Origin of the sequence: Stutzerimonas marianensis (assembly GCF_022810315.1) — a bacterium.
Classification (GTDB): Bacteria; Pseudomonadota; Gammaproteobacteria; order Pseudomonadales; family Pseudomonadaceae; genus Stutzerimonas; species Stutzerimonas marianensis.
Genome location: NZ_JALGRD010000012.1, coordinates 113,217 through 163,984 on the forward strand (window position 1 = coordinate 113,217; position 50,768 = coordinate 163,984).

The 50,768-nt window shown below is 63.1% G+C and carries 49 protein-coding genes and 1 pseudogene (1 of these 50 only partly in view); 33 read left to right on the forward strand and 17 right to left on the reverse strand.

All coding sequences use genetic code 11. The features are described 5' to 3' along the window. Positions 1-889 carry the 3' portion of a calcium/sodium antiporter gene (locus MST27_RS19765; protein ID WP_243607635.1) on the forward strand. 209 nt of this gene lie to the left of the window's left edge, so only the last 889 of its 1,098 coding nucleotides appear in the window; its start codon lies off the left edge, out of view; the stop codon is at positions 887-889. Positions 890-896: 7 nt separating this feature from the next. Here MST27_RS19765 and MST27_RS19770 read toward each other — a convergent pair whose 3' ends face one another. The 3 genes from MST27_RS19770 to MST27_RS19780 form a co-directional block, all read right to left on the reverse strand. Beyond that, positions 897-1,838: an AEC family transporter gene (locus tag MST27_RS19770; protein ID WP_243607636.1), complete on the reverse strand. Its 942-nt coding sequence runs from the start codon at positions 1,836-1,838 to the stop codon at positions 897-899. Positions 1,839-1,974: 136 nt separating this feature from the next. Then, entirely contained in the window at positions 1,975-2,535 is a 561-nt protein-coding gene (locus tag MST27_RS19775; protein ID WP_243607637.1) for a response regulator transcription factor, read from the reverse strand. Positions 2,536-2,569: 34 nt separating this feature from the next. After that, a complete protein-coding gene (locus tag MST27_RS19780; protein WP_243607638.1) occupies positions 2,570-3,826 on the reverse strand; it encodes an ATP-binding protein in 1,257 nt (418 codons plus the stop codon). Positions 3,827-3,977: 151 nt separating this feature from the next. Here MST27_RS19780 and MST27_RS19785 point away from each other — a divergent pair, with 151 nt between their 5' ends. Further along, the gene (locus MST27_RS19785) at positions 3,978-4,670 is read left to right on the forward strand and encodes an SIMPL domain-containing protein (protein WP_243607639.1); all 693 of its coding nucleotides are present in this window, start codon (positions 3,978-3,980) and stop codon (positions 4,668-4,670) included. A 210-nt stretch (positions 4,671-4,880) separates the two neighbouring features. Here the strand turns inward: MST27_RS19785 and MST27_RS19790 are convergent, their stop codons facing one another. From MST27_RS19790 to MST27_RS19810, 5 genes are all read right to left on the reverse strand, one after another. Then, positions 4,881-6,044 (reverse strand): type III PLP-dependent enzyme, encoded by a 1,164-nt coding sequence (locus tag MST27_RS19790; RefSeq protein ID WP_243607640.1) that lies wholly within the window; start codon positions 6,042-6,044, stop codon positions 4,881-4,883. Between the two features lie 365 nt (positions 6,045-6,409). Beyond that, entirely contained in the window at positions 6,410-7,564 is a 1,155-nt protein-coding gene (locus MST27_RS19795; RefSeq protein ID WP_243607641.1) for an ABC transporter ATP-binding protein, read from the reverse strand. A gap of 16 nt (positions 7,565-7,580) precedes the next feature. Then, positions 7,581-8,234, reverse strand: coding sequence for an ABC transporter permease (locus tag MST27_RS19800; RefSeq protein WP_243607642.1), 654 nt, complete (start codon positions 8,232-8,234; stop codon positions 7,581-7,583). A gap of 7 nt (positions 8,235-8,241) precedes the next feature. Then, positions 8,242-9,135, reverse strand: coding sequence for a glycine betaine ABC transporter substrate-binding protein (locus MST27_RS19805; RefSeq protein WP_243607643.1), 894 nt, complete (start codon positions 9,133-9,135; stop codon positions 8,242-8,244). Positions 9,136-9,144: 9 nt separating this feature from the next. Continuing rightward, entirely contained in the window at positions 9,145-9,858 is a 714-nt protein-coding gene (locus MST27_RS19810; RefSeq protein WP_243607644.1) for an ABC transporter permease, read from the reverse strand. Positions 9,859-10,087: 229 nt separating this feature from the next. Between MST27_RS19810 and MST27_RS19815 the strand changes: the two genes are divergently transcribed. Beyond that, positions 10,088-11,671, forward strand: coding sequence for a peptide chain release factor 3 (locus tag MST27_RS19815; protein WP_243607645.1), 1,584 nt, complete (start codon positions 10,088-10,090; stop codon positions 11,669-11,671). Positions 11,672-11,944: 273 nt separating this feature from the next. Beyond that, positions 11,945-12,403: an REP-associated tyrosine transposase gene (locus MST27_RS19820; RefSeq protein ID WP_243607646.1), complete on the forward strand. Its 459-nt coding sequence runs from the start codon at positions 11,945-11,947 to the stop codon at positions 12,401-12,403. A 257-nt stretch (positions 12,404-12,660) separates the two neighbouring features. Here MST27_RS19820 and MST27_RS19825 read toward each other — a convergent pair whose 3' ends face one another. From MST27_RS19825 to ptsP, 6 genes are all read right to left on the reverse strand, one after another. Beyond that, the gene (locus MST27_RS19825; protein WP_243607647.1) at positions 12,661-14,997 is read right to left on the reverse strand and encodes an ExeM/NucH family extracellular endonuclease; all 2,337 of its coding nucleotides are present in this window, start codon (positions 14,995-14,997) and stop codon (positions 12,661-12,663) included. 18 nt (positions 14,998-15,015) lie between these two features. Continuing rightward, positions 15,016-16,581, reverse strand: a complete 1,566-nt coding sequence (locus tag MST27_RS19830) for an alkaline phosphatase D family protein (protein WP_243607648.1) — start codon at positions 16,579-16,581, stop codon at positions 15,016-15,018. Between the two features lie 108 nt (positions 16,582-16,689). Continuing rightward, positions 16,690-19,086 (reverse strand): membrane-bound PQQ-dependent dehydrogenase, glucose/quinate/shikimate family, encoded by a 2,397-nt coding sequence (locus tag MST27_RS19835; protein WP_243607649.1) that lies wholly within the window; start codon positions 19,084-19,086, stop codon positions 16,690-16,692. A gap of 122 nt (positions 19,087-19,208) precedes the next feature. Further along, positions 19,209-20,948, reverse strand: a complete 1,740-nt coding sequence (locus MST27_RS19840) for a PTS fructose-like transporter subunit IIB (RefSeq protein WP_243607650.1) — start codon at positions 20,946-20,948, stop codon at positions 19,209-19,211. 17 nt (positions 20,949-20,965) lie between these two features. Next, on the reverse strand, positions 20,966-21,901 hold the full coding sequence (gene pfkB, locus MST27_RS19845) for a 1-phosphofructokinase (RefSeq protein WP_243607651.1): 936 nt from the start codon (positions 21,899-21,901) through the stop codon (positions 20,966-20,968). After that, complete coding sequence (ptsP, locus tag MST27_RS19850; RefSeq protein ID WP_243607652.1) at positions 21,901-24,783, reverse strand: phosphoenolpyruvate--protein phosphotransferase; 2,883 nt, start codon at positions 24,781-24,783, stop codon at positions 21,901-21,903. Before ptsP ends, pfkB begins: the two co-directional genes overlap by 1 nt. A gap of 180 nt (positions 24,784-24,963) precedes the next feature. Between ptsP and cra the strand changes: the two genes are divergently transcribed. The 6 genes from cra (at position 24,964) to MST27_RS19880 (ending at position 28,877) form a co-directional block, all read left to right on the forward strand. Further along, the gene (cra, locus tag MST27_RS19855; protein ID WP_243607653.1) at positions 24,964-25,953 is read left to right on the forward strand and encodes a catabolite repressor/activator; all 990 of its coding nucleotides are present in this window, start codon (positions 24,964-24,966) and stop codon (positions 25,951-25,953) included. Between the two features lie 66 nt (positions 25,954-26,019). Beyond that, positions 26,020-26,325, forward strand: a complete 306-nt coding sequence (locus MST27_RS19860) for a nucleotide pyrophosphohydrolase (protein ID WP_013981886.1) — start codon at positions 26,020-26,022, stop codon at positions 26,323-26,325. Then, on the forward strand, positions 26,322-27,071 hold the full coding sequence (locus MST27_RS19865; protein ID WP_243607654.1) for a methyltransferase domain-containing protein: 750 nt from the start codon (positions 26,322-26,324) through the stop codon (positions 27,069-27,071). The genes MST27_RS19860 and MST27_RS19865 overlap by 4 nt, the downstream gene beginning before the upstream one ends. Before the next feature lie 18 nt (positions 27,072-27,089). Next, positions 27,090-27,701, forward strand: coding sequence for a DUF4136 domain-containing protein (locus MST27_RS19870; RefSeq protein WP_243607655.1), 612 nt, complete (start codon positions 27,090-27,092; stop codon positions 27,699-27,701). A gap of 28 nt (positions 27,702-27,729) precedes the next feature. Next, positions 27,730-28,290, forward strand: a complete 561-nt coding sequence (locus MST27_RS19875; RefSeq protein WP_243607656.1) for a DUF4136 domain-containing protein — start codon at positions 27,730-27,732, stop codon at positions 28,288-28,290. Positions 28,291-28,427: 137 nt separating this feature from the next. Further along, positions 28,428-28,877 carry a DMT family transporter gene (locus MST27_RS19880; RefSeq protein WP_243607657.1) on the forward strand — a complete coding sequence of 150 codons (450 nt, stop codon included), beginning with the start codon at positions 28,428-28,430 and terminating at the stop codon, positions 28,875-28,877. A 47-nt stretch (positions 28,878-28,924) separates the two neighbouring features. Here MST27_RS19880 and MST27_RS19885 read toward each other — a convergent pair whose 3' ends face one another. Continuing rightward, positions 28,925-29,860: an SdiA-regulated domain-containing protein gene (locus MST27_RS19885; protein ID WP_243607658.1), complete on the reverse strand. Its 936-nt coding sequence runs from the start codon at positions 29,858-29,860 to the stop codon at positions 28,925-28,927. Between the two features lie 218 nt (positions 29,861-30,078). Between MST27_RS19885 and MST27_RS19890 the strand changes: the two genes are divergently transcribed. The 3 genes from MST27_RS19890 to MST27_RS19900 all read left to right on the forward strand — a co-directional run bounded on the left by MST27_RS19890 (position 30,079) and on the right by MST27_RS19900 (position 32,298). Next, positions 30,079-30,372, forward strand: a complete 294-nt coding sequence (locus MST27_RS19890; protein WP_243607659.1) for a hypothetical protein — start codon at positions 30,079-30,081, stop codon at positions 30,370-30,372. Between the two features lie 75 nt (positions 30,373-30,447). Continuing rightward, positions 30,448-31,836, forward strand: coding sequence for an MATE family efflux transporter (locus tag MST27_RS19895; RefSeq protein WP_243607660.1), 1,389 nt, complete (start codon positions 30,448-30,450; stop codon positions 31,834-31,836). Positions 31,837-31,839: 3 nt separating this feature from the next. Further along, positions 31,840-32,298, forward strand: a complete 459-nt coding sequence (locus MST27_RS19900; RefSeq protein ID WP_243607661.1) for a DUF2214 family protein — start codon at positions 31,840-31,842, stop codon at positions 32,296-32,298. Between the two features lie 72 nt (positions 32,299-32,370). Here MST27_RS19900 and MST27_RS19905 read toward each other — a convergent pair whose 3' ends face one another. Then, entirely contained in the window at positions 32,371-33,783 is a 1,413-nt protein-coding gene (locus MST27_RS19905) for an alanine/glycine:cation symporter family protein (protein ID WP_243607662.1), read from the reverse strand. Positions 33,784-33,991: 208 nt separating this feature from the next. On the opposite strand from MST27_RS19905, the gene MST27_RS19910 reads away from it, so the two are divergent. The 4 genes and pseudogenes from MST27_RS19910 (at position 33,992) to MST27_RS19925 (ending at position 37,460) form a co-directional block, all read left to right on the forward strand. After that, entirely contained in the window at positions 33,992-34,828 is an 837-nt protein-coding gene (locus MST27_RS19910) for an NYN domain-containing protein (protein WP_243607663.1), read from the forward strand. A 155-nt stretch (positions 34,829-34,983) separates the two neighbouring features. Further along, positions 34,984-35,352 (forward strand): annotated as a pseudogene (locus MST27_RS19915) (hypothetical protein); the annotation flags it as partial. 372 nt (positions 35,353-35,724) lie between these two features. Then, positions 35,725-36,174 carry a DUF2231 domain-containing protein gene (locus MST27_RS19920; RefSeq protein WP_243607664.1) on the forward strand — a complete coding sequence of 150 codons (450 nt, stop codon included), beginning with the start codon at positions 35,725-35,727 and terminating at the stop codon, positions 36,172-36,174. Next, complete coding sequence (locus tag MST27_RS19925; protein WP_243607665.1) at positions 36,171-37,460, forward strand: PQQ-dependent sugar dehydrogenase; 1,290 nt, start codon at positions 36,171-36,173, stop codon at positions 37,458-37,460. Before MST27_RS19920 ends, MST27_RS19925 begins: the two co-directional genes overlap by 4 nt. A gap of 278 nt (positions 37,461-37,738) precedes the next feature. Here MST27_RS19925 and MST27_RS19930 read toward each other — a convergent pair whose 3' ends face one another. Continuing rightward, entirely contained in the window at positions 37,739-38,290 is a 552-nt protein-coding gene (locus MST27_RS19930; RefSeq protein ID WP_243607666.1) for a phage integrase N-terminal SAM-like domain-containing protein, read from the reverse strand. A 141-nt stretch (positions 38,291-38,431) separates the two neighbouring features. Between MST27_RS19930 and MST27_RS19935 the strand changes: the two genes are divergently transcribed. The 16 genes from MST27_RS19935 (at position 38,432) to MST27_RS20010 (ending at position 50,644) form a co-directional block, all read left to right on the forward strand. Beyond that, positions 38,432-38,734: a hypothetical protein gene (locus MST27_RS19935; protein ID WP_243607667.1), complete on the forward strand. Its 303-nt coding sequence runs from the start codon at positions 38,432-38,434 to the stop codon at positions 38,732-38,734. A gap of 132 nt (positions 38,735-38,866) precedes the next feature. Further along, positions 38,867-39,217 carry a hypothetical protein gene (locus MST27_RS19940; protein WP_243607668.1) on the forward strand — a complete coding sequence of 117 codons (351 nt, stop codon included), beginning with the start codon at positions 38,867-38,869 and terminating at the stop codon, positions 39,215-39,217. A gap of 25 nt (positions 39,218-39,242) precedes the next feature. Next, positions 39,243-39,668 carry a hypothetical protein gene (locus MST27_RS19945; RefSeq protein WP_243607669.1) on the forward strand — a complete coding sequence of 142 codons (426 nt, stop codon included), beginning with the start codon at positions 39,243-39,245 and terminating at the stop codon, positions 39,666-39,668. Positions 39,669-39,747: 79 nt separating this feature from the next. Then, positions 39,748-40,104: a hypothetical protein gene (locus MST27_RS19950; protein ID WP_243607670.1), complete on the forward strand. Its 357-nt coding sequence runs from the start codon at positions 39,748-39,750 to the stop codon at positions 40,102-40,104. Between the two features lie 71 nt (positions 40,105-40,175). Next, on the forward strand, positions 40,176-40,514 hold the full coding sequence (locus tag MST27_RS19955; protein ID WP_243607671.1) for a hypothetical protein: 339 nt from the start codon (positions 40,176-40,178) through the stop codon (positions 40,512-40,514). Between the two features lie 446 nt (positions 40,515-40,960). Beyond that, the gene (locus MST27_RS19960; protein WP_243607672.1) at positions 40,961-41,314 is read left to right on the forward strand and encodes a hypothetical protein; all 354 of its coding nucleotides are present in this window, start codon (positions 40,961-40,963) and stop codon (positions 41,312-41,314) included. 117 nt (positions 41,315-41,431) lie between these two features. Further along, positions 41,432-41,734, forward strand: coding sequence for a hypothetical protein (locus MST27_RS19965; RefSeq protein WP_243607673.1), 303 nt, complete (start codon positions 41,432-41,434; stop codon positions 41,732-41,734). Positions 41,735-41,830: 96 nt separating this feature from the next. Continuing rightward, positions 41,831-42,358: a hypothetical protein gene (locus tag MST27_RS19970; RefSeq protein WP_243607674.1), complete on the forward strand. Its 528-nt coding sequence runs from the start codon at positions 41,831-41,833 to the stop codon at positions 42,356-42,358. 93 nt (positions 42,359-42,451) lie between these two features. Next, a complete protein-coding gene (locus MST27_RS19975) occupies positions 42,452-43,318 on the forward strand; it encodes a DUF2806 domain-containing protein (RefSeq protein WP_243607675.1) in 867 nt (288 codons plus the stop codon). A gap of 456 nt (positions 43,319-43,774) precedes the next feature. Continuing rightward, positions 43,775-44,224 carry a hypothetical protein gene (locus MST27_RS19980; RefSeq protein ID WP_243607676.1) on the forward strand — a complete coding sequence of 150 codons (450 nt, stop codon included), beginning with the start codon at positions 43,775-43,777 and terminating at the stop codon, positions 44,222-44,224. Positions 44,225-44,299: 75 nt separating this feature from the next. Beyond that, positions 44,300-45,013: a protein phosphatase 1 regulatory subunit 42 gene (locus MST27_RS19985; protein ID WP_243607677.1), complete on the forward strand. Its 714-nt coding sequence runs from the start codon at positions 44,300-44,302 to the stop codon at positions 45,011-45,013. 98 nt (positions 45,014-45,111) lie between these two features. Continuing rightward, positions 45,112-45,663: a dihydrofolate reductase family protein gene (locus MST27_RS19990; protein ID WP_243607678.1), complete on the forward strand. Its 552-nt coding sequence runs from the start codon at positions 45,112-45,114 to the stop codon at positions 45,661-45,663. A gap of 221 nt (positions 45,664-45,884) precedes the next feature. Continuing rightward, on the forward strand, positions 45,885-46,592 hold the full coding sequence (locus MST27_RS19995) for a class I SAM-dependent methyltransferase (RefSeq protein WP_243607679.1): 708 nt from the start codon (positions 45,885-45,887) through the stop codon (positions 46,590-46,592). 96 nt (positions 46,593-46,688) lie between these two features. After that, complete coding sequence (gene gloA2, locus MST27_RS20000) at positions 46,689-47,090, forward strand: SMU1112c/YaeR family gloxylase I-like metalloprotein (protein ID WP_243607680.1); 402 nt, start codon at positions 46,689-46,691, stop codon at positions 47,088-47,090. Between the two features lie 84 nt (positions 47,091-47,174). Further along, positions 47,175-48,296: a PQQ-dependent sugar dehydrogenase gene (locus MST27_RS20005; RefSeq protein ID WP_243607681.1), complete on the forward strand. Its 1,122-nt coding sequence runs from the start codon at positions 47,175-47,177 to the stop codon at positions 48,294-48,296. 122 nt (positions 48,297-48,418) lie between these two features. After that, positions 48,419-50,644, forward strand: coding sequence for an esterase-like activity of phytase family protein (locus tag MST27_RS20010; protein WP_243607682.1), 2,226 nt, complete (start codon positions 48,419-48,421; stop codon positions 50,642-50,644). Positions 50,645-50,768 lie beyond the last annotated feature (124 nt).

Sequence of the window (50,768 nt, forward strand, 5' to 3'; positions counted from 1 at the left end):
CATCGGCAACGTGCTGGGCAGCAACATCGCCAACGTCTTGCTGATCCTGGGTTTGACCGCGCTGATCGCTCCGCTGGTGGTTTCGCGCCAGCTGATCCGTCTGGACGTGCCGTTGATGATCGGTGCCAGCCTGGTCACCTACGCCCTCGCCTGGGACGGCTCGCTGAGCCGCCTCGACGGGGCGCTCCTGTTTGCCGGTGTGCTCGGCTACACCGCGTTTCTGATCGTCAGCAGCCGACGCGCCGCCGCAGCCGGCGGCGGTGACACCGAGGACGAGTTCGCCAAGGAGTACGGCCTGGAAGGCCAGCCCAAGCCCTATGCCACCTTGATCAATGCCGCGCTGGTCATCGTCGGGCTGGCGCTGCTGGTGGGCGGTTCGCATTTTCTCGTCGAAGGCGCGGTATCCCTCGCCCGTGCGCTGGGCCTGTCCGAACTGGTCATCGGCCTGACGGTCATCGCGGTCGGCACCTCCCTGCCGGAGCTGGCCACCTCGATCCTGGCGGCCATTCGGGGTGAGCGGGACATTGCCGTGGGCAACATCGTCGGCAGCAACATCTTCAACCTGTTCTGCGTGCTGGGCCTCGCCTCGCTGGTCTCGCCGCAGGCCATCGCCGTAGCCGCCAATGCGCTGGCCTTCGACTTCCCGGTGATGATTGCGGTTGCGCTCGCCTGCCTGCCGATCTTCTTTACCGGTTACGCCATCAACCGCTGGGAAGGCCTGCTGTTCCTGGCGTACTACGTCGCCTATACCGTCTACCTGGTGATGGTGAGCACCGGCCGCCCCTCAGCCGATGCCTTCGGTGATGCGATGATCGGCTACGCGCTGCCGCTGACCGCCGTGACACTGGCGATCATCGCCGGTCGTGCCTGGAAGGCACAGCGCCACTGAGCGGCGGTCAGATCCAGCCCAGCCAGTGCAGCAGGAAGAGCCCGACGTTGATGGTCAGCGCCGCGCCCAGCGTGGTGATGACGATGATGGTCGCCGCCAGCTGGTGATTGGAATTGACCGCACGCGCCATGACGAAGCTGGATGCAGCAGTGGGGCAGCCGAAGTACAGGAACAGGATGCCCAGTTCGGCGCCCCGGAACCCGCACAACCAGGCCCCTAGCGTCGCCAGCAGCGGAAACCAGACCATCTTCATCAGGCTCGAGCTCATTGCCAGGCTGCTGCTCTCGCGCAGGACCGAAACCGTCAGCGTGCCGCCGATGCAGATCAGCGCCAACGGCAAGGTCAACTGGGCGAAATACTCCCCGGAAGTCATCAACCATTCCGGCAACGGAACCTGCCAATAGGCGAAGGGGATGGCCGACGTCACCCCGATGACCAGCGGGTTGCGCAGGATGCTGCGAATGATGTCACCCGCATCGGCACGGCCGTCCGGGCTGTAGATGGCCAGCACCACGGCCGACAGGCTGTTGTAGAGCAGAATCACCAGACCGGCGAGGACACCGCCCAGCGAGAGCCCGTAATCGCCATAGAGGCTGGTCGCCAGCGCCAACCCAACCACCCCGTTGTTGCCGCGAAACGCACCCTGCACATAAACGCCCCGATCTGCCCATGGGCACCGCCAGATCGCCCAGGCCCACGCCAACAGAAACCCCGCCACGGTCGCCAGGATGTAATAGATCAGGAGCCTCGGCTGCAAGGCCGCATCGAGGTCGGCCTTGATGACCGACAGGAACAGCAGCGTTGGCATCGTCGCCTTGAACACCAGGGTCGATGCCGTATGGATGAAGGCGCCGTCGATCCAGCGCAAGCGCACCAACAGCACGCCGATGAACAGCATGACGAAGACCGGAGCGGTGACGCTCAGCGTCTGCAAAACCAAGGGGAGCATGAAAAACGACCGATGTTGGAGCTGGAAGCTGGAAGTCTTCTAGCCCGCGGTCTTCGCGTCAACCGGCAGGCACGGTCGCGCACGCTGATCCGTGGCCAAGAGCCGAACCTTCTCGCTTCCCGCCTCGGCTGCGCGACTACCGCCTGACCGGACGCTTCTGCAGTTTGCGTTGCAGGGTACGCCGGTGCATGCCGAGCGCGCGGGCGGTCGCGGAGATGTTGCCGTCGTGCTCGGCCAGCACGCGCTGGATGTGCTCCCATTGCAACCGGTCCACCGACATCGGGTTCTCCGGCACCAGGGTATCGAGGTCGGCGTGCTTGGACAGCAACGCCGCGAGCACGTCATCCGCATCGGCCGGTTTGCACAGGTAGTTGCAGGCACCTCGCTTGATGGCCTCGACGGCGGTCGCGATGCTGGAATAGCCGGTAAGGATCAACACCTTCATCTCCGGGTCCAGCTCAAGCAACTTGGGCAGCAGTACCAGCCCGGAGTCACCTTCCATCTTCAGGTCCAGTACGGCGTAGTCCGGCAGGTCCTGCTTCGCCATCTCCAGGCCTTCCTCGGCCGAGCCGGCGATGCTGACATGCAGGCCACGACGACTCATCGCCCGCGCCATGACACGGGTAAACGTCGGGTCGTCATCGACCAGCAGCAGATGGGGCTGATCTTCGCCTTCGTGCTGCAACTCTTCGGTCATGTCCGCTTTCCTCGCATAGTTGTCACCTCAGGGTTCAGGCCCGCACCGAGCCGTGCGGCAGGCGCAGCTCGGTCAAGGTACCGCCATCCTCGTGATTGTAGAGCTTCACCGTACCGCCGGCACGGGTCACGCTGGCCTGGCTGAGAAACAGCCCGAGCCCGAATCCCTTGCCCTTGGTGGTGATGAACGGCCGGCCGATCTGCTCGGCGATGGCCAGGGGTACGCCGGCGCCGTGGTCGCGGATCGTCAGCTTGATCCACTGCGCATCCCAGTCCAGGCGGATGTCCAGGTTGTCGGGGCTGGCGTCGGTGGCGTTGTTCAAGAGATTCAACAGCGACTGGCCAAGGTCGGCCGATGGCATCAGGCGTGGTGGCGTGCCCTTGCCCAGGCACTGGAAGCGATAGGTCGCTTCGGGGTGCATCAGGTGCCAGCGTTGCAGGACCGACTCGACCCATTCGCGGGCCGTCTGCTCGACGATCGCCTGGCGGCGGTCGGCCTCGGCCGCGCGGACCAGCTGGCGCAGGCTGTCCTTGCACAACTGGACCTGCGACTGAAGCAGAGCCAGATCCTCGCTCAGTTGCGCAGGCTCCTTGTAGTCCTGTCGCAGCTCCTTGAGCAGCACGCTCATGGTCGCCAAGGGCGTGCCCAACTCGTGCGCGGCGCCAGCCGCCTGGGTGGCGACGGCCAGCAATTGCTGATCGCGCATGCTCTCTTCGCGGCGCTGGGACTGGAACTCCTCCTGGCGCCGCAGCTGCTCGGCCATCCGCGATACGAAGAAGGTGATCAGGGCGGCCGCCAGCGCGAAGCTCAGCCACATGCCGTAGACCAGCATGGTGGTGCGCTCCACGGGCGGCGCGATCACCGGGTCATACCAGACCAGCATCAGCGTGTAGCCCGCCAGCGCGAGCCCGGACAAGACGACCGAATACAGCCACGGCAAGGTGGCCGCCGCGATGGTCAACGGCACCAGGTAGTAGGACACGAAGGGGTTGGTCGAACCGCCGGAGTAATACAGCAGCGCACTGTGGATCAGCAGGTCCGCGCCCAGCTGCACGGCATATTCGAGGTGCGTCACCGGCCAGGGGCCGCGCAGGCGCAACGCGGTCGTCAGGCAGATGGTGGCCGAGATCACTAGCGTGATGCCGAGGTTCAGCCAGGGCAACGCGACCATCTGACTGGCGTAGGCGATACCCACCGCACCGGCCTGAGCGGCAAGCACGAGCACACGGATCAGGGTGAGCAGGCGTAGGTTCTGGCGACTCGCCGACAGTAGCTGGACGGTAGGGTACATGGGCTCTCCAAAGGTGCCGCGAGTATAACCAAGCACCCGCCGGGGCTGCCTCTGTGCGGCAACGCGACGCACGGAAAAATGCGCACCGGCCGTCAAAAGGCTAAAGTCTTTCGCGCCGCACCTCCGGTGCCCCATGAATACAGGAGCTTTCATGTTCGTCTCCGTTCCACGCAGCCTCGCGCTGCTGGCCTGCATCGCCTGCCTGCCGGCAGTCGCCGATGAGCCACGCTACAACCAGATTTCGCTGCGCGCCGAAGCCAGCAGCGAGGTCGCCCAGGACCTGATGCATGTCACCCTCTACACCGAGTCCCAGCACGAGGATCCGGCGCAGTTGGCGGCCCGCACCACCGAAGCGATGAATAAGGCGCTGCAGCAGGCGCGCCAGGCCAAGAACGTCCGCGTCAACCAGGGTAGCCGCAGCAGCTATCCGGTGTACGAGGAGAAGGGCCAGCAGATCACCGCCTGGCGTGAGCGCGCCGAGCTGCGCCTGGAAAGCAGCGATTTCACCAGCCTGTCGAAGCTCACCGCCGCGCTGATGCAGGATCTGAAAATGGGCGGCATGTCCTTCAGCGTCTCCGACCCGATCCGCCAGCAGAACGAGGATGCCCTGCTCAAGGACGCCGTGACCGCCTTTCGCGCCCGCGCGCAACTGGCCACCGAAGCCCTGGGCGGGCGTGACTACAAGATCGTCAGCCTCAACCTGAACAGTGGCGGCGGCTACCAGCCGGAAATGCGCAGCGTCGCCATGAAGCACATGGACGCCATGCCGACGCCGGATATCGAAGCCGGCACCCGGCAGATCAGCATCAGCGCCGACGGTGTCATCGAAGTCCAGATGCCCTGACCGATGCGCCCACCGTGTCGCCAGCCAGGCGACACGGTCCTCTCCCCTGGCGCCAGGCACGCCGAGGCGGCGGACGCATGTCGTCTGTAAACACTCGCGGCTCAGGCGGACCGCCCGCAAGGGGCTTGCCCCGGACCGCAGGCAGTACCCGCAGTCAACAAACGAAAACGCCGCGAAGGTCGCGGCGTTCTGCGTGCGGGTGGTCCGCGCTTACAGGTAGTAAGCCTTCAGCGGCGGGAAGCCATTGAATTCCACCGCGCTGTAGCTGGTGGTGTAGGCACCCGTGGAGAACCAGTACAGGCGGTCGCCGCTCGAGAGGTTCAGCGGCAGGCCGTACTTGTAGTGCTCGTACATGATGTCGGCGCTGTCGCAGGTCGGGCCGGCGATCACCACCTCTTCCATCTCGCCCTTCTTCTCGGTCCAGATCGGGAACTTGATGGACTCGTCCATGGTTTCGATCAGACCGCTGAACTTGCCCACGTCGGTGAACACCCAGCGCTCGACAGCGGTGCGCGACTTGCGCGACACCAGCACCACTTCCGAGACCAGCACACCAGCATTGGCGATCAACGACCGGCCCGGCTCGAGGATGATTTCCGGCAGCTCGTCGCCGAAGTCGTCCTTGAGGAAGCGGATGATCTCGTCGGCGTAGGTGGTCAGGTCGTTGGTCTTGGCGATGTAGTTGGCCGGGAAGCCACCACCCATATTGATCATCTTCAGGACGATGCCGTCCTCTTCCTTCAGGCGTTCGAAGATCACTTTGACCTTGGCGATAGCGGCGTCCCAGACGTCGATGTCGCGCTGCTGCGAGCCCACGTGGAAGGAGATCCCGTAAGGGTCCAGGCCCAGCTGCTTGGCGAGGATCAGCAGGTCCAGCGCCATGTCGGTCTGGCAGCCGAACTTGCGCGACAGCGGCCAGTCGGCGGTGTTGGAGCCTTCGGTGAGTATCCGCACGTAGACCTTCGAGCCCGGCGCGGCCTTGGCGATGTTGCGCAGGTCGGCTTCGGAGTCGGTGGCGAACATGCGCACGCCCTTCTCGTAGAAGTAGCGAATGTCCTTGGATTTCTTGATGGTGTTGCCGTAGCTGATGCGCTCAGGGCCGACACCGGTGGCCATGACCTTGTCCAGTTCGTAGATCGAGGCGATGTCGAAGTTCGAGCCCTTGTCGCGCAGCAGCTCGGTGATCTCGGTGGCCGGGTTGGCCTTCACGGCGTAGTAGATCTTGGCGAACGGAAAGTTGCTGACCAGTTGGTCGTACGAATCGCTGATGATCTGGGTGTCGATGACGACGAACGGGGTTTCGCGCTCATCGGCGAAGGCCTTCATCTTCTGGAAGGTTTCGCGCGGATAGTAGTCTTCGATCTTGATCGACATGCAAGGCTCCAGTTGGCGGAACGGAAGAGTGAGCAGTGGGGTGGCGCATGGCCGTGAACGTCTGACAGTTTCCCCATTTTGGTTCGCCTACTTCCCAAGGCATGTCGCCGAGCATCACCGGTCCCGGTAAACCCGGCGAGCCATGCTCGTCAGGTTCGAAAACCGGCAACCTCTCGTCGTCAGTACTTGAGCCGGATGGATCGTTTCCAGCATGGACGTTCGGGCGCGAACTTTAGAACCACAGCTGGTCGAGATCAACGAAAAATCCGCGTTCGCTCCCTTTTTCGAACTGTGCGGGCAAACCTTCCGTATTCAAACGGACCGATATGACGCGGGGATGTTCCTCCCGGCGACGACGACCGCCGTCAGCCGAGCGACTCGGCTGGCGATACGATGCGGGTCTTGCCGCGAGAGCGCCCGGAGCTCAGGTAATCGGCGATCGATTCCTGGGTCACCTCGCCGAGAAAGTCATTGTCCGCGCTGAGCACCGGCAGCCAGGCGCGGTTGAACTGGTACATGCGCGACAGCAGGATGCGCAGGTGCTCGTCGAAGGCCGCGGTGGCGGCAAAGGGATGGACGAAGACCTGCACCGCACCGGCCTGCCCGCGCAGCTCGCGCCGGCGTACATAACCGAGCGCCTTGTTGGCTGCATCCGTCACGACGAGATGGCGGCGGTCGTGCTCCTCCATCAGTTCGAGCGCGTCACCGATCGACGTCTCCGGGCGGATCGAGGGCGCATTGTCCGCCGCCTCCTCGGCGCGGATCAGCAGCAGGCGCTTGAGGGTCGCGTCCTGCCCGACGAAGCTGGCGATGAACTCGTCCTTCGGCTGCGCCAGCAAGGTATCGGGATGGTCGAACTGCACGAGTTTCCCGGCGCGGAAGACCGCAATCCGGTCGCCGAGTTTGATTGCTTCGTCGATGTCGTGGCTGACCATGATCACGGTCTTGTTCAGCGCTCGCTGCATCTGGAAAAACTCGTTCTGGATGGCGTCGCGGTTGATCGGGTCGACCGCGCCGAAGGGCTCGTCCATCAACAACAGCGGCGCATCGGCGGCCAGCGCGCGGATCACACCGATGCGCTGCTGCTGGCCACCGGAGAGTTCGCGCGGGTAGCGCCTGAGGTATTGCTTCGGATCGAGCTGCACCATGCTCATCAATTCCATGGCGCGCGCCTGGCAACGCTTGCGGTCCCAGCCCAGCAGCCGAGGCACCACGGTGATGTTTTCCTCAATGGTCATGTTGGGGAACAGGCCGATCTGCTGGATCACGTAGCCGATGTTGCGCCGCAGCGCGACCTCGTCGAGGCCGGCAGTGTCCTCGCCGTTGATCAGCACCCGCCCCGAGGTGGGCTGGATCAGCCGGTTGATCATCTTCAGCGTCGTGGTCTTGCCGCAGCCCGAGGGGCCGAGGAAGACGCAGATTTCACCTTCATTCACCGTCAGGCTCACGGCGTCCACGGCCGTGACGTCCTTGCCGTTCTTCTGCTTGAAGGTCTTGGTCAGCTGGTCGAGTTCGATCATGGATGCTCTCCGGCACTCAAGTGCGCAGCCCCTTGGGCGTCAATGTACGTTGCAGCCACTGCAGCAACAGGTCGGCGATGATCGCGAGGATGCTGACGATGATGGCGCCGACGATCAGTTGGGCCATGTCGCTGCGGCTGATGGCCGTGAGGATGAGTTCGCCCAGCCCACCGGCACCGATCACTGCCGCGATGGTCATGACGCCGATGTTCATCACCACGGCGGTGCGCACGCCGGCGAGGATCACCGGCACGGCGAGCGGGATGTCGACCATGCGCAGGCGCTGCCAGAAGGTCATGCCGATGCCCTTGCCCGCCTCGCGTATGCCCGGCTCGACGTTGGTCAGCGCGAGGTAGGTGTTACGCATGATCGGCAGCAGTGAATAGAGAAAGGCCGCGGTCACCGCCGGCAACGGCCCCAGGCCCTGCCCGATCTTCGAGTACAGCGGCATCATCAGGCCGAACAAGGCAATGGACGGGATGGTCAGCACCACGGTGGCCGCGCCTTGCAACGGCCCCGAGAGCCAGGGAAAGCGTGTCATTGCCACGCCCAGAGGAACGCCGACGAGCACGGCCAGTCCCACCGCGACGCCGACCAGCGCCATGTGCTGCAGGGTCAGTTCGCCGACCCGCGTCCAGTCCATGTAGGCAAATGTCGATAACCAGTCCATTCGGGCCTCAGATCAGGTCGTGCTGACGCAGGAAGTCGGCGGCCACCGCCGAAGGCGTCTCGTGGCCGATGTCCACGCGAGCGTTGAGCGAACGCATGGTGTCGTCGTCCAGCAATCGCGCCAACGGCGCGAGCAGGTCGGCGAGCTCGGGATTAGCCTGCAGTACATCGCGACGGATCACCGGTGCGGCGGTGTAATCGGGAAAGTACTGGCGGTCGTCCTCCAGCAGCACCAGGTCGAACTCGTCCAGGCGGCCGTCCGTGGTGTAGACGAGGCCGGCGTAGACCTGCGCATTGCGCAGCGCGGTGTAGACCAGCCCCGGGTCCATCTGGCGGACCTCATTGCGCGTCAGCTGCAGGTTGTAGCGTTTCACCAGCGGAGCCAGCCCGTCCGGGCGGTTGGCGAACTCGATGTCGAACGCGATCAGGTGTGGCTCGTCGGTGTCGTTGACCACCCGCGCCAGGTCACTGATGGTCGTGATGCCGTCACGCTCGGCAACCTCCCGTGGCACCGCCAGCGCGTAGGTGTTGCTGAACCGCGACGGCTCCAGCCAGATCAGTCCCTTGGCGGCATCCAGTTCGCGCACCCGCGCCAGCGACTCGTCCGGCGGCAGCACCTCGGTCTGGTTGTTGTAGGCGAACAGCGAGGTGCCGGTGTATTCCCAGTTGAGATCCAGCTCGCCGTTTTCCTGCGCGCTGCGGGCGACGGTGCTGCCGAGCCCGGCCACCACGCGGGTCCGGTAGCCCTTGCTCTGCAGGTACTGGGCAGTCATCTGCGCGAGGATGCGCTGCTCGGAGAACACCTTGGCGCCGATCCTGATGAGGGGCTTCTCCTGAGCGTGGGAAAGCCCGGAGATACAGACATACAGCAGGGCAATTACGATCGAGTGCCATCGGGTCATGGGTGATCCTCAGTGGGCCAGGCCACGTTCGAGCCAGGTCCGGCTGGCCAGCGTCACCACCCCGTCGAGCAGTAGCGCCAACAAGGCGGTAGTGCCGGCCCCGAGCAGCAACAGTTCCTGGTTGTTCAGGGCAATGGCGGGGAAAATCAGACTGCCCAGGCTGTTGGCGCCGATCAGGAAGGCCAGTGGCGCCGTGCCGACATTGATCGCCAACGCCACCCGCACGCCGCCGACGATGATCGGCACCGCGTTGGGCAACTCGACCCGCCAGAGCACCTGAGCCGGTGTCATGCCGATCCCGGTGGCCGCTTCCTTCAGCGCGCCCGGCACGTTCTTCAGGCCCTCGAAGGTGTTGCGCACGATGGGCAGCAGCGAGGCCACGAACAACGCGAAGATCGCCGGCCCGTCGCCAATCCCGGCAACGCCCAGAGCAATCGCCAGCACCGCCAGGGGCGGGATGGTATTGCCGATGTTGAAGATCTGCATGAAACGCTCGGCACTGCGCGCCATGCTCGGCCGACTGAGCAGCACGCCCGCCGGAATGCCGATCGCCAGCGCGAGCAGCATCGATGCGCCAACCAGCCACAGGTGCGATTGCAGATAGAAGATCAGGTCGCCGCGCGACGATTTCAGCGTGTCGATGCCGATCCCGCGTACAAGCAGCGCCAGCACCACCGTGAGCGCAATCAACGCCGCGAGCGGCTTTCCCCAGGTTTTTTCCATGCGCGATTCCGGTCGAGCCAAGCCATCACGAGACGGAGCCTGGCCAGCCAGCGCACCGTCCCGTTGCCGTTCCCCACGGTTCTCCGACGCCATCAGTTCGCCAGAGGTTCAACCGCATGTGATCGTCACCGGATCGGATTCGGCCAGGCGGTGGATACGCCAAGCCAGCCACCTGGCTTTGCTTTATAATCGCCGGCTTTTTCCGACACGTTTTCAGACCGGGACCGCCATGACCTCTCAGGCCGCCGAAGTCGCGAAGCGCCGCACCTTCGCCATCATCTCGCACCCCGATGCGGGCAAGACCACCATCACCGAAAAGCTGCTGCTGATGGGCAAGGCGATCGCCGTCGCCGGTACGGTGAAGTCGCGCAAGTCCGACCGCCACGCCACCTCGGACTGGATGGAAATGGAAAAGCAGCGCGGCATCTCCATCACCACCTCGGTGATGCAGTTCCCCTACCGCGAGCACATGATCAACCTGCTCGACACCCCCGGCCACGAAGACTTTTCGGAAGACACCTACCGCACCCTGACCGCGGTGGACTCGGCGCTGATGGTGCTCGACGGCGGTAAGGGCGTCGAGCCGCGCACCATCGCCCTGATGGACGTCTGCCGCCTGCGCGATACGCCCATCGTCAGCTTCATCAACAAGCTCGACCGCGACATCCGCGACCCCATCGAACTGCTCGACGAGATCGAAGCGGTCCTGAAGATCAAGGCTGCGCCCATCACCTGGCCGATCGGCTGCTATCGCGACTTCAAGGGCGTCTACCACCTGGCCGAGGACCGCATCATCGTCTTCGTGCCCGGCCATGGCCACGAACGCATCGAGACGCGGGTCATCGAGAAGCTCGATTCCGACGAAGCCCGCGCGCACCTGGGCGACATGTACGACGATTTCGTCGAGCAGCTGGAGCTGGTCCAGGGCGCCTGCCACGAATTCGACAAGAACGCCTTCCTGCGCGGCGAGATGACCCCGGTCTTCTTCGGCACCGCACTCGGCAACTTTGGCGTCGACCATGTGCTGGACGCCGTCGTCGACTGGGCACCGAAGCCGCTGGCGCGTGTCGCCAACGAGCGCAGCGTGGAGCCGGTCGAGGAGAAATTCACAGGCTTCGTGTTCAAGATCCAGGCGAACATGGACCCCAAGCACCGCGACCGCATCGCCTTCATGCGCATCTGCTCGGGCAAGTACGAGAAAGGCATGAAGATGCGCCACGTGCGCATCAAGAAGGACCTGAAGATCGCCGACGCACTGACCTTCTTCTCCAGTGAGCGTGAAATGCTGGAGGAAGCCTGGGCCGGCGACATCATCGGCCTGCACAACCACGGCACCATCCAGATCGGCGATACCTTCACCGAAGGCGAAGTGCTGGGCTTCACCGGCATCCCGCACTTCGCCCCGGAACTGTTCCGCCGCGTGCGCCTGAAGGATCCGCTCAAATCCAAGCAGCTGCGCCAGGGCCTGCAGGAGCTGGCCGAGGAAGGCGCCACCCAGGTGTTCTTCCCCGAGCGCAACAACGACATCATCCTCGGCGCGGTGGGCGTGCTGCAGTTCGACGTGGTCGCCAGCCGCCTGAAGGAGGAATACAAGGTCGAGTGCGCTTACGAGGCGATCAATGTCTGGTCGGCACGCTGGATCGAGTGCGACAACGAGAAGAAGCTCAAAGAATTCACCGACAAGGCCTACGAGAACCTGGCGGTCGACGGCGGCGGCCACCTCACCTACCTGGCGCCGACGCGGGTGAACCTGAGCCTGATGGAAGAGCGTTGGCCTGATGTGAAGTTCAGGGCGACGCGGGAGCATCACTGAGGAAGAAGGACCTTTCGGGGCGGGCTCGTCTAGTAGCCGGTATGTTCGGCAGGCTCATGATCGCCAGCAAGCTGGCTCCTACGAAAAGTCCTAACTGGCTCGTACGAAAAGACAAGGCAACTGTGTTTACCCTGTAGGAGCCAGCTTGCTGGCGATCCGGCCCCGCTAGAACAAAAGTTCGTTAATCCACACGGAGGTGGATATGCCGAGCCATTTCACTCACCGTGGCCANCCCGCTAGAACAAAAGTTCGTTAATCCACACGGAGGTGGATATGCCGAGCCATTTCACTCACCGTGGCCACGCATTGCGTCGCGGCCGGCATTCCGAAACGGGTCATGTTTACCTGATCACCGCTGTTACAGAGCGACGCGCACGCCTCTTTACCGATCCTATGCTGGCCCGGCTGCTTGTGAGCGAAATGCGCCGCCTCGATGACGAACGCTACGTCGAATCGCTGGCCTGGGTCGTCATGCCAGACCACGTACACTGGCTGATCGAGCTGAACTCGATGCCACTGCCGGCGGTCATCCAACGCCTTAAGTCCCGTAGCGCGATAGCCATCAATCGAATTACAGGTACAAGGATTTGGCAGCGGGGTTTTCATGATCGCGCGCTGCGCCAGGAGGAGGATGTGATCGCCACCGCCCGGTATGTCGTCGCTAATCCCTTGCGGGCGGGGCTGGTGGACCGGATTGGCGATTATCCGTGGTGGGATGCAGTTTGGTTATGAAACTTGGCCGCTGATCGCCAGCAAGCTGGCTCCTACCAAAGCCGGCGTTTCGCCTCTTTTTCGCAGTTCTCTAACCGGCCGGCACGACTACAGCTCGGCCCCGGGTGTGGCCCATGATCGCCAGCAAGGACTGGGCGTCCCCCTGGCTCCTACGAAACGCTAACGAAGGTTTTCACCTGTAGGAGCCAACTTGCTGGCGATCCCGGCGTCTCGTGCAAGCGAGACGCCAAGATGCGCGGCTGGAAGGCGGCCTACCCCTACCGCCCCAAATCAATCCCAATCACCAACGGATCATGATCGGACGCGCGATAAGGCTCGGTGCTGTAGAGCAGTGACTGCTGACGCGGCGTCTTGAACTCCAGGTTGTAATCCAGCACCCGAGGTTCGTCGGCGTTGATGTGCCATTCGGTGGCACCCCTCACCTGAGGGGTCAGGCTGGCGCTGGCGAGGCTGTGGTCGAGGTAGCCGGACTGGCCGGAGAACACGTAGGAATAGGCGTCCCCGCCTCCAAATGTCGTCAGCAGATCGGTATAGCCGGACGCCCGGATCACATTGATCGGATCTTCCTTGGCGTAGGCATTGAGGTCGCCAATGATCAGGCGGTCAGGGTCGTAGGATTCGGTCGGGTCGCGGCCCAGCCAGTCGGCCAGTGCCTGCGCCGCGCGTACCCGGGTGAGGTTGCAGTTGCCCTGGCCGTCGCCCAGGTCGCGGTCGCCGATATCATCGCAGCTCGAGCCCTTGGACTTGAAGTGATTGACCGCCACTGTCAGCCGCTCGCCGGTGCGGCGTTCGCGGAACGTCTGGGCGAGCGCCGGACGGTTGCGTGTATCGATGAAGCGCGGATCGACCGAGCTGTCCAGCACGGCCGCCGCCTTGTGCGGGCTGACTATGTCCTTGCGGTAGATCAGGCCAACGGCGATCTCGTCGGTACCCAGGCGAGCGCGTCTCGGATCGATGAAGGCGTAGCGGTCTCGGCTCGGCGACGCGGCGTTGAGGCCAGCTACCAGGTCGGCGATCGCACTGTCCTCGCCGTAGCCATCGTTCTCGATTTCCATCAGCCCGATGATGTGTGCGTCGGCACCAAGGATCGCCGCGATGATCTTGTCGCGCTGGCGCTGAAATTCTTCGACGGTATCCGCGCCGCGTGAAGTCGGGAAGCCTGCGCCGTGGCCGTCGCCGTTGAAGTAGTTGAGCACGTTGAAACTGGCGACCCGCAGGCGCCCTTCGATCGGCTCCGGCGCGGCCGGCCTGGGGTTTTTCGCGACGAATCGCGGCGCCTGGGTAGGTTGCACGCGGTAGCTGCCGGCCAAGTAGTGCAGCACGCCCCGGACCTCGCCTACTTCGTCACCGACGCGCAGCGTGCGATAGGCGTCGAGCGCCGGCGACGGGTAACGGATGGGGTCCGGGTTCTGATCACTGCGCCCGTCGTCCAGCACGATCCGGTTCAGGTCGTTCTGCGCCTGCAGCTGACGCGCCGGCTCGCCAGGCGTGACCTTGTTCGTCGGGATCCACAGCCGTCCACCCGAGGACAGCACCAACTCGCCATAGCGCCCGAGGTTGTAGACCTCGCTGACCGTCAGGGTCTGCGCCAAGCGCACCTGCATGCCTTCATAGCGCTCCAGCGCATCTGCCGAGGCCAGCGGCAGGGTGATCTGCGCCACGCTCGGCAACGGCTGCGATCTGGCCAACACCCTGATCTGCGGCGAGGTGAGTTCGGTGAGGCCGTTGAATTCGGTGACCAGCCCGCGTACTTGAACGCGATCGCCTACCTGCACCTCGACGCCGTTGCCGGCCCCATAGATGTACAGGCCCTCGGATGTCAGCGGGTCGCTGTCGGCTTCGCTGTCCGGCGCCTGGATAAAGAACCCGCCCAGTTCGCCTTCGCCCTGATAGTCGGCCACCACTATGCCTTCGACGGTCACCAACTGGTTGACCAACGGGCTGCTGTCGCCGCTGCCCTGCACCTCGGCAATCGCGCGGCGGCCTGCATCGTCGCCACCCGGCTCGCCTTCGCCGTACTGGCCGAGATGGACAAAAGTGTTGACGGCATAGCCCTGCCACTCGGCCCCCGGGTCGAACGCATCGCTCGGGTCGCGATCGCCGCGAACGACCGACGTCCGGCGCGTCAGCGTGCGGTCGGCCGTCTGCGTCTGGCCGGTCCCCCAGGCACTGCCCGGATCGACACCGACCTGGCCGATGCTGTCGAGCACGTCGCCGCCCGGCCCGCGCAGCACGATGGCGTCGTCACCGTTGTACCAGCCGCCGCTGCCGCGCTGGCTCGCCAGGGCCAGCAGGCTGGCGTCGCCGCTCTCGTGCGCCAGAACGTGTACGCCGTGCGGCGCGACTTCCCCAGCGAGCGCAATGCTCCGGCCACTGCTGGTCGAGCCGTTGAAGTAGAAGTCGACCCGGTAGCCGTCCAGCGAAACCGGCACCTCATCAGCGTTGTAGAACTCCAGCGCCTTGTTGTTGCCGCTGCCCTCCACGTATTCGGAGATCAGCAGGTCGGCCGAGGCGACCGCAGGCAGGCCAAGGGTGGCAACGGTCAGGAGCGCGGCCGCGAGAGGGTGCGGCCGGAAATGGGTGATGCGGCGCATGGACTGGAGCTCCGAGGTTCAGCCGTATTGTGGCTCGAGGGTTTGGGAAAAGACCGAGGTGCCGTCGATGTCTCGCAGGGTGGCGGTCAGGCTGCCGCTGCGCGAATCGATCTCGACCTCGCCGAAGAACTGGAAGCCGGCATAAGGCGAAGCATTGGCCATGGGCGGCGCCTTCTGGAAAACCACCTCCGGGCCGAAGGTGGCATCCAGCGGATTGGGACCGAAGCTGCCGGCGTTGAGCGGCCCGGCGACGAATTCCCAGAAGGGATCGAAATCCTGGAAGGCGGCGCGGTTGGGATGGTAATGGTGCGCCGCGCAGTAGTGCACATCGGCGGTCAGCCAGAGGGTGTTGCTCACCTTGTAGCGCTTGATGAAGCCGAGCAGATCGGCAATCTCCAGCTCGCGCCCCAACGCCGGGCCGTCCTGCCCGTTGGCGATCGCCTCCCAGCGCGCCCGGCCGCTTGCATCGGTGCCATCCGGCACGTGCAAGCCGATGGGCATGTCCGCGGCGATGACCTTCCAGGTCGCCCGCGAGCGGCGCAATTCGCGTTTGAGCCAGGCCAGCTGTTCGGTGCCGAGAAAGGCGGTTTCCGGGCCCTGCTCCGGCTGCAGGTTGTGGGTGTTGGGGCCGCGGTAGCTGCGCATGTCCAGCACGAACACATCGAGCTGAGGGCCATAGGCGATCTTGCGGTAGACACGGCCGGCGGCGTCGCGCCCGACCAGGCGCATCGGTGCGTACTCGAGAAAGGCCTGGCGACCGCGACGGGCAAGCAGCTCGATATCGCGGACCTGGTAACGATCATCCAGCTCCTTGCCCGGCGACCAGTTGTTGGTCACTTCGTGATCGTCCCATTGCCAGATCTGCGGCACCTCGGCATTGAACTGGCGCAGGTTGTGGTCCAGCAGGTTGTAGCGATAGTTGCCGCGAAACTCTTCCAGGGTTTCGGCCACCTTGGTCTTGGCTTCGGTGATGACGTTGCGCCAGAGGCGCCCGTCTTCCGCAGTCACCTCGGCCTGGATCGGGCCGTCGGCATAGATGGCATCGCCGCTCTGGATGAAGAAATCCGGGTGGCGCTGACGCATCGCTTCATAGATACGCATGCCGCCGAAGTCAGCGTTGATGCCCCAGCCCTGGCCGCAGGTGTCGCCACCCCAGACGAAACGGATATCCCGCGCGTGCCGCGGGGCGGTGCGCAGGTGACCCAGCCAGGGCTGGCTGCGGGCGTGGTCGCGGGCATCCTCGAAGTAGGCGCGGTAGAAGATCGACTGATCCGACGGCAGGCCGCGCAAGTCGACCCGCGCGGTGAAGTCGAGGCGCTCGTCGGTTACGGGCGAGATCCGTTTGCGCGGATTGCCAAAGCCACTGGTGGTGTCCCATTCCACCACCAGGCGTGCCGGCCGGTCGCAGCGGCTCCAGACCAGCGCGCGGTCGGCGAGCACGTCGCCGGACTGAACGCCATCGGTGATCCACGGCCGGGCCGTGGGTGCCGCAATGATCGCGGGCGCAACGCCCATCGCCGGCAGTGCGAGACCGGCGCCAATGCCCTGTACCAGGCGGCGCCGCGTGGCGTCGAAATCGGTCATGTCGCCTCCCCTTCGTCGTGGTGATGACGAAGGGTTTAAGCGAGGCGCTTGACAGAACCGTGACGCTCGGACGAACGGTCGTCAAAAAAGCGACATCCGAGCGATACCCTACTGCCCCTCCTCCAGGCTGAAGGCCACCAACGAATCACCCAGCTTGGTGCCGAACGAGCCATGCCCGCCGGCCATCTGCACCACGTACTGCTTGCCGGTCTTCTCGGACACGTAGGTCATCGGCGTCGCCTGGCCACCGGCGGGCAGGCGGCCTTTCCACAGTTCCTTGCCGTTTTGCAGGTCGTAGGCGCGCAGGTAGTAATCCAGGGTGCCGCTCATGAAGGCCACGCCACCCGCGGTGACGATCGGCCCGCCCAGCGCTGGCGTACCCACCGGCAGCGGGATGCCCAAGGGCGCGCTGTCGCGGCTGGTGCCGTTCTTGTGCATCCAGACCTTCTTCATGCTGCGCAGGTCCAGCGCGGTGACGAAGCCCCAAGGTGGCGTCTGGCACGGCAGGCCGATGACCGACATGAACGGCTCCAGTCGCACCATCCAGGGCGCACCCAGGTTGGGTTGCAGGCCGGTCTCGCCGCCACCGGAGCGCTCGTTCGGGTCAACGTCGCTGCGCTTGACCATGGTCGAGACGAAGGCCAGGTAGTTCGGTGCGCCGAATAGCAGCTGGCGGCTCGGATCGACGGCCACGGACGGCCAGTTGAAGGTCCCCACGTTACCCGGATAGATCAGCGAGCCCTGCTCCGACGGCGGCGTGAAATCGCCCTCGTAGCGCAGCTGGCGGAACTGGATGCGGCACATCATCTGGTCCAGCGGCGTGCCACCCCACATGTCGCGCTCGCGCAGTGGCTCGTCCGGCGCGTAGCTCACGGCCGAATAGGGCTGCGTGGGCGCGGTGAACTCGCCATAGTCGGTGCCTTGCGGCACGGGCATCTCGTCGACCGGCACGATGGGCTCGCCGGTGCGCCGGTCGAGGATGTACAGGTCGCCGCGCTTGGTCGGCTGGATGATGGCCGGGACCTTGCCCTGCGGCCCGTCGATATCCACCAGCGTGGGCTGCGAGGGCAGGTCGCGGTCCCACAGATCGTGGTGCACCGTCTGGAATTCCCAGCGCACCTGGCCGCTCGCCAGGTCCAGCGCCACCAGGGTATCCGTGAAGCGCTCGGATTCCGGCGTGCGCGGTTGCGCCCACTGGTCCGGCGTCTGGTTGCCGGTGGGGATGTAGACCAGCCCCAGCGACTCGTCGGCGGTGGCGATGGTCCAGGAGTTCGGCGTGCTGCGCACGTAGGTTTCGCCGGGGGCCAGGGGCTCGGTGGCGTCCGGATTGCCCGGGTCGAAATTCCATACCAGCTCGCCGCTGCGCACGTCATAGGCGCGGATCACCCCGCCGGGGGAATCCACCGCGCCGTTGTCGGTGATCGAGCCACCGACGATGACCAGCTTCTCCGTCACCACGGGCGGCGAGGTCGGCAGGTAGACGCCCAGCGCGCCCTCGCCCAGCCCGGCCTTGAGGTCCACCGTGCCGGCATCGCCGAAGTCCTCGCAGGGCTTGCCATCGGCAACGTCCAGGGCGATCAGCGTGCCGTCGTTGGTCGGCAGGAACAACCGCCGCTCGCAACGCGCGGCCGGCTCGGCCGTAGAGGCCGGCGCCTGGCCGTAGGCCGTGGCGTCGTGGTAGGCCAGACCGCGGCAGGTCATGTGCTGGTAGTACTCGGCATCGCGATTGATGCTCGGATCGAAGCGCCAGCGCTCCTCTCCGGTGTCGGCATCCACCGCGATGGCGATGCTGTGCGGGGTGCAGATGAACAGGTTGTCGCCAACCTTCAGCGGTGTGACCTGGTAGGTGATCTCGCCGGGGTCGCCCTCGCCCGGCAGATCGCCGGTGTGGAACTCCCAGGCCTTCTTCAGCTTGCCGACATTGGCCGGCGTGATCAGGTCCGCCGGTGCGTAGCGGTCGCCCCGGTCGGAGCCGCCATAGGCCGTCCACTCGCTGGCCTGGCGTCCGGCCTGACCTTCCGGGGCCAGACCCTGCATCTGCGCGTCGCTAAACTCACCGGTGATCGAGTGGTAGTCCTGCGTCAACGAATAGCCTGCCATCAGCGCACCGGCCAGCAGGCCGATCCCGAGCAGGCCGCTCGCACCGTCGCGCCAGATCAGCCGATCGCTGACATGACGATTGACGAAGGGCAGGATCAGCCAGAGCCCGAGGATGCACCAGAGGTCGATCCGCGGCGCCAGCTGCCACCAGTCAAAGCGCACCTCGTAGAACGTCCAGGCCAGCGTTCCCAGCAGCAACGCCGCGTACAGCCAGATCGCCGCGCGCCGCCGGGCGAACAGCAGGCCGGCCACCACCAGCAGACCGATACCGGCGACCAGGTAGTACCAGGAACCGCCCAGCGTCGCGAGGTAGCCGCCGCCGATGGTCATGAGCGCACCCAGCACCAGTACCACCAGGGCGGTCAGGGTAATACGCAGGGGCCGCGGCCCGTAGTCGATACTCATCGCAGTCTCCAGCCAGATCGATGCAAAGCAAAAAGCTGGCGAAACCTTCTGACACAAAGTCTTCGCCAGCTTGTAGTGGATGCGGCGCGGAGCCCTTTAGTTCAGCCCTTTTGGCCTGCCGGTCAGGCGGCCGCACCGACCGCAAGCGGCTGAGTCTCGGGCCGCTTGATCAGCGCATAGACCACCCCGGTCAGCAGGCTCCCCGCAAGGATCGCGACCAGGTAGAGCAACGCATGGTTGATCGCGTTGGGGATCAGCAGCACGAAGAGGCCGCCATGGGGTGCCAGCAGCTTGGCACCGAACGCCATGGACAGCGCGCCGGTCAGTGCACCACCGGCGATGCTGGCGGGAATCACCCGCAGCGGGTCCTTGGCAGCGAAGGGAATCGCGCCCTCGGAGATGAAGCAGCAACCCAGCACCAGCGCGGCCTTGCCGGCTTCGCGCTCGGTCTGGGCGAACTTGCGGCGGGCGATCAGCGTGGCGATGCCCATGCCGATCGGCGGCACCATGCCGGCGGCCATGGTCGCGGCCATCGGCGCGTAGCTTTGCGAGGCAAGCAGCCCGACGGAGAACGCATAGGCCGCCTTGTTCACCGGCCCACCGAGGTCGACGCACATCATGGTGCCCAGCAGCAGCCCGAGCAGGATGGCGTTGGAAGTGCCCATGGTGTCGAGGAATTCGGTGAGCCCGGCGAGCAGCTTCGCCACCGGCGTGCCGACGATGTAGATCATCACCAGGCCCGTCACCAGGCTGGCCAGCAGCGGAATGATCAGGATCGGCTTGAGCGATTCGATGCTGGCCGGCAGTGGAATCCAGCGACTCACCGCCTTGGCCGCATAGCCGGCGACGAAACCGGCGATGATTCCGCCAATGAAGCCCGCGCCGAGCGTGCCGGCCAGCAAGCCGCCGATCATGCCGGGCGCCAGGCCCGGGCGGTCGGCGATGGAATAGGCGATGTAGCCGGCCAGCAGCGGCACCATCAGCTGGAAGGCGGTTTCGCCGCCGATCTTCATCAAGGCAGCGGCTAGCGTGCCCTCCTCCTTGAACGCCTCGATGCCGAAGACGAACGACAGGGCGATCAGCAGTCCGCCCGCCACCACCATCGGCAGCATGTAGGACACCCCGGTCAGCAGGTGCTTGTAGACACCGGTCTTCTCCGCTTTCTGCTCTCCCGTAGCGGCACTTGCCGTGACGCCACCGCCGAGCACGGCCGCTTCCTGCAGCGCGCGATCCAGCGTCGCCTCCGGTTGCTTCAGTGCGACACCGGTGCCGCAGCGGAACACGCGCTTGCCGGCGAAACGGGCGACATCCACCTCGATATCGGTCGCCAGCAGCACCGCGTCGGCTTCCTCGATGGCCTGGGGGTCGAGCACGTTGCGCGCGCCCACCGAGCCGCGCGTCTCCACCTGCAGGTCGTAGCCCTTGCGCGCGGCCGCCTGCTGCAGCGCCTCGGCGGCCATGAAGGTGTGCGCCACGCCGGTCGGGCAGGCGGTGATGGCCACCAGCTTGGGTTTGCCGGCGGAAGGCGCGGCGGCGGCTTCGTCGACCTGCCGCAATTCGGTCGCGGTATCGGCGGCGCTGCGCAGGAAGCCTTCCGGATCGAGCAGCGCCTCGGACGGGGTCGACTGCACGACACGCTTGCCGACGAAACGTGCAAGCGACAGCGGCCCGGTCTTGACCACCACAACCAGGTCGGCCTCGGCGATCTGTTCGGCCGTGAGCGGCGAACCGATGGCCTTGGGATCGTGGACTTCCACGGCGGTCGACCAGCCCAGGCGATGAGCCGCGGCTTCGAGCAGGCGCGAGGTCAGCACGCTGGTGACCATTCCGTTGGGGCAGGCCGTGATGATGAGCAGATTCATTCCTTCACCTCTTGTAATTATTGGCTGAGCGGCTGCAGCCGCACGGCCGCTTCAAGCTCGGCCAGTTGCGCCCGATCAGTGATGCCGAAGCCGATTTGGCCGACGGCCTGAGCGGCAATCGCCGTGGCATGCGCCAGCGTTCGCTCGGCCGGCCAACCTGCCAGCAAGCCGTGGAGCATGCCGGCCAGCAGCGAATCCCCCGCGCCCACGGTGCTGACCACCCGCACCTTCGGCGGCTGGGCATGCCAGGCGGCAGCCGGCGAAAACCAGCTGACCCCCGCGGCGCCCTGGGACATCACGACATGTTCGATGCGGGCATTCAGGCGGCGCGCCTCGTCGGCCAGGGCCTGCGCGTCGGCCGGATCGAGGCCGCGGGCCTGGGCCAGTTCCTCTTCGTTGGGCTTGATCAGCCAGGGTGACAGTGCCAGCCCTTCGCGCAGCGCCGCGCCACTGGTGTCCAGCGCGACACGCGCACCGAGCCGCGCGAGCCGCTGCAGCAGCTCGACGAACCACGGCAGCTCGACGCCGCGCGGCAGGCTGCCGGCGACCACGACCAGCTCATGGCCCGGCACCAGGCGTTCGAGGCGGGCGAGCAGCTCGTCGCGCTGGGCGGCACCGACCTCCAGCCCCGGGCCATTGATATCGGTAATCCGCCCATCCGCCTCGGCCAGCTTGATGTTGCTGCGGGTCTCGCCCGCCACGCGGACGAATTCGTCGGCAAAGCCCCGCGCGGCGAACAGCTGCTCGAAAGGCTGCGCATTGGCTTCGCCGAGAAAGCCGGTCACGGTCAGCTGATGGCCGAGATCGGCCAGGACCTGGGCAACGTTGACCCCCTTGCCCGCGGCATGGACCTGCAGGTTGTCGCTGCGATTGACTTCGCCCAGGCGCAGCGCGGGCAGCTGCACGGTGAGATCCAGCGCGGGATTGAGGGTAACGGTCAGCACGCGCGCCATCAGCAGTGCTCCCCGACGAAGGCGCGCACTTCATGGGCGCCGGGCAACATCAGGGCCTGCTGAGCCAGCCTCTGGCAGGCGGCGAAGTCCAGCTCGCGCACCCGCGCCTTGACCAGCGCGATGCTGCGCGCCGACACGCTCAATTCATCAACGCCCAGCCCCACCAGCATGGGTATCGCCAGCGCATCGGCGGCCAGCTCGCCGCAGACGCCCACCCATTTGCCCTGCGCATGGGCGGCTTCCACCGTCATGCCGATCAGGCGCAACACGGCCGGGTGCAGCCCATCGGCCTGGCCGGACAGCGTCGGGTGGCCACGGTCGATGGCCAGCGTGTACTGCGTCAGATCGTTGGTGCCGATGCTGAAGAAATCGACTTCCTGCGCCAGCACCGGCGCGATCAGCGCGGCGGACGGGATCTCGATCATGATGCCCACCTGCAGGTCGGCCACCGGCAGTTCGACGCGCAGGCGGTCGACCAGCGCCTTGGCGGTGCGCCATTCCTCGATATTGCCGACCATGGGAAACATGATCCGCAGCGGCCGACCATCGGCGGATGCCAGCAAGGCACGCAACTGGGTTTCGAGGATGTCCGGGCGTTGCAGGCTCAGGCGAATGCCGCGCACGCCGAGGAAGGGGTTCTCCTCGGCCGGCATCGGCCAGTACGGCAGCGGCTTGTCGCCGCCGACATCGAGCGTGCGCACCACCAATGGCCTGCCTTCGAGGGCTTCCAGTACACGGCGGTATTCGGCTTCCTGGGTCGCCTGATCCGGCGCCTGAGCGTGGTTCATGAACACCAGCTCGGTACGCAGCAGGCCGATGCCCTCGGCACCGAGCGCCACCGCCTCGGGCGTCTCGCCGGCGGCGCCGATGTTGGCAGCGATCTCCACCGGATGGCCGTCACGGGTGATCGCCGGCTCCAGACGTCGCTCATGGGCCAGGCGCTTGCGTTCCTCCCGCGCGGCGCGCTCGCCCCGGGCCTGTTCGAGCTGCGTATCGCTCGGCGCCACCAGCAGCTCGCCACGCTCGCCATCGAGCAGTAGCAGGGTATTGGGCGCCAGGCCGAGCACACCGGGCCCGGCGCCGACGATCGCCGGAATACCCAGCGCCCGGGCAATGATGGCGCTGTGCGAGGTGGCGCCGCCGCCGGCGGTGAGAATGCCGGCGACGCGCTGGGCATTGAGGGTGGCGACGTCCGACGGTGCCACCTCGTCCATCACCAGAATGTAGGGCTCATCAGGGGCCTGCTCGGCTTCGACACCGGCCAGGCAGGCCAGCACGCGGCGGCCCACGTCGCGCAGGTCGGCCGCACGCTCGGCGAGCAGCTGGTCATGCAGCGCCTCCTGCTGCTGCGCCGCGCTTTCGATTTCCTCCATCCAGGCCGCCTCGGCGCTGAGGCCTTTCTGCAGGCGCACCTGCACCTCTTCGCGCAGGGCGGGATCCCTGAGCATGGCCTGGTGGGTGGTGAAGATGTCGCGGATGCTGGCGACCTGGCTCTGCGCGATCAGCGTGCCGATTTCCGCGAACACCTTGTCCAGCGCCGCGTCGAGCCGCTGCAGCTCGATGGCGGGCGATTCGCCGCGCCGCGGATAGTCGATCGCCTGCGGCTTGCGCACCAGCACCGGGCCGATGGCGATGCCGGGCGAGGCGGCGATGCCGATGACCTGCTCGCCGGCCCGCAGGGCGGGCACGTCCTGGGCGGCTTCATTCAGTTGCACGGTGGCAGCTGGCTGCTCCGCCGGTTCCCCGCCGGCTGGCAGCGGCTCGATTTCCTCGCCGAGCCCTTCTTCCACCGCGCGCACCAGCGCCGGCAAGGCATCATCGGCGATCGAGGGCTCGGCGATGAACTCCAGCACCTGCCCACGATGCGAGCCCATCGCCAGCAGCTTGCTCAGGCTCTTGGCGGACACCCCCGCGCTCTGACTGCCGGCCAGGCGCACGCGGACCTCGCCGGCGAAGGCCTGTGCGACCTCGGTCAGCACCTTGGCGGGCCGTGCGTGCAGGCCGTGGGCATTGGCCAGCGGCACCCGGGCACTCGGCCAGTCCGCCGGCACGTCGCCGCCCAGGGCTTCGAGCACTGTGCGACTGGAGGTCGCCTGGCTCAGCTCCGCGCCGCGCCCTTCGATCAGCAGGTTGCACAGGCGCTCGAGCATCGCCCGGTGCGCTTCGCCGAGGCTGGCCAGCACGAACAGGCCGTTGAGCGGCTGGCCATGGTGATCCAGCGACGCGGCGGGTGTGACGAACGCCAGCCCCGGTCGCTGCACCGACTGCTCGCTGCTCAGCCACCAGAGGCCCTCACCCAGCGGCAAGGCCTGGTCGAGCGCGAGCCCGGCATTGAAGCCAGAGACCACGCACTCGGCGCGCTTGAGCAGCTTGACGCCCTGCCAGGCCAGCTCATCGAAGTCGTCGGCGGCAACGCCCAGCCCCACCAGTTCGCCGTCGAGCGCCAGTTCCTGCGGCGCCCCCTGCAGCAGCGCGATGATCGCCTCGGGGCTTTCGGCGCTCTGCAGCGCCTCACTGAGGTCGCCCTCGCCGAGGGCGCGGGTCAGCAGCTGCAGCAGACGCAGATGCTCGTCGGAACGCGCGGCGATGCCGATGGCGAGGTGGACCTGCTGGCCGTTACCCCAGTCGACGCCCTCCGGAAAATGCAGCAGCCGCACGCCCGTGGTGAACACCTGATCGCGGGTTTCCGGGGTGCCATGGGGAATCGCGATGCCCTGGCCGAGAAAGGTCGAGCCCTGGGCTTCGCGTGCGCGCAAGCCTTCCAGGTAGCCGGGCGCCACCAGCCCGTCGGCAACCAGCACCTCGCCGAGCAGGGCCAGGGCGGCCGGTTTGTCCGCCGCGACCTGATGCATGTGGATGTGCTGCGCATTCAACTCAAGCATGGAGAACTCCTGCGGGGGCTCGCGATTGTTGTGGCCGACGGTGCGCCGGCATTGCCCGAATCCTGGGCTGGCGCTTCAGACCTGAAAGCTGCTGAAACGTTTCAGCCAAGGCTGGCACATTACGCAATATTGGGTAATTCTAGAAGCCCGAGTTCATACCACCCGTCTTTAGGCCCCCTGTTGAAACTGACCGACATCGCCCGCCTCGCCAACGTTTCGGTAACCACCGCCAGCTACGTGCTCAACGGCAAGGCCGCGCAGCGACGGATCAGCCCGGCCACGGTCGAGCGCGTGCTGGCGGTCGCCGAGCAGCAGGGTTTTCAGCTCGACCAGCAGGCCGCCGGGCTGCGCCGCGGGCAGTCCCGGACCCTCGGTTTCATCGTGCCGGACCTGGAAAACCCCAGCTATGCACGCCTGGCCAAGCTGCTCGAGCAGCGTGCGCGACAGCGCTGTTACCAGTTGCTGATCGCCGGGACCGACGACGAGCCGGACACCGAGCGCCAGGTCATCCAGGTGCTGCGCTCGCGACGCTGCGATGCGCTGATCGTCGCCAGCTGCCTGCCGGCGGACGATGCCGGGTACCGCAAGGTCCAGGCGACCGGCACGCCGGTGATCGCGCTGGACCGTGCGCTGGATGCCGAGCACTTCTGTTCGGTGGTCAGCGACGACCGCGAAGCCGGCGCGCAGCTGACCCGCTCGCTGGACGTGCCGCCCGAGGCGCATGTCGCCCTGATCAGCGCGCGCCCGGCGCTGCGCATCAGCCAGCAGCGCGAGGAAGGTTTCCGGCAGGCACTGGCGCAGCACCGCGGGCCGGTCAGCATCCTGCGTGCCGAGCAGTTCAGCCGCGCCTGCGGCCGCGCGCAGATGCTCGCCCTGCTCGACCGCGGCCCGCTGCCCGATGCGCTGATCACCACCGCCTATGTGTTGCTAGAAGGCGTGTTCGACGCGCTGCGCGAGCGCGACCTGCTCTGGCCCGAACAGCTGCGGCTGGGCACCTTCGGTGATGCGCAGTTGCTGGATTTCCTGCCGATCCGGGTCAACGCGATTTCCCAGCAGCACGCGCAGATCGCCGAGCAGGTGCTGGAGCAGGCCATTCGCGCCATCGAACAGGGCGACTACCGCCCCGGCGTGATCGCCATCGAGCGCGAGCTGAAGGTCCGCCGCGGCTGACGCCCTCTTGCGGGCGCCGACGCACTGGCGGAAGCTTGTCGTCTTTCGAACAGCCCGCCTCCCCTGATGAACATCGAACAGATCACCCAGCGCCTGCATGCGATCCGCGATCGCAACGACTGGCAGCGCTTTCACAGCCCGAAGAACCTCGCCATGGCCGCCAGTGTGGAAATGGCCGAGCTGGTGGAAATCTTCCAGTGGCAGACCGAGGACGAGTCGCGCCAGCTATCGGCCGACAAGCTCGAGCACGCTGGCCAGGAGGTCGGCGACATCCTCATGTACCTGCTGCTGATGTGCAGCGAGCTGGGGATCGACATGGAACAGGCGCTGCTGGACAAGCTGGCCGACAACGAGCGGCGCTTCGTCCGATGAGCGACCGCCATTTCGACGAGCTGGCGACGCGTTTCGCCGAGAAGATCTACGGCGGCGCCAAGGGCGCGATCCGCCTGGCCGTGCTGCAGGCCGACCTGGCCGAGATCCTGCCGCCGCGCCCGCTGCGGGTGCTGGACATCGGCGCCGGGCTCGGCCATATGAGCCTCTGGCTGGCGCAGCAGGGCCATGCGGTCACCCTCGCCGAACCCGCCGAACCGATGCTGCAAGGCGCCCGCCAGCAGTTCGCCGCAGCCGGCCAACAGGCCACCTTCATCCAGGCGCCCTGGCAGGAGGTGGAAGCGCATGTCGACGGCTGCTTCGACCTGGTCATCTGCCACGCCGTGCTGGAGTGGCTCGCCGAGCCCAAGGCGATCCTGCCGGTGCTGCACCGCCTGACCGCGGCCGATGGCTGGCTGTCGCTGGCCTTCTACAACCGCGATGCGCTGATCTACCGCAACCTACTCAAGGGCCACTTCAAGAAGCTGCGCAGCCAGACCTATGCCGGCGAACGGCAGAGCCTGACCCCGCAGCAACCGCTGGACCCACGCGAACTGGCTGCGCAACTCGCGCCGCACTGGCAGGTCGAATTCAGCAGTGGCGTGCGCGTTTTCCATGACTACATGCCCGCCGATTTCCAGGCCCGCACCGAGCCGGCCGACCTCATCGAGATGGAGCTGGCCTACCGCCGCCATCCCACCTTCGCCGGCCTCGGGCGCTATCTGCACTGGTTGTGCCGGCCACGCTGAGCCGGCCGGGAGGTTTCCATGTCGAACCGCGCGTTCTTGCCCTTGCTCTGCCTTACCCTCGCGGCCTGCCAGAGCCAGAACCCCTATACCGATGAATCGGCGCCGATCCCGCCCGCCCCTCCGGTGGAACAGATCCAGGCGCCCACCTACCCGGCCGCGCCCCGGGACTTCTCCAGCTACCAGCACTGGAGCTGGCGCAGCCCGCCAGCGGGCACGGCCTCGATCAGCGGTGAAGAACTGCAGGAAATGGTCGCCGGCGCCCTCGATCAACGGGGCCTGCGACCGGCGCCGCAAGGGGATCGCGGCGACGTGCAGGTCAGCGCCTCCGCACAGATGGAGACGCGTGTGCGGCAGGTCTACGATGACTATGGCACCCGTGTCGGTGCGGGCCGCTACGGCAGTTACGGTCACGGATACGGTACCGGAATCGGCATTGGTGCCAGCGCTCCTATCGTGCGCAATTACGAAGAAGAGGTGGTCTCGGTGCGCATCCAGTTGTTCGACGCGGCTTCCGGCCAACCGGTGTGGAGCAACCGTGCCGAATCGCGCAGCGGTGGCAATCAGGCCGAACGCAAAGACGCCACCCGTGACGCAGTGAACCGTGTACTGGCCGATTACCCGCCGCGCTGAAACGCAGCAACCTTTCTGGAGAACCAAGATGTTTCGGCAACTGTTGATGCTTCCCCTGTTGTTGCTGTTGGCCGCTTGCCAGAGCACCCAGGTGCAACGCGATTTCGACCCGCAGCGCGACTTTTCGGCCTATCGCAGCTGGGCGTGGAAAGAGCCCGCGCTGCAGTACCGCCCCGACGACCCGCGCATCAAGAGCGACCTGACCGAGCAGCGCATTCGCAGCGCCGTCAGCGAGCAGCTCGACCAGCGCGGCCTGCGACCGGCCACCGCCGGTAACGCGCCGGATCTGCGGGTACAGGCCTGGTTCATCGTCGATGACCGCACCCAGCAGTACACCACCTCCTCCATGGGCGCCTGGGGCAGCCCGTGGCATGGCTTCTGGGGCGGGCCGATGTACACCGACACCCGCACCATCCACTACCAGGTCGGTACGCTGCAGGTGGATTTCTACGACGCCGACGACGGCAAGCTGGTCTGGCGCGGCAGTGCCGAGCAGGTCCTGCGAGAGGATCCTGGCAGCCCGAGCGAGCGGGCCGGGATGTTCCGCGAAACCGTCGCCAAGGTGCTCTCGCAGTACCCGCCGCAGTGATCGCGCCGCGCCGGCGCGTGGGCATTCACCGTCGGCGCGGGGCCTCTGGTTAAACCTGCGGGCCCTGCCCGAGGCGAGGCGCTCGAACGCCCCCGCCTGATTCGCTATTCCTTCCTAACCCAATCGGAGTTGTTCGCATGCCTGTCGTTGCCTGGTGGCTTCTCGTTCTGCCCTTCATTGCCGGGTCCTTTCTGCCGCTGCAGGCCGGGATCAACGGGCAGGTGGCCAAGCACTTCGGCAGCGTCATGAGCGCGGCGATGCTGTCGTTCGCGGTAGGCACGGTAGCGCTGTTCTGCATCGTGCTGTTCCAGCGCGAGCTGCCCGGCCTGCAGGCCTTGCGCGGCCTGAGCGGGTATCACTGGTGCGCCGGTCTGCTGGGCATGTTCTTCATCGCTACCGCCGCCTTCGCCGGTCCACGCATCGGCGCGTTGCTGTTCATGGCGCTGGTCCTGGCCGGCCAGTTGAGCATGGCGTTGCTGCTGGACCATTTCGGCTGGGCCGGTTTCCGGCAATCACCGATCAGCCTGGGCAAGGTTGCCGGACTGTTGCTGATCGTCGGTGGGGTCTGGATGATCCGACGCGGCTGAAGGCCTGAATCGGCCATCGGCCGAGCCGCCGGATGGTGCGGGGCCGGCTAGCGCCGCTCGAAGGCGTAGAACAGATTGGGCTCGCTGACCAGATAGAGGTTGCCGAAGGCATCGAACGTCATGCCCTCGGCCTGCGGTACGCTCTCCTGCAGCCCGGCAAAGCCGCTCCACAGCGAGCGGAAGCTGACCAGCTCGCCCGCGCGGTCAAGCTCCAGGACCATCTTCGCTTCATCGCTGAGCAACACCAGATGACCGGTGCGCTCGTCGAAATGCACCGAGGCTAGGTCGCTGGCCATGTCCTTGTCGTCTATCCAGGCCTGGCGGTCGATGATCCGCAGGTTGAGACGCCCTTCGAGCGCCGCCTTGAGCCCCTGGATTTCGTAGAGCTTGCGCGGCGAGTGCTCCTTGACCACGAACAGCCGATCACCGGCTCGGTCGTAGCCCAGCCCCTCGAACCCGGCGTTGTCTTCCTCACCAAGCACCAGCGAGAGCGAGGCGAAGTCCTCGCGCTGCAGCACGCCCGGCCGTTCGGGAACGGGCAGGATGACCAGCGTCTGGCTGCGCTCCTCGGTGACCGCCAGCAGATCGTCGCCGAGGTAGGTCACGGCCTCCACATCGGTAAAGCCGGTCAGGGGATATCGCCCGATGAAGCGGCCGTCGCTGTCCAGGGCAACCAGTTCCTCGGGATTGTTCACCACCGCCCAGAGATGGTTGCGGTGCTCGTCGAAGGTCAGCCCCGAGAGGTTGTCGGCAACCGATGCAACCGGCTTCGCCTCGACCCGCACGCGGTATTCCGGCAGCCAGAGGCTGCGCGCCTCGTGTGACTCTTCCTTCCATGCCGATTGCAGCGAATAAAATATTCGCTCCTCCAGATGAAAGACCGCGGCGGTGTACAGCAGCGCGGCACCGAGCATGCCCAGCGCCCACAGGCGTGGACGAACCTCAGGCAGCCACCAGGGACGGGCTTGGGTAACAGTCGTCATCGTCTACTTCTCATGCTCGGAGCGCTGGCGAGACAGACTGCTCGTTGGTGATTGCAATTGCGTGACGCCGGGCGGCGCACGCCGAACAGCCTGGTAGAGACCGACCTGCCACCGCCGGGTTCAACGCCGCCGTCGGGAACTGCCAAGCGGTTTGGCAGCCCAATGCGCCAGGGAAGCGCTGCACGGGCAGCCTTACGAGAGGACGACAGGAGAGCAGCATGCGGGTGGAAGGCTTTTTCGAATGGTTGGGCCAGGCGCTCGGCACGGTGATTCGCTACATCGTCGACGCGCTCAGCGGATTCTTCGCCTTGTTCGCCTCGGCAGGCGCCAACTTCCTCGAAGGGCTGTCGCGCACCCTCGGCATGGACCGCTCGCTGGTCAGCCTGATTGCGTTGGCCATCGGCCTGATGCTGCTGGTCGGAGCCTTCCGCGCCTTCTTTCGTCGCTCCTTCGTGGCGGGGGTGATCTACCTGTTTCTGGGCCTCTGGCTGTTGAGCTGGTTGATTCACTGACAGCGGCAGCTCGCTCGCGCAACAGTGCGCGCGCTGAAGCCTGTTGTATGATGCCGGGTCGTTCTGGAGCCCTTCATGTCACGGTTGATGACCGCCTGGCAGCACGCCCCGACCCATCGACGCGTCTGGGCATTGGCTGCGCCGATGATCCTGTCCAATCTGTCCGTGCCGCTGGTGGCGCTGGTCGACAGCGCCGTGATCGGCCATCTGCCGCACGCACATCAGTTGGCGTCGGTCGCGGTCGGCGGCAGCCTGTACACGCTCCTGGTCTGGGTCATGGGCTTTCTGCGCATGGGCACCACCGGCTTCGCCGCCCAGGCGGCCGGTCGCGATGACGGCGGCTCGCTGCGCCGCATCCTGCTGCAAGGCCTGCTGCTCGCGCTGGGGTTCGCCCTGCTGCTGAGCGTCGTCGCCCTGCCGCTCAAGGGCGTTGCGCTACAGCTGATGCAGCCATCGGCCGAACTGGACGACCTGACCCAGCACTATTTCCACACCCGCCTGTTCGGCCTGCCCGCCGCGCTGGCCAGCATGGCGTTGATCGGCTGGTTCCTGGGCGCCCAGGACGCCCGCGCGCCGCTGGCGATCCTGCTGACCACCAACCTGACGAACGTGGCGCTGGACCTCTACTTCGTCATCGGCCTGGAATGGGGCGTGGCTGGCGCCGCGCGCGCCTCGGTGATCGCCGAGTGGAGCGGCGTACTGGTCGGCCTGGCCCTGACGCGCGGCGCGTTGCGTCGCTACCCGGGGCGGCTGGATCGCGCGGCCTTCTCCCGTTGGCTCAACTGGCGCCCGCTGCTGGCGGTCAACCGCGACATCTTCCTGCGCTCACTGGCGCTGCAGCTGGTGTTCTTCCTCATCACCGTACAGGGCACGCGTCTGGGCGATGCGACGGTCGCCGCCAATGCCTTGCTGCTCAACGGCCTGATGCTGACGGCGCATGCACTGGACGGCCTGGCCCATGCAGTCGAGGCGCTCAGCGGCCATGCCATTGGCGCGCGCAGCCATACCGAACTGCGTCGGGTGCTGACGGTATCGGGTGGCTGGTCGCTCCTCGCGAGCCTGACCTTCGGCCTGTTCTTCCTGCTCGGCGGCGACCTGTTCATTGGCCTTCAGACAGATATCCCGGCGGTGCGCGACACCGCCCTCACCTACCTGCCCTACCTCGCCGCGCTGCCGCTGGTGGCCGTCTGGAGCTACCTGCTTGACGGCCTGTTCATCGGTGCCACCCGCGCGCGGGAAATGCGCAACGCCATGCTGCTGGCCGTCGCGATTTCGCTACCATTGGGCTGGCTGCTGCGCGGGCTGGGCAACCACGGCTTGTGGCTCGCCTTCCTCGGCTTCATGCTCCTACGCGGTGTCTGCCTGGGCAGCATCGCCAGGCGCCTGCAGCAGCAGGGCCAATGGTTCGACCCGATCCATGCGCAGCCCGCCGAAACCACCATTGTCGTCACCAAGGGACCCTGAAACATGGTCTATGCCGTCGCCGCCTACCTGCACTTCGTGGCGATTTTCCTGCTGTTCGCCCTGCTGGTGCTCGAACATCAGCTGTTTCGCCTGCCACTGAACTTCAAACGCGCGCGCAGCCTGTTCCGCGTCGACCTGGCCTTCGGCATCGCCGCCGGCCTGGTTCTGGTCACCGGCGCCGCTCGCGCCATGCGCTACGGCAAAGGCCTGGACTATTACCTGAACAACAGCTTCTTCCACGCCAAGATCGGGGTCTTCGTGCTCGTCGCGCTGCTGTCGATCTACCCCACGGTGACCTTTCTGCGCTGGCGGCCGGCGCTCAAGGCCGGCGAGGTGCCGGCCATCAGCGCAGCCAGCGCGCGCGGAGTCAAACTGGTCATCCGCATCGAACTGGCCGCGCTGCTGGTGCTTCCTCTCCTTGCCGTGATGATGGCGCGCGGCTACGGCGTCCTCCCGCGTTAGGGCCGTCGCCAGGCAAGCCCCGGCGCATGCGCGGCGGAACCTGCACAGCTGGGCATCCCGGACGCCTGGAGCCTAGCGCCAGATGTTGTTGTTGATCTTGGCCTTGAGCTCCGGGTAGTCCGCGGCCTTGAAGGTGGGCACCACGCCCTGCTTGATCTGCGCCATGTAGTCCTTGGTCAGCTTCACCACCGTGCCCGACAGCAGGACGATGGCAATCAGGTTGATGGTCGCCATCAGCCCCATCGAGGCATCGGCAGCGTTGAACACCGTGGTCACCGCCTCGTATGCGCCCCAGACCACCATGCCCAGCGCCGCGACCCGCAGCAGCGTGAGGCCGAGCTTGTTGCCGGCGCCAAGGTAGATCAGCGCATTCTCGGCATAGGAGTAGTTGGCGACGATGGAGGTGAAGGCGAAGAACAGGATGGCGATGGCGATGAAATAGGTCCCGCCTGCGCCGATGTGCGTCTCCATCGCCTGCTGGGTGAGCTGCGTGCCGGTGACGCCGGAACCGGGTTCGAGCACACCCGAGAGCAGGATCATGATCGCCGTCGCGGTGCAGACCACAAGGGTGTCGATGAACACGCCCATCGCCTGGACCAGCCCCTGCGACGAAGGATGATGCGGGGCCGGCGTCGCCGTCGCCGCCACGTTGGGCGCCGAGCCCATGCCCGCTTCGTTGGAGAACAGCCCGCGCTTGATGCCATTGAGCATGGCTGCCGTCACCGACCCCGCCACGCCACCGGCGGCCTCCTCCAGACCAAAGGCGCTACGCACGATGGTCATCAGCACACCGGGGACCTCGGTGATGTTGAGCACGACCACGATCAGCGCCATCAGCACGTAGAGCCCGGCCATCAGCGGCACCACCAGCTCGGCGAAGCGGGCGATGGAGCGTAGCCCGCCGAAGATCACCAGCCCGGCGAGCACGGCGATGGCGATGCCCACCCAGAGCTTGGAAAAGCCGAACGCCCCTTCCATCGCATCGGCGATGGAGTTGGCCTGCACCGCGTTGAAGACCAGACCGAAGGAAATGATCAGCGCCACCGAGAACACACCGCCGGCCCAAGGCGCCTTCAGGCCCTTGGAAATGTAGAACGCCGGCCCGCCCCGGTACTGGCCTTCGCCGTCGCGCACCTTGTAAAGCTGCGCCAGCGAACTCTCGGCATAGGCCGTCGCCATGCCGACCAGCGCCACCAGCCACATCCAGAAGATCGCCCCGGCGCCGCCGAGATACAGCGCCACCGCGACACCCGCCAGGTTACCGGTGCCAACCCGCGACGCCAGGCTGGTGCAAAGCGCCTGGAAGGGCGAAATGCCGGAGGAATCGCTTTGCCGCGCCCCGCGAATGGCGCGAACCATCTCGCCAAAATGCAGAAATTGCAGGAAGCCCAGGCGGATGGTGAAGAACACACCCACCGCCAGCAGTCCGTAGATGAGCACGTAGCCCCAGAAGATCGTGTTGAGAAAATCGATGATCGCGGTCATGCAGGCCTCGTCTCGTGAACCGTTGGACTTGGGTTAACGCTAGTCGCTACACCACGCCCTAACCAGCCAGCGCGCAGCGACCCGAACCCATGGTCCGAACCGCAGCGGCGCCGAGGGTTCCATCAAAAGGCCATCCTCGTGCCACGGCGCTTGGCCCAGCACGACCACAGGCGTTAAGGTCGGACCACCTCAACCTTCGGGACGCACCATGGCCGCCAAACCCAGCAACACTCGTCAACAGACTCACCTGGCCGTGCTCATCGACGCCGACAACGCCCCTGCGGCCATCGTCGAGGGGCTGTTCGAAGAGATCGCCAAGTATGGGGTCGCCAGCGTCAAGCGCATCTACGGCGACTGGACCAAACCCAACCTGGGCAGCTGGAAGAAGGTGCTGCTCGACTACTCGATCCAGCCGATCCAGCAGTTCGCCTACACCTCGGGCAAGAACGCGACCGACAGCTCCCTGATCATCGATGCCATGGACCTGCTCTACACCCGCCGCTTCGACGGCTTCTGTCTGGTCTCCAGCGACAGCGACTTCACTCGCCTGGCTGCTCGCCTGCGCGAGGAAGGCCTGACCGTCTACGGCTTTGGCGAACAGAAAACGCCCTCGCCCTTCGTCTCGGCCTGCGACAAGTTCGTCTACACCGAAATCCTGCGCGCGGACACACCCAAGACCTCGCAGGAACCGCCGGTCAACGGCGAGCGGTCCAGCACGCCGACGCCCGTCGACAAGCCCGAGGACGAGAGCGAGGCCAGAACCGCCGAGAAAAACACGGGGGTCAAATCACAGAAGGTGCCGGCCGATTTCATCGCCAAGGTGCTCAGCGATATCGCCGACGAAGACGACGACTGGGTCCAGCTCGGCGCGCTCGGCTCCAACATCAGCAAGCTGCGCCCTGCCTTCGACCCACGGCTGTACGGCTTCAAGAAACTCAGCGACCTGATCAAATCCCAGCCCAAGCGCTTCGAACTCGAAGCCCGCGGCACCACCTCGACCGGCGGCAAGGCCGTCTACGTCAGGAACCTGAAACCGGTGAAATAGCGCGCCGCCCGGGCGAAGCCTGTATCCCGCCGGCCGCAGCAGGTTCGGCTGGCCGTCCCTCGCCCGCCAGCATCTTGCAAACAATCCCGTACAGGACGGACCGAACCCACACCCTCACAACCCTTCTAAGCAGACATCGACTCAAGGAGGTTTCCATGACCAAGGCATTGCTCACCACCCTCGGCCTCGCGCTGTGCGCGCCCGTAGCGCTTGCCCAGACGCCCAAGCCTGAAGTCATTTCGCACCTGAACGGCCTGGACATCGACATCAGCGCCATGGGCGTACCGACCTCGACCACCGAGGCCGGCGGCGAACTGGTCGGCATCCGGGCAGTGCGAGTCAGGAACAACACCGGAGACACCGTGACCTGCGAATTCCACGTCCCCAACGATGCCCGGGCCGACACCTCCGCCCCGCCCGTCTTCACCATCAGCCCCAACACCCAGCGCGTGGAACGGGTGCCGGGCGAGTATTCCCCAGATGAACCCTTCGCCGAGCTGACCTGCCGCGCGGCCGGCCAGGCGGTGGGTACGCCGACCGCGGTACCGTCCAGCGAACCGGATGCCGAGGCCGCGGCGCCCGCCCCCGCGGACGACCCGACACGGGCACGTAACCCATCCGACCGGGATCGTTGATCAGGCAGTTCGCCTCGACCAAGGAGCCCACGTCGCGGCAGGGGAAAACCGGATCAAATGGTCCGCTTCGGAGCACTTGGTTTGTGCGTCAGGCACGAAAAGGCGGCGCGCCACATACCGCCTAGGAGGGAGTGCCGCTCAGCGAAACGAGTGAACTAACCGCCTGGCGGCGCGATCCCCTTTAAAGCACCGTCAGAGCAACAGGGGCCGACAGTGCCTCCGTGCTGCGCAGGTCCGAACCCAAGCGATGAGGAGTTCCTCGTGACCGTTATCACCCACCGCACCACCGAAACCACGCACAGCGTTTCCCGCCATCTACCCGGCCCGCTACACGCCATCCTGCTGGCCGGGACCGTGCCGCTGTTTCTCGGCGCCCTGCTGAGCGACATCGCCTATTTCCGAAGTTACGAGATTCAGTGGAGCAACTTTTCATCCTGGCTGATCGCCGCGGGACTGGTGTTCTGCGGGTTCGCGATCCTCTTCGCGCTGGTCAACCTGGCCCGCGCCCGACTGAAGAAGGGGCGCCCGCTGATCTACCTCGTGCTGCTGGTCGCGGCCTGGGTTTTCGGCTTCATCAATGCGCTCGAACACGCCAAGGACGCCTGGGCCACCATGCCGCAGAGCCTGGTGTTGTCGATCATCGTAACCCTGCTGAGCTGTGCGGCGGCCTGGATCGGCCTGTCCAACCTGCGTAATGGAGGTGAAGCATGAAAGTCATCAATGCCGTTTCCCTCCTGAGCGTTTCGGTACTGCTCGCCGCGTGCGGCGGTGGCGGCGACGAGGCCCAAACCTACGGCGCCGAGCCCAAGCTCCCTGAGCCGGACCGGGGCCTGCTGCCCAGCATGACCATCGCCGACCCTGGCGAATGGGGTGATGAAACGCCGACGGTGCCCGAAGGCTTCACCGTGACGGCGATCGCCACCGATTTGAAGATCCCGCGACAGACCCTGGTGCTGCCCAACGGCGACATCATCGTGGCCGAAGGCCGAGGCGGCAACGCGCCAAAACTCAAGCCCAAGGACGTGATCGCCGGCTACATCAAGGCCAAGGGCGTCACCTCGGTCGAGAGCGGCGACCGCCTGACCCTGCTGCGCGACGCCGACGGCGACGGCACCTACGAAACCCAGAATGTCTTCGCAGAGGATCTCAACGCGCCCTACGGCCTGGCCTTTCATGACAACAGGCTGTACGTCGCCAACCAGGACGAGCTGGTGCGCTTCGACTACGAAGAAGGCCAGACCGAAGCCAGCGGCCCGCCGACCAAGGTCGTCGACCTGCCGTCGGAGATCAATCACCACTGGACCAAGGCGATGACCATCAGCCCGGACGGCCAGTACCTCTACGTCGGCATCGGCTCGAACAGCAACATCACCGAGCGCGGCATGGAAGCGGAAGTCGACCGCGCCATGGTCTGGCAGATCAACACCGAAACCGGTGCCTACAAGCCCTACGCCACCGGCCTGCGCAACCCCACGGCCCTCGCCATACTGCCCGGCACGGACCAGCTCTGGTCAGTGGTCAACGAGCGCGACGAGCTGGGCGAGGACCTGGTTCCGGATTACCTGACCTCCGTTCAGGAAGGCGGCTTCTACGGCTGGCCTTACGCCTACTGGGGCCAGAACGTCGATGACCGTGTCCGCCCTCAGGACCCGGACAAAGTCGCCGCCACTATCGTGCCGGACTACGCGCTGGGCTCGCACGTAGCGGCCCTGGGCCTGGACTTCTCCGATGGGGCCATCGGCGGCGAATTCGCCGACGGTGCCTTCATCGGCGAACACGGCAGCTGGAACCGCGAGACTCCGGTCGGCTACAAAGTCATCTTCGTCCCCTTCCGCGACGGCCGGCCCACCGGCGAGCCGATCGAATTCATGACCGACTTCCGCAAGGACGACAAAACCCGCGGCCGCCCCGTCGGTGTAACCGTCGATCCACGCGGCGCGGTGATCGTGGCGGACGACCTGGCCAACGTGGTGTGGCGGGTGACGCGCAACCAGTAAGCGACAGCCATCGCCCGCAACAGCCAGCGGCAGAACACTGTTGGCTGTTGCGGGGCAAGTATTCTTGCCGCCATGTAGGGACGAATTTATTCGCCCAATAAACCGCCCCCCAAGCCGGGCAACATGGCTTGCCGCTACACAAGCGGAAGCTCTCGTGTTTATTTCACAAGAGCCTGCAACCAATCAGAGCAACGCCACTGGCCACAGAAAGTCTGGGCGCCCTGTCGATAAACGGAGTTCCAGTGGTCGACCTCAGCGAGTGTGAAGTAGTCACTTTTTCATGACGCGGTAATCTGCGCCTTCGTACCGGGGCGATAGGCAAAACCGCAATGCGATCCTTTCGCCTTGCTCCATCGCGAAAGACGATCGCTTGCCGGCCGATCCACATCCTTGACTCTAAGCCGGAGGCCTTCCATCAAACGCATGCCGGCACCGTAGAGCAGACGCGCAACCAACCCGACCTCCCCAGAAAGGTGGGCAAGGACCTGTTGGACTTCCTGTTGAGACAGCACAACCGGTAATCGGGCCGGCTTTTTGGCACGGATAACCTCACCCAGCCAGGGCAAGTCATGCTTGAATACCTGCTTATAAAGAAACAGCAAAGCTGCCAACGCCTGGTTCTGGGTATAGGCTGACACGTCACGGCGAACAGCCAAGTCCGAAAGGAACGCCTCGACCTCCGGCCCGCCCATTTCGACAGGATGTCGATAATCGTGAAAACGGATGTAACGCTTGATCCACTCGCAATAGACATGCTCAGTTCTGATCGAGTAATGTTTGAGCCGAATCTGCTCACGCACCTGATCGAGCAATCTCGGTTTCCCATCCATGGTGCGTAACTCCCTTAGTCACATCCCCTCGGAAACGCCCAGCTTAGACAAGGAGAGTCATGATGACAAGGAATGTTATACCCCAAGCCCGCTCAGCGTCTTATGCACCATTTGGTGTCTAATTATAGTTAGGGGATCACTTTGGAACAGGCAGTCATCGTTAAATTCTCCTACGGACTTGACTCTATTAAAGAGATTTTCGACTTAGAGGATTTACTAGAAAGCGCCATTGAATCTGCGGGCGTTGGTGGCTTTGACGGCGATGAGATTGCAGTGGATCTTAGTGATGGCTATTTGTATATGTACGGCCCAGATGCGAATGCAGTTTACGCGGTAGTGGAGCCGATTTTAAAATCAGCAAGCTTTATGAAATCGGCTCAAGTAACCCTAGTTTATGGAGAGCTAGGTGGAGATGTACCGAGGAAAATAGTCCACCTTTCCTAACTACTGGTTCAAACCGTTCGCTTCGCTCACTGGGACGGGCTAAAGCTCGCCCCTTAACCAAACGTTAGCCTACATATGAAACTACACCGTGCTAGGCAGTTAATAAATGACGGGATTGATCGAGCCAATCCAATGGGTAGCCTCATTCATGTTCTCGAATCAGCTATTGAGCTAGTGTCGCTCCCGGACAACGATTTCTGTTGGTCATCCTGGGAGAGTGAACAAGAAGCGAAGCAAGAGATGCTTGCACTGATAGGTTCAGTAAAAGCCGGCGTTTCACCTGAAAAACTAAAAATATCAGTGCTGTTTGCTCCAACTGGCCCGTTGCAAGAGGTCAGCATGAGCAGTGGCTGGGCTGACGCATACCTAAAATTGCAGACAGATACGATGAAGTTGAAAGTATTCTGTGGTGAGCGGCTAACAAGGCGCTCAAATCGTTCGCTTCGCTCACTGGGACAGGCTAAAGCCTGCCCCTTAGCTTAATCGTTAAATGACAATGACTTGTGCCATGCCAAAACGCATAGAGGAACTGACGGTTGCTGACTTGGAGGGTAACCGTTGGTGTGTATATCACAACGACGAGGAAGGCTATGACAGTTTTGAGTTCGTCATACCCGACACTCATCCGGACGTCACAGAGCATGCTATCGAAATTGAGCTGGCGAACTTTATCTTCTCTGACGGCGAAGTCTTCAAAGGTTTATTTGACGGGTCAGAATCGTTTTCAGTTTTCCACAATGGTAATTGGCATTCATTCTGGTATGGCACCTCAAAACCAAATAAAAACACAGTCAGCGAATTCAAAGAATTTCTAAATATCAACCAGCTAGCCTTGCCCGTTTTGGCAAAAGCCGCATGGAGCGGCGCATCAAGAACATACAACGGCTTACAATACGTTGATGACACCGGAGCAATTCGTGAGCTTGTCATTTAACAACTGGTTCAAATCGCTCGCTTCGCTCACTGGGACGGGCTAAAGCCCGCCCCTTAACCAAACGTTAGAAGGACTCAGAATGATCCTAAATGCAATAATCAGCGGATCATCGCATGATCCTCTCTATGAGATGGCCTTGATCTACTGCTTTGATGAGTCCAAGAATTATTGCTTCTCGCTAACTCGAAGACCGGATTCAAAAGAAATAGAAATCATGGTCGTCGATCAAGTAAACGAAAGAGTCGAAACTCTTGCGGTCGATCTTTATAGAAATCAAATACAGGCAAAGATTCCTCCAGAGCCGGCTAAGAAATTGGATGGGCATGAAAAATACATTATTGGATTTCAGGTCGACGATCTTGAGTTCAAAAATATCTCGGCTGCCCTTGAAAAAATCTTTGATGGCAAACCCGGGTTAACAGTGCATGCCTTCTAACTACTGGTTCATATCGCTCGCTCCGCTCACAGGGACGGGTTAAAGCCCGCCCCTTAACCAAACGTTAGGCCATGAATATGAGCAATGTCGAGTTGTTGCCATCCTCTCTAAGAGAGCAGTCTATATCTAAGAGGGAGATCGTATTGCCACTGCTGGCTGTACTAGAAGCCATCGATTTTTTTGAGTCTAGAGAAATTCAGATTCTTGGCTGGGAGGGGTGGATAAAGGACGTTCAAGGTCGTGTCGGTCATGGCAGCGCCCCACAAGGAACCGTTAGCCTTGAAGATCTCTCGGTACAAGAAGCCATAAAACTGTGTCGCACAACTATTGTAAGCGAAGCGACTCAATGGGAAAAAGATAATCAAGGCACTACTGATGTACTGCACTTTTGCATTACAGTTCGGGCCTAACAATCGGCTGTTGTCGCCCCTCCGGGGCTGGGACGGCCTTTCCGCCGCTGCGCGGCTCCAAGCCCGCCCCAAAGCCTGGCGTTAGAAGCGGCTCTTAATTTTGGTGGTTTATATGCACGGAAGCATTAATTCAGCTCCTCGGCCAAACATCAGCACAGTTGCAAGCTATGAGCGTCGGCGCGCAAAACATTTGAATGTTCGTAGCCTTTTGCTGTGGCCTTGCCGGCCCATCGCTGGGGCAAACGCCATTGATCGCCACGCCTTTCTTTATCTGTCAGCGCCAGCACGTTCGTTGCCCACCCTTTCGGTTCGGCCTGATGTACATTTGGCGTTGTCTGCAAATTCAGCGCTCGACTTGTCACCGCGTCTAACTACTGGTTCAAGTCGCTCGCTCCGCTCGCTGGGACGGGCTAAAGCCCGCCCCTTAACCAAACGTTAGGCCTCGCATGAAGTCAGTTGTTACTAAGGAAAATAGGCAGGCACTACGCTGGTTGGTAGAAAATCGTCCTGAAGACTTGCGAGAATTAATGGAGGGCGAATCTCGTTACACGCTACCGCACAGCATTGGTATCTCCAAGGCCAGCAGAGAGGAGAGTCGTGCTTGGATCATGGCAATCTATCATGTCAGATATGCCGCCCAGTTCGGCCTTGCGCAGCAGAGAGTCATCGCAGGTACATATGTTCACTCATCACGTCCTGCGGAATTTGAGCAGTGGTTAGAGCTGGGGGCTCCCGGAATCAGCGCTGAAGAGTTAGCTAACTATCTAAACGAAGTACCAATGCAAAATAACGATGAATAAAGTGATTAAACAAACGCCTAACAAGCGGTTCAAATCGCTCGCTTCGCTCGCTGGGACGGGCTAAAGCCCGCCCCTTAACCAAACGTTAGACGCAGTTTCAAAAATCACGGAACCATCATGGCATTCGACATGTATCACTGTAGCGAGAAAGCATGCATAGAAACGCATGAAGAGTCGCTATTCGTTCCTGTTAACGAAAATCCGAATTACCCATGCCTCGACTGGCTTTTAGCAGAACTTTATAACTCTCCCAGGATTCCGCCAGAAAAATCGAACATTATTGTTCATGAGCTTATTGCGTTGCGCGAGGAGGTTCTTGGCACGGAGCTAAGTTATGTAACAAGAACCATTGACAGAATCATGCCTTTCTTCAGCAAAGCATACATACTCAAAGCGGAGATAAAGTGCTTAAGCGATTAAGGCTCGTGCCATACATCTAACTAGTGGTTCAAACCGGTCGCTTCGCTCACTGGGACGGGCTGAAGCCCGCCCCTTAACCAAACGTTATGTGTCGCCATGAATCATCGAAGAATATTCTCAGAAGAGCGAAAAGCCCACGACTTGGCCCAAGCCCAAAATCTGGTCGGAAAAAAATTAGCGGCCCTAAGTAATGTGCAGTATTACTTCGAATCTGAAAAAGTGACTGATGATATCGGTGATATTGAGTGGCAATGCACCGACGGCTCAACTGTCGCAATGTTCTTGCTAACAAATGGAGAAAGTGTCGGAGCCGATACTTTACCTGCTGATATCCCTCAAGCATTCGAGCTTGAAGAGGGAGAGCGTTGCTCGTGGCAAACCGTAGACCTTCTTTCGTCGCTAGCAGCAAATTACCTAGTTGGCAAAAAAATAGTTAGCGTGCAGGCTTTCGTTGACTACCACATAAATTATAACTACCAAATTCTGTCCGGCTTCAAAGTGCTATTCGAATCTGGAGACTTTATTTTTTACTACAACTGTGGCGATGACGGCTTTGCCCTGCTTAATCAACTGCCCAGCCCGAATGAGGGCATCAAGAGCGAACTACTAGAATCCCTACAATGACACATAATAAATGGTCCAAGTCGTTCGCTTCGCTCACTCGGGACGGGCTGAAGCCCGCCCCTTAACCAAACGTTAGGTATCAAAGGAGGAGTCGTGTCAGACGGAAATTCAATCATAAACCTCGGCGACTTAGCCAAGCCGGCCACCATTCTGATTGAAAAAATATCGAATGCTGTTGGCGTACTATACGAACCAAGAAGAATCAGAAAAAAAGCAGAAGCAGAAGCCGCTGCGGAAAAGATAAAAGCTCTAGCAGGAATAGAGCTAAGCGAAATTCAGCAAAGAGGCATTGAGCGGCTAGTACATCAGGAAGCTAGAAAGCAGGAAAATATAGAAGCAATTACGGCTCAAGCCGCAACAGCCATCCCCCTCGACGCGAAGACCGAAGAATTAGAGGAGGATTGGATTGCTCACTTTTTTGAAAAGTGTGACACCGTATCAGACAAACAAATGCAATCTTTATGGTCGAGCCTTCTTGCAGGTGAAGCCACAAAGCCTGGAACCTATTCAAAGAGAACGATAGACTTTGTTGCATCTATGGACAAAAAGGATGCAGAGCTTTTTACAAATTTCTGTCAGTTCGCATGGATGATTGGGGATGTCGCACCACTTATATTTGATGTAGACAATGATATCTACACAAAGCACGGAATAAATTTCTCCTCACTTAAGCATCTCGATACTATCGGCTTAATTTCATTTGAATCCGTATCCGGCTACAAGCGGCTTCGTCTACCAATGAAAATCTTAATCTACTATTACGGACACCCAACTCTGCTTGAGTTCTCAAAAGAACAAAACAATGAGCTTCAAACCGGTAAGGTCTTGCTAACCCAAGCCGGGATAGAGCTTGCAAATATATGCGGGTCAAAAAGAAACCAAGAATTCTACGAGTACGCAATCGAAAAAATAGCCAAACAAGGCATCATCGTATCGAGCTTGCTAACTAGTAGCACTTAAGAAACTACACCTTGAGGCTTACATAATACGAGTGTTGACACCTAACAATGCGCTCAACTATCGCTCATTCCGTTCGCTGGACGTCCAAAAGCTGCGCTTTTGTCCGCCCGTTAGCTTAATCGTTAGGTATCACATGCTGACCCGCTACCCAAACCAAGCCCGCTCCCGCAAAGGCTTCGCATTAGTCGGGGCTATCTTCTTAGTGTTCGGTATAGTTATGGCGCTGGCAGATTCCGCAATCGGTGTGTCTATTGGCTTATTGTTTGGCGCCGCGCTGCTCTTACCATCCGTATTGCTCGGCAAGTCTGGCTTTGAGAGGTTCGAGAAAACTCTCTCTCGAATTGCATCTTTTAGGAGCTTGTCGTGAAACCTAACAATGCGCTTAAAGCGCTCACTTCGTTCGCTGGGACGGCGTTCCGCCGCCCCTTAGCTTAATCGTTAGGTGTTACGGATAACATGAAGAAAATTTCAGGACCTACCTTCTATTTTAAGACACTGTTTCCTACGCTTTGGTTTGGGTTTCTAGCATTCTTTCTAGTCACCACTTTGTCTTCTGGAGCCCTAGAAGAATCGTTTGTGTTTCTTGTGGCACCAATTTCTATGGCGGCACTTGGCTATTTATCTTTCAAGAAAATGCTTTGGGACTTGGCCGACGAAGTATACGACGAGGGAGACTCTTTGTTATTTCATAAAAACGGAAAAGAACAAAGAGTGAAGCTCAGCGAAGTCATAAATATCAACCACACTCAAATGAGCTCGCCTGAAAGAGTGGTATTAAAGGTCCGTAATACGGGCGCCATTGGTACAGAGTTGGCGTTCACCCCGCCAATGAGGCTTAATCCCTTTTCAAAGAATATTATTGTCGCGGATCTTATTGAAAGAGTTGACCGTGCAAGAGCCACCTAACAACAGGTTCAAATCGCTCGCTCGGGACGGGCTATAGCCCGCCCCTTAACCAAACACTAGACGTAAGGTGCACCTGTGACTATAGAAAGAGCCGGGCATTTTTTAGTGGACGTGGATTTAGCAGGCAGAGTTTCGGTTGGCATTGAAACAGACCAGCTACTGGCATGTGTGCAAGAAGCGAAAAACAAAAAGGCGGACGGCGTGTTCGGTTCGCCTTCATTCGGCTTTATGCAGGATAATCTGGATTTTCTTTCTGAATTGCCCAAGCTCACGAAGATCTGGTTTTGGGATGTTCGTCTAAGGGATGTGACGGGAGTGTACGAATTATCTGCGCTCAAACATTTCGGCATTCATCCCAAGCGGCCAGGAATCGACTTTGGTCGCCTTCGGGCTATCGAAGAGCTCGTCTGGGAGTTCAACGAGAAGGACAGCGGGCTTGAGGCGCTTTCCGAATTGAAGATGCTTCACATATGGCACTTTAAACCGAAGAGTGAAAGCTTCGCCGGGCTTTCCGTATCCACGTCAGTAAAGCAGCTACAAATCAACTGGGCTAACCCTAGGTCGCTTGATGGTCTGCCTGCTTTGCCTTCGCTACAACGGCTAGAAATTCACCATTGCCGCAACCTTGAAACAGTGGACGCACTGGTCGATATTGCTCCCAACATAGAGCACTTGGTGGTTTCCGCCTGCGGGAAAATTTCGGGTGCCGATGCTGTAATAAAGAAGCTGCCAAAACTCAAGCATGCCTATGTTCAAAATAAGCTGCTGGTCAGTTCGGAGATGGCCTAACCAACAGTTCAACACGGACGTGGTCTGTTGCGCAGCCCATGCCGGTTAACGTCGCCATTACGCGGCACAGCCTATTCCGCGTATCCACGGGGAGATCTATGAAAACCCAATACTTCACGGCAACGAGCTTGGATGGCTTCATTGCAACGGAGGATGATTCACTCGACTGGCTGTTCCCGCTTGGGGACATCAACGACACGAGCTACCCGGACTTCATTTCCGGGGTCGGGGCGCTGGCGATGGGATCTACCACGTATGAGTGGATGCTACGCAATGCGCAAGCAGTCGCAGCCGAAACCGGATCTGCTTGGCCTTATTCGCAACCCACATGGGTATTCTCAACCCGCGCTCTGCCAGCAGTCCCAGGAGCAAACCTATCTTTCGTGCAGGGCGACGTTCGACCAGTCCATTCGGAAATGTGCGAGGCCGCCGCAGGCAAGAACATCTGGATCGTCGGTGGCGGTGATTTGGCAGGACAGTTTTACGATGCCGGGCTTCTGAACGAGATCATCGTCCAAGTGGGCTCTGTAACTCTGGGCAAGGGCAAGCCATTGTTTCCCCGCAGACTTAGCAGTGCGTCGCTAGCACTGGCCTCAGTCAGGCAGGTCGGTACAGGTTTCGCGGAGCTGCGCTATCAGGTAAGCACCTAACAGAGTGCCGGCTAACAGTTCATCAAGCCGAACGGGCTTCGCCGGCGCGATTGCAATCGTTTATCCGGCCTGTCTCGGGCACAGCCCTGCAAAAATAGTTGCCGCTCCCCTGCCCGTCAGCAAACCGCCAAGGCAGAAAACGGAACGTGGCCGTGCTTTACTCCCGACAGCCGCCATCGCGAGCATCACGCCTCGCCCTCGCACACCAGACGGAGACCACCATGCAGCAAGACGAGCTGAAAGCGCTGTTCGATCAACAGGCTGCGAGCTACGACACCCAGTGGGCGAAAACGGCGCCGATACGGCATTGCCTTCATCTGCTGCTGGGCTCGATGTTCGCCGAGCTGCCTGAGGAGGCGCGGATTCTGTGCGTGGGGGTGGGGACGGGTGACGAGCTGTTCTACCTGGCGTCGCGGCATCCCGGTTGGCATTTCACCGCGCTGGAGCCATCCGGGGCGATGCTCGAAGTCTGTCGGCGCCGAGCCGAGGAAGAAGGCGTTACCGCTCGCTGCGACTTCCACGAAGGCTATCTCGGCTCGCTTGCGCCCGGCGAACTGCACGACGCGGCCACCTGCTTTCTGGTGTCGCACTTCATGTTGGATCAAGAGGAGCGCTCGGGCTTCTTCCGCGAGATTGCGCAACATCTCAAGCCGGGTGGTCTGTTGGCGAGTTCGGACCTGGCCTCGGATGTTGCCGCGCCGCACTATGAGGTGCTGCTGCGTGCCTGGATGAACATGATGTCGGCAGCGGACCTCACGGAGGAGGCGCTGGCGCGTATGCGCACGGCGTACGCCAAGGACGTTGGCATGTTGCCTCCGGCGCAGGTGGCATCGCTCATCGAAGCAGGCGGTTTCGAACGGGTTACCCCCTTCTTCCAGGCCGGATTGATTCATGCCTGGCTGTCGACGCGCTCACGCGCGGTCGGCTGAGCCTGGCGCAACCGGCCGCAGCGTGGCGAGGCCCGGCTCTCTGGAACGCCGACTGCGCTTATCGGTCTCTACCGGACTGCTTCCCGCGAGGCCCGTATGCTGCGATCCATTCACCACGCCGCAATCATCTGCTCGGACTACGCCGTCTCGAAGCGTTTCTACACCGAGGTGCTCGGCCTGACGGTGATTGCCGAGCACTACCGAGCGGCGCGCCGCTCCTACAAGCTCGACCTCGCCTTGCCGGACGGTGGGCAGATCGAGCTGTTCTCCTTCCCGGCGGCCCCACCGCGCCCGTCGCGCCCGGAGGCGCAGGGGTTACGGCACCTGGCGTTCGCGGTCGAGGACGTGTCGGCATGCCAGGCCATGCTCGAAGCGAAGGGGGTACAGGTCGAGCCCATCCGCGTCGATGAGTACACAGGGCGGCGTTTCACCTTTTTCGCCGACCCTGACGGCTTGCCGCTGGAACTCTACGAACGGGCGCCGAGCGCGCACCCCTGACGCGTCAGGTAACAAAATCCGGGCTGAATACGTCGCGCGGTGCGCAGTAACGTTGAACCCCCACTTATCGAGGAAAGGACAGTTATGAAGCACTTGCCCCTGCAGATTGCGAGCACTCTCGCCCTCGGTTGCGCCACCCTCGTTGCCAGCGCGGCGACCGAGGCGATCGGCAAAGACCAGTGGCCCTTCACCGCCACGCCCCGCGCCACCTTCTCCGAACCCTGGGCCATGACCTTTCTGCCGGACGGCTCTGCGCTGGTCACGGAGAAGCGCGGCGCCTTGAAGCATCTCGTCCTGCAGGACGGCAAATCGCGTGATATCGACGGCGTGCCCGAGGTGGCCTACGGCGGCCAGGGTGGGTTGGGTGACGTGATCCTTCATCCGGACTTTGCACAGAACAGGCGCATCTATCTCAGCTATGCCGAGAAGGGCGACGGGGGTGACCGAGGCGCCGCCGTCGCCCGAGCGACGCTGGACGTCGACGGCGGTTCGCTGTCGGATGTCGAGGTGATCTGGCGGCAGACGCCCAAGGTCTCAGGCGGCGGCCACTACGGGCACCGGCTGGCGTTCGGCCCGGATGGCAAGCTGTGGATTTCCTCCGGCGAGCGGCAGAAGTTCACCCCGGCCCAGGACATGGAGGCGAACCTCGGCAAGATCATTCGCCTGAACGACGATGGCAGCGTGCCGGACGACAACCCCTTTGCCGACAGGGGTGGCGTGGCGGCGCAGGTCTGGTCGCTGGGCCATCGCAATCCGCTGGGGATTGCCTTCGACGCCGAAGGCCGGCTGTGGGAACAGGAGATGGGGCCGCAAGGGGGTGACGAACTCAACCTGATCCAGAAAGGTGGCAACTACGGCTACCCGGAGGTCTCCAACGGCGACCATTACGGCGGCAAGCCCATTCCCGACCACGACACCCGTCCCGAATTCATCGCACCCAAGGTCACCTGGACGCCGGTGATTTCCCCGGCCGGCCTGATCATCTACGGCGGCGACCGATTCCCCGACTGGAAGGGTAATGCCTTCGTAGGCGGGCTATCCGCCGAGGGCCTGGTGCGCATCACGCTGAATGGCGAAGAGGCCAGCGAAGCGGCGCGCTACGACATGGGCGCACGCATCCGTGAGGTCGAGCAAGGTCCGGACGGCAGCCTCTGGGTCCTCGAGGATGGCGATAGCGGACGATTGCTGGAGCTGCGACCGAAGTAAGAGGCGCGGATGGGCGGGCTGGCAGCGTCGCAGCCCGCTCAGGCGACGCGGCGTCACATCCTCGTAACACACCCGGCCTAGCGTGTTTTGGCTAACCCCAATCACAAAAAGCCGAGGCCCGCATGAAAACCCCGACTCGCCTGACCCGCACCGCCCTGCCCACTGCGCTGACCCTGGCTCTGCTGCCGCTGGCCTCGCAGGCCTCTTCCCGAGCGGCGGAGTACTTCGAGCGGGTCGCGACCTTCCCGGTGTATCGCAACCTCGGCGCCAATGAAGATGCCGCGATGCAGACCGTCGCTGAAATCACGACCGTCAGCCGCGACGGGCGAACGCTGATCTACACCGACAGCCCCGGCGAGCGCATCGGCCTGGTCGACATCCGCGACCCGAAATCACCGAAACCGGCTGGTTTCGTCCAGCTCGAAGGCGAGCCGACCTCAGTCGCGGTGCATCAGCACTATGCGCTGGTCGCGGTGAATACCTCGCTCAGCTACGCCCAGCCGGACGGCGTGCTGGCCGTGTTCGACATCCGTAACCCGGCGCAGCCCAAGCGCGTCGCGACCATCCCAATGGGCGGCCAGCCGGACTCCATCGCCATCAGCCCCAAAGGCCGCTACGCCGCTGTCGCCATCGAGAACGAGCGCGACGAGGACCTCAATGGCGGGCTGATCCCGCAGTTGCCCGCCGGTTTCCTGCGCGTCGTCGACCTCAAAGGTCAGCCGAAGCGCTGGAGCACCCGCGACGTTGACCTGACCGGCCTGGCCGATACGGCGCCGGGCGATCCCGAGCCCGAGTACGTCAGCATCAACGACCAGGACATCGCCGCCGTCACCCTGCAGGAGAACAACCACATCGTGCTCGTCGACCTGCGTCGCGGCCGGGTGATGCGCCACTTCAGCGCCGGCCAGGTCGACCTGCAAGGCGTCGATGTGGAGGAAAACGACCGTATCGAGCCAATCGGGGTACTCAAGGGCAAGCGCCGCGAGCCGGATTCGATCGCCTGGGTCGGGCCATTGCTGGCCACCGCCAACGAGGGCGACTACGAGGACGCCGAAGGCGAGGAAGGCGGTAGCCGCAGCTTCACCCTGTTCGACTACAACGGCCGCGTCTGGCACGAGGCTGGCGCCTCGCTGGAACACGCCTTCATCCGCGCCGGGCATTACCCGGACAATCGTTCCGAGAACAAGGGCATCGAGCCGGAAGGCATCGCCGCGGCGAGCTTCCGCAAGCAGGACTTCCTGTTCGTCGGGAGCGAGCGCGGCAATGCCGTCGCGGTCTATGACGTGGCTCGCCCCTGGGCACCGGCAATGCATCAACTGCTGCCGACCGGCATGGGGCCGGAAGGCATCCTGCCGATCCCGTCGCGCAATCTGCTGGTGGTCAGCAGCGAGGAGGATTCGGCCGAGGACGGCTATCGGTCGACGATCTCGATCTACCAGTACGGTGCGAAGGCCGCGCCCTACCCCGAAATCCGCTCCACCGCTAACAGCCTGATTCCCTGGGGCGCGCTGAGCGGGCTGACGGCCGACCGCACACTCGCGAGCCGCCTGTACGCCGTGCCGGACAGCTACTACAAGGCCTCGCGCATCTTCCGTGTCGACGCGAGCAAGACGCCAGCGGTCATCGACGGGCAGGTCGAGCTGCGCAAGGCGGGCGCGACGGTCGATTACGACCTCGAAGGCATCGCCCAGGCCAGCAATGGCGACTTCTGGCTGGCGTCGGAAGGTAACGGCAAGGCCAGGCCCAACCTGCTGGTCCGCGCCAATGCCAGGGGTGAGGTACTGGAAGAATTCGCCCTGCCCGATGAGGTTGCCGCGCAACAGACCAGCAACGGCTTCGAAGGTGTCGCCGTGGTCGGTGAGGGTGCCGACATGCGCGTCTACGTGGCCGTCCAGCGTGAATGGAAGAATGACCCGGACGGCCGGGCGCGTATCGGCGTGTTCAACCCGGCCAGCCGCGAATGGGGCTTCTACCATTACCCGCTCGATGCCGCCCCCGAAGGGGCCTGGGTCGGTCTGTCGGAGCTGACGTCGCTCGGCAATGGCCAGTTCCTGGTGATCGAACGCGACAACCAGCAGGGCCCGGCCGCCAAGGTCAAGCGCCTCTACCGCATCGACCTGAGAGGCTTGCAGCCGTCCAGCGAAGGGCAACGTTTCCCGCTGCTGAGCAAAACGCTCGAACGCGACCTGCTGCCGGAGTTGAAGGCCACCAATGGCTGGGTGCTGGACAAGGTCGAAGGCGCCGCGGTGGACACGCAAGGCCGCCTGTTCGTCGTCACCGACAACGACGGCGTGGAAGACGCCAGCGGCGAAACGCGCTTCATGCGGTTGGGTGCCGTAAAGCGCTAAGCAAGAACCGCTCGGCGCGGCCGCCAGGGCGAATGCACTCGTAGGGGCGAATTTATTCGCCCATGCCCATCGCCTCGGGTGAATTTTATTCGCCCTGCCCCACCACCCCGGGCGAATGAATTCG

Excerpts from the sequence above, each read along its gene's own strand:
- MST27_RS19770 (WP_243607636.1), bottom strand. The coding sequence starts at position 1,838 with ATGCTCCCCTTGGTTTTGCAGACGCTGAGCGTCACCGCTCCGGTCTTC.
- MST27_RS19775 (WP_243607637.1), bottom strand. The coding sequence starts at position 2,535 with ATGACCGAAGAGTTGCAGCACGAAGGCGAAGATCAGCCCCATCTGCTG.
- MST27_RS19780 (WP_243607638.1), bottom strand. The coding sequence starts at position 3,826 with ATGTACCCTACCGTCCAGCTACTGTCGGCGAGTCGCCAGAACCTACGC.
- MST27_RS19785 (WP_243607639.1), top strand. The coding sequence starts at position 3,978 with ATGTTCGTCTCCGTTCCACGCAGCCTCGCGCTGCTGGCCTGCATCGCC.
- MST27_RS19790 (WP_243607640.1), bottom strand. The coding sequence starts at position 6,044 with ATGTCGATCAAGATCGAAGACTACTATCCGCGCGAAACCTTCCAGAAG.
- MST27_RS19795 (WP_243607641.1), bottom strand. The coding sequence starts at position 7,564 with ATGATCGAACTCGACCAGCTGACCAAGACCTTCAAGCAGAAGAACGGC.
- MST27_RS19800 (WP_243607642.1), bottom strand. The coding sequence starts at position 8,234 with ATGGACTGGTTATCGACATTTGCCTACATGGACTGGACGCGGGTCGGC.
- MST27_RS19805 (WP_243607643.1), bottom strand. The coding sequence starts at position 9,135 with ATGACCCGATGGCACTCGATCGTAATTGCCCTGCTGTATGTCTGTATC.
- MST27_RS19810 (WP_243607644.1), bottom strand. The coding sequence starts at position 9,858 with ATGGAAAAAACCTGGGGAAAGCCGCTCGCGGCGTTGATTGCGCTCACG.
- MST27_RS19815 (WP_243607645.1), top strand. The coding sequence starts at position 10,088 with ATGACCTCTCAGGCCGCCGAAGTCGCGAAGCGCCGCACCTTCGCCATC.
- MST27_RS19820 (WP_243607646.1), top strand. The coding sequence starts at position 11,945 with ATGCCGAGCCATTTCACTCACCGTGGCCACGCATTGCGTCGCGGCCGG.
- MST27_RS19825 (WP_243607647.1), bottom strand. The coding sequence starts at position 14,997 with ATGCGCCGCATCACCCATTTCCGGCCGCACCCTCTCGCGGCCGCGCTC.
- MST27_RS19830 (WP_243607648.1), bottom strand. The coding sequence starts at position 16,581 with ATGACCGATTTCGACGCCACGCGGCGCCGCCTGGTACAGGGCATTGGC.
- MST27_RS19835 (WP_243607649.1), bottom strand. The coding sequence starts at position 19,086 with ATGAGTATCGACTACGGGCCGCGGCCCCTGCGTATTACCCTGACCGCC.
- MST27_RS19840 (WP_243607650.1), bottom strand. The coding sequence starts at position 20,948 with ATGAATCTGCTCATCATCACGGCCTGCCCCAACGGAATGGTCACCAGC.
- pfkB (WP_243607651.1), bottom strand. The coding sequence starts at position 21,901 with ATGGCGCGCGTGCTGACCGTTACCCTCAATCCCGCGCTGGATCTCACC.
- ptsP (WP_243607652.1), bottom strand. The coding sequence starts at position 24,783 with ATGCTTGAGTTGAATGCGCAGCACATCCACATGCATCAGGTCGCGGCG.
- MST27_RS19860 (WP_013981886.1), top strand. The coding sequence starts at position 26,020 with ATGAACATCGAACAGATCACCCAGCGCCTGCATGCGATCCGCGATCGC.
- MST27_RS19865 (WP_243607654.1), top strand. The coding sequence starts at position 26,322 with ATGAGCGACCGCCATTTCGACGAGCTGGCGACGCGTTTCGCCGAGAAG.
- MST27_RS19870 (WP_243607655.1), top strand. The coding sequence starts at position 27,090 with ATGTCGAACCGCGCGTTCTTGCCCTTGCTCTGCCTTACCCTCGCGGCC.
- MST27_RS19875 (WP_243607656.1), top strand. The coding sequence starts at position 27,730 with ATGTTTCGGCAACTGTTGATGCTTCCCCTGTTGTTGCTGTTGGCCGCT.
- MST27_RS19880 (WP_243607657.1), top strand. The coding sequence starts at position 28,428 with ATGCCTGTCGTTGCCTGGTGGCTTCTCGTTCTGCCCTTCATTGCCGGG.
- MST27_RS19885 (WP_243607658.1), bottom strand. The coding sequence starts at position 29,860 with ATGACGACTGTTACCCAAGCCCGTCCCTGGTGGCTGCCTGAGGTTCGT.
- MST27_RS19890 (WP_243607659.1), top strand. The coding sequence starts at position 30,079 with ATGCGGGTGGAAGGCTTTTTCGAATGGTTGGGCCAGGCGCTCGGCACG.
- MST27_RS19895 (WP_243607660.1), top strand. The coding sequence starts at position 30,448 with ATGTCACGGTTGATGACCGCCTGGCAGCACGCCCCGACCCATCGACGC.
- MST27_RS19900 (WP_243607661.1), top strand. The coding sequence starts at position 31,840 with ATGGTCTATGCCGTCGCCGCCTACCTGCACTTCGTGGCGATTTTCCTG.
- MST27_RS19905 (WP_243607662.1), bottom strand. The coding sequence starts at position 33,783 with ATGACCGCGATCATCGATTTTCTCAACACGATCTTCTGGGGCTACGTG.
- MST27_RS19910 (WP_243607663.1), top strand. The coding sequence starts at position 33,992 with ATGGCCGCCAAACCCAGCAACACTCGTCAACAGACTCACCTGGCCGTG.
- MST27_RS19925 (WP_243607665.1), top strand. The coding sequence starts at position 36,171 with ATGAAAGTCATCAATGCCGTTTCCCTCCTGAGCGTTTCGGTACTGCTC.
- MST27_RS19930 (WP_243607666.1), bottom strand. The coding sequence starts at position 38,290 with ATGGATGGGAAACCGAGATTGCTCGATCAGGTGCGTGAGCAGATTCGG.
- MST27_RS19940 (WP_243607668.1), top strand. The coding sequence starts at position 38,867 with ATGGGTAGCCTCATTCATGTTCTCGAATCAGCTATTGAGCTAGTGTCG.
- MST27_RS19945 (WP_243607669.1), top strand. The coding sequence starts at position 39,243 with ATGCCAAAACGCATAGAGGAACTGACGGTTGCTGACTTGGAGGGTAAC.
- MST27_RS19950 (WP_243607670.1), top strand. The coding sequence starts at position 39,748 with ATGATCCTAAATGCAATAATCAGCGGATCATCGCATGATCCTCTCTAT.
- MST27_RS19955 (WP_243607671.1), top strand. The coding sequence starts at position 40,176 with ATGAATATGAGCAATGTCGAGTTGTTGCCATCCTCTCTAAGAGAGCAG.
- MST27_RS19960 (WP_243607672.1), top strand. The coding sequence starts at position 40,961 with ATGAAGTCAGTTGTTACTAAGGAAAATAGGCAGGCACTACGCTGGTTG.
- MST27_RS19965 (WP_243607673.1), top strand. The coding sequence starts at position 41,432 with ATGGCATTCGACATGTATCACTGTAGCGAGAAAGCATGCATAGAAACG.
- MST27_RS19970 (WP_243607674.1), top strand. The coding sequence starts at position 41,831 with ATGAATCATCGAAGAATATTCTCAGAAGAGCGAAAAGCCCACGACTTG.
- MST27_RS19980 (WP_243607676.1), top strand. The coding sequence starts at position 43,775 with ATGAAGAAAATTTCAGGACCTACCTTCTATTTTAAGACACTGTTTCCT.
- MST27_RS19990 (WP_243607678.1), top strand. The coding sequence starts at position 45,112 with ATGAAAACCCAATACTTCACGGCAACGAGCTTGGATGGCTTCATTGCA.
- MST27_RS19995 (WP_243607679.1), top strand. The coding sequence starts at position 45,885 with ATGCAGCAAGACGAGCTGAAAGCGCTGTTCGATCAACAGGCTGCGAGC.
- gloA2 (WP_243607680.1), top strand. The coding sequence starts at position 46,689 with ATGCTGCGATCCATTCACCACGCCGCAATCATCTGCTCGGACTACGCC.
- MST27_RS20005 (WP_243607681.1), top strand. The coding sequence starts at position 47,175 with ATGAAGCACTTGCCCCTGCAGATTGCGAGCACTCTCGCCCTCGGTTGC.
- MST27_RS20010 (WP_243607682.1), top strand. The coding sequence starts at position 48,419 with ATGAAAACCCCGACTCGCCTGACCCGCACCGCCCTGCCCACTGCGCTG.